Raw genomic sequence first — 40,564 nt, forward strand, 5'->3', positions numbered from 1 at the left:
ATAAGCTCCACGAGCTCAAGGCCATGTGCGAGCGCCACGGTGTGTCGCCCATGATCGAGGTCGACGGCGGCATCTCTTCCAAAAACATCGCCGAGGTCGTCAAGGCCGGTGCCGATGTCCTGGTGGCCGGCTCCGCCGTATTTAAGTCCGAAGATCCCGCCGCCGAGGTTGCCCTGCTGCAGAAGCTGGGCAACGAGGCCGCACAGGAGGCATAAACCCTTATGACCGCAGGTCAAAACCGCATACCCGTGAATCTTGACTATGCCGCCTCGACGCCCATGCGCGCCGAGGCGCTCCTTGCGCAGCGCGAGTACGACGAAAGCGAGCTTGCCGGCGTCAACCCCAACTCGCTGCACTCGCTCGGCCGCAAGGCTGCCGCACGTCTGGAGGTTGCACGCCGCGAGATCGCCCGCAGCTTAGGCGCGCGCGTTCGCCCGTCCGAGATTGTCCTAACCAACGGCGGTACCGAGGCCAACCAGCTGGCGCTCCTCGGACTTGCCGAGGGTGCTCGTCAGCGCGATCGTAAGCGCGAGCGCGTGATCGTGTCTGCGATCGAGCACGATTCGATCCTGGACAACCTGCCGCTGCTGCGTGCCGCCGGCTTTACCGTCGACCTGGTGCAGCCCTGCCGTGCGGGCTACATCGAGCCTGCCGCGCTGAGCGACTTGTTGGGCGACGACGTCGCGCTCGTGAGCATCATGGCCGCCAACAACGAGACCGGTGTGGTACAGCCTATTCGCGAGCTTGCCGCGGCTGCGCACACCGCGGGTGCCCTGTTCCATACCGATGCCATCCAGGGCTACTTGCATATTCCGCTCGATGTGACCGAGCTGGGCGTCGATGCCATGACCGTTGCAGCACACAAGATTGGCGGCCCCGTAGCCTCCGGCGCGTTATACCTAAAAAGCCGCACGCCGCTGCGCCCCCGCATCTTTGGCGGAGGACAGGAAGCCGGACGTCGTGCCGGCACGCAGGACCTGCGCACGCAGCTGGCCTTCGCCGCTGCCGCCTCGTCTCTGGCGCCCCATGTGGCTCAGGAGCGCGAGAAGCTGCAAGCCCTTTCCGACAAACTCTACGCCACGCTCACGGCCCATCCGCGCATTCACGCCACCATGGGCGACTACACGCAAGCCGACCGTCTGCCCGGCATGGTATCGATCTATATTGACGGCATGGACTCCGAGGAGCTCATCATCAAGCTCGACGCCGCCGGCTTTGAGGTTTCGGCCGGATCGGCTTGCTCGAGCGGCAGCATGGACCCGAGCCACGTGCTGAGCGCCATGGGCATTGGTCGCGAGCAGGCGCTGGGCGCACTGCGCATCTCCTTCGATGACCGCGTGAATCCGAGCGATCTGGACGACTTTGCCCAGACGCTGCTCTCGATTGTAGGTGCCGCATGATCGTCGCCGAGCTCGAGCGTGCCCTGCTGGCACGCTATCCCAAGACGGACGCCGAGCCCTGGGACCACGTAGGCTTATCCGTTGGCGACCCCGACGACGAGATCCGCGGCGTTGCCTGCGCGCTTGACGCCACCAGGGACAACGTGCAGCGCGCCTTGGAAGCCGGAGCCAACGTGTTGCTCACGCATCATCCCGTCTACATCAAGGCGCCCGAATCGTTTTGCCCGCCCAGCGCAACGCGCCCCCAGTGCAGCGCGGCGCTCTACGAGGCGGCCCGCTGCGGGGTGAGCATTATCTCGCTCCACACCAACCTGGACCGCTCGCACGAGGCGCGTGCCTGTCTATGCAAGCTGCTGAACGCCGTGCCCGATAGCTCGCTGGAGCACGTGGACGACCCCGAGTCGACCGGCCTGGGCGCGCTTGCAACACTCAACGACCCGTGCACGCTGCGCGATCTTGCCGCCCGTGCTGCCACGGCCTTCGGAAGCGACCCACGCGTATGGGGCGATGCCGAGCGCCCGTGCCGCACCGTCGCCATTCTGGGCGGCTCCCTCGGCGACTTTGGCGAGCTTGCCATCGCCGCCGGTGCGGATGTCATCGTGACGGGCGAGGCGGGCTATCACGTGGCGCAAGATCTTGCCTTGCGCGGGCTGAGCGTGATCTTGCTCGGCCACGATCGCTCCGAAGAGCCGTTCGTGGATATCTTGATGAACTCTGCGGTTGACGCCGGGGTCGACCCCCGTCATGCGATTAAAATACTGAACCCTTGCCAATGGTGGACTGTGACAAAAGGAGAGAACTTATGAGCGCCGGCGCTACGCTACTCAAGCTGCAACAGATCGATTTGGAGCTCGCCCGCAACAAGAGCGAACTTGCCAATATGCCGGAGCTCAAGGAGCTCGCCTCAAAGCGCAAAACCTATGTAAAGCTTAAGTCCGAAATGACCAAGCTCTATGCTCAGCGCAAGGACCTCGACATTGAGCTGGACGATCTCAACACCACCGAGATTCAGACCAACAACGCCATCGAGGCCGCCAAGAAACGCCACTTCGACGGCTCTGACTACCGCGAGGTCCAGGATCTGGAAAACGAGCTCGCCACCCTGGCCAAGCGCCTGGACAAGATTGAGCACACCCGCAAGGATGTCGTTGTCGCCCACAAGGAGGCGCTCGACCGTGAGGCTCGCGCGCAGGCCATCATCGCCAAATTCGAGGAGGGCGTGAAGGCCGACACCAAGGCTGCCCGTGCCAAGGCCGCCGACCTGCAGGCCCAGATTGATGCCGCCACCAAGGAGCGCACCGCGCTTGCCGCCACGCTGCCGACCGACGTGCTCACCGACTACGAGCGTCTGCTCAAGCAGTTCCGTGGCCTGGCAGTCGAGACCATCAAGGGCAACATCCCCACGGTCTGCCACACCGCGCTGCAGGCGTCGTCCATGAGCGACCTCAACCACGACGGTAGTGAGATTACGCACTGCCCGTACTGCCACCGCCTGCTCGTGCTCCCCAACAAGGAAGCCTAACAATGACGACGGCACCCGACAATTCAATGCAACTTGAGGGAAAAACGATCCTGTTGGGCATTACCGGCGGGATCGCCGCCTATAAGTCGTGCAATATCGTGCGCCTGCTGCAAAAACGCGGCGCACGCGTCAAGGTCGTTATGAGCGAGCATGCCACGGAGTTTGTGGGTCCGCTCACCTTTCGCGCGCTCACGGGCGAGCCGGTCGCCGTGGGTCTGTTCGACGACCCCTCCGACCCCATCCACCATATCTCGCTGGCGCAGGAGCCCGACTTGGTGGTCGTGGCGCCCGCGACGGCCAATATCATCGCCAAGATGGCCAACGGCATCGCCGATGACCTCATCTCCACCACGCTGCTTGCCACGCCGCGTCCTATCGTGGTCGCGCCGGCCATGAACAATGGCATGTGGAAGGCGCCGGCCACGCAGGCCAACATGACCACGCTGCGCGAGCACGGTGTCCACGTTGTGGGTCCGGGTAGCGGCTACCTTGCCTGCGGCGATGTGGACACGGGACGCATGAGCGAGCCCGAGGACATCGTCGAGGCCGTCTGCAAGCTGCTCGACCCCGCTCCTCAGGATCTTGTGGACAAGCGCATCGTGATCACCGCCGGCCCCACGCACGAGCCGATCGACCCCGTGCGCTTCATTGGCAACCGTTCATCGGGCAAGATGGGTATCGCCCTGGCGGGGGAGGCCGCGCGCCGCGGTGCCGCCGTCACGCTCGTGCTGGGACCGACATCGCTCGATGTCCCCTGCGGTGTAGCGTGCGTGCGCGTACAAACCGCCGCGGAAATGCTCCAGGCTGCGCTGAGCGCCTTCCAGACGGCCGACGCGGCCATTTGTGCCGCCGCCGTCGCCGACTACACGCCTGCGGCCCCGGCGAACCATAAACTCAAAAAGGCCAACGAGCGCCTGGATCGAATTGAGCTCGTCGAGACCGTTGACATCCTGGCCGAACTCTCACGCCAAAAGGGCGATCGCCGTGTGATCGGCTTTGCGGCCGAGACCGATAACGTCGTGGAGTACGCGCAGCGCAAACTCGTGCGCAAGGGTTGCGATGCCATTATCGCCAACGATGTCTCGCGCGCCGATTCGGGCTTTGGGACCGATACCAACAAGGCCTGGATAGTGAGTACAGCGGGCACGCAAGAACTTCCCGTACTAACAAAACCCCAGCTCGCAGATACAATTTTAGACTTGCTTCAAAATTTGTAAAAAAGTTCTTGCACAAGGACAAAGTTTCGGGTTACTATACTCCCTGTTGCGAGCGAGAGCAGAGCAACAAACAAATGCTTCGGGACGTGGCGCAGCTTGGTAGCGCACTTGACTGGGGGTCAAGGGGTCGCTGGTTCGAATCCAGTCGTCCCGACCAGAAGTTTGCAGGTCAGGCACCTAGTGCCTGACCTTTTTTTATCAGGAATCATCAGGGAATCACCGGAGAATCACCGGCTGTTTTTTAGCCAATAAAGACACGCCCTTCTACCTGCACTTTTGTAGAATCTCGGTTTTAATGGATCCCCCCTTCACTTTCTTTCCATATTTGTTGAATTCACTGATTCGTTTTGATTCCACATTTGTAGTCTATCTAGCCTAAATTTTTCTACATACGCGAAAATCACCTACCTGTGCCTAGCTACTGCGGCTACGACATCCAAGCCAACTGTCCCGCCCTGCTTCACTAATTCCCCGCACGTTCGCACGGAACCCCGACACCGCCCAAGGGCCGCGATACTTTTTTGATTTCTTTCGGCAGCGAGAGGAAGGCTTCCGTGCCTGCCGAAACAAGGCACTGCGCTCCAAAAAGCTAACGCCGCGGGTATTAAGCCGCCACCGCTACGGTGCCACCGGCCATCGCTGCGGGCACCTGCGGCGTAATCGCCCCAGAGTCCGCCATCTGGGCCGCCATGCCGGCGAAGTCCTAGGCGACGGCGTGAGCGTGCGGCTCAGGGCGGCGTTCGCGCCGTCATTCTCGTGCGACCTCAAGAGAGTGCGTCGGCGCGGGCTCGACTAGGGCGAGCTCGCCACCGTCATCGACTTCATCATCGAGAACGCCCCGAAGCGCTGGAGGAACTTCATAGACGCCGCATGCGCACGCTCAAGGGCGCATTGAGGGGCAGGGCTGAGGGCTTTAGGATCGGGGCTTGGGACTAGAAGGGGGCTCGGAAGTCGCGGGTCAGGATTCGAACATCGACCCACGCGCTTGGCGATTCTTACCAGTTCAGACGGCTTGCAGGCTATTCGCGCTGCGGGAGAGACTCGCACCACTGCAGCAATGCGCTCAACATAGCGGGCTTGTCTTGCACGAACTGTTCACGCCTCACACCGCGGCGCGGCTCAAAGCGAATGACGTAACCCCTGTTGTCCAGGTACACGTCATAGCTTTCGGGGGCGCCGGGCAGGTTCAGCGCTACATGGCGCGTGCTGCGAATGCGTTGCGGCGCCTCCGTAAGAGACTCGTTGGGCAGCTGACCGCCGCATATCTCTTCTAGTGCGCGGAAGCGGCGTCCGAAGCTCAGGTAACCGTGGCAACCGCTGTCTGCATGCCCGGCACAGCAGAACTGCGTTTTATAACCCTTATCGTTCAGTATGCGCACATGGGGCTGCAGCTCGTGGTCGATCGCTACCAGGTGATCAGGGCGCTTGCCGCATTCGCATTCGCTCAAGGGCTTAAAGCACTTCGGGCACACGAACAGCATGCACTTCATGGTTTGCTCGGACGTGAGCTCTGTGATGCCCAGGGCTGCGATTTCTGCCGCAGGGGCTTCGGGCTGCACGCAGGGGCATCCGCTTGCACGCAGAATGGCGTCGATGCACGCCACGGTGGCGCGCTCCATTTCCAGAGCGATGGCTTCGTCGCGCATTGCGCCAAACGCCTCGATGTCTTTCGTAACTGCAGAAAGCGGGGTTCGCTGAGAGATGTACACGAATGCGTTCTCTTCCCTCGCAGTGGGTTCGCCCTCAATCTTCACCGTAACGCCGGCTTTTGCATAGGTGCCGTACTGCACGCCGTTCGCTTTGTCCAGCGCCTGGACCTCACCCCGCGTGAGACCATGCCACAGCACGCCTTCCACAAACGACTCATCCTTGCGCGTGATGGTGGGACGGCCCTTCGCGTCGCACGCCAGCGTGTAGCCATAGAGCTTCGCCTTGACTGCATAAACGTGGTGGCCGCTCTCAAGTTTTTTAGCAATGCGGTCATGGCTGATGTCAAAGCCATATGCAAAGTACGGAGTTTCCGCATGCACGCGGGTGCCTACGACGTGTTCGCGCGCGTCGAACGCCGGGCCAGAGGGGCGATTAAAGTTGTGCACGTCAAACTCAGGCAGGCTGTTGCACCAGTCGAGCAGGGTGCGCAGCAGGGCTTTGCGCTGCCTTTCGAACTCATCCAGCGTAAGGGAGTAGCTAAGGTCTGCCCGCAGCGCGGGGTCGCTGCTGCGCACCGCGCGGAACCCTTCGGGGACGTCGATCTTGTAACCGAACTCGCCTGGGGTCTTGATTGACAAGTAGATGCGGTGAGACCCGCAGAAGGTGGCCTCACTCGCTTCCATCACCTGGTAGCGCTTAGAGCGCAGGATGCGTCCATGCTGCTGAAGGCCACGGGGGAAACGGCGTGCGTAGTAACCGGTGTAACAGCATGTGCAATCGGCGATCTGGTGACCTTCACCGCACACGAAGTCGGCGTATTCGCGTGCAGCGGGGAGGTCGATCTTGGCTGCGCCATACGCCGCCGACTCTTCTTGCGCGCGCAAGCGGTCCAGGCTGTCGGCGCGCATGTCGGACATCTGCGCCAAGGTTGCCTCATCAAGCTGCATCACGCGGCCGGCTTCGACCACGCGGTCGATGTAATCGTACTTTTCGGTGTACCTGCGCAGCGGGGTGCGCTCAGAGATGTAGACCATCGCCTCAAGGGTTGCGGGAACCACATCGCCTTCGCGCCCAACGGTCACCGTTTCCTTGCGGTAACAACCAGATGCAATGCCTTCGTAGCGGTCGAGAGACGCCACGTGAGAGCTATCGAGCGCCCACAGCGCGCCTTGCACATGCGACCCCTCGCGCTTGGTGATGGTGAGGTATCCGGCGGTATCGAACGCCAGTTCATAGCCGTTCAGGGTCGCTTTGCCCAGCAGCACCGCGCCGGGGCAGCGGGTTTCAACTTGATGGATATCAAGGTTGCTACCGTACGCGAAGTTGATGATCGAGGGTGCAGTCTCGGGGTGACGGGCTGAGGCGTTGTTGCGCTTCTCGTTGTACTTCATGGTTCACGCCTTTCGGTGTTGTGATGGGCTTCGGTCGCTCGAGCTGATTGCAGCATACAGTCTGAAGCCGAAAAGGCGTGAAAACCTGAGATTGTCATTTTAAGAAATAGAACGAAAAGGACGGCCATGCACGAAATCGCGCAGGCAGAAAGCGCTGTTCGAGGCGCATCCTGCGAAAGGATACCCGTTCAGAAGGGTTGTTGCCAGTTTTTATCGATTCGATTTTTTACGAGCGCACGAAGAGGTTGCGTTTAGAAAAACGCAAGGGCGGCTGTTTCGCCTGTAAGCAAACATGAAATCGGCCGCAGCGGTACCGCCTGGGAGGGCGGACGAGGGACTTGGCCGCAACCTAATCCCCGGGTGCGGCTGCTACGCTCACTACTTGAGAATCGTCGACCGCCCAGTATCTGCCATCCAAAAGTTTAAACACGATATAGCTGCCGTCTTTGCTTATTTCGGCGGCGTTTACGCATTTCTGAAGATCGGCGTGGCGCGCGTAGCGGCCGTCGAGCTCATCTCCATTTACAAGCACGACTTTAAGGTCGAGGCCCATCTTCTCGTACATGACAATGCGATCTAAAACGGACACCTCGCTTGAGTCGAAGTCGGGCCTTAGCCCAGCGAGGCGAACCCCTCGCTCATCCAACGCTTTGTCGATTCCGCCCTTGGCGTAGTCGCTCAGCTGGTAATAGATTCTGCGCGCGAGATCATCTGCCACGACGCGCTCTGGGTCCCCGCCTGACCGTTCCGCTCGAAACTCGCCTAATGCCGACAGCATCAGGTACACCTCATGCAATCGCAGCGGCAGAAAGATCGGGTGAGCCGTCGACTTCAGGCCGCCGCGGCTTGTCGGCTCGGCCTTGATGTAGGAGTCGCCAAAACGCACGCCGTCTGCCAGGGCGCTCAGGCGCTTTTGCACCGCCGTGCGCGAGCAGCCCAGGTACGCGGCGATCGCTTGCTGGGTCATTCCCTTATGCGCCGCTTTGAGCAGCATGAGATTTGCCTCGTCCGTGCCTATGAACGACTTGTCCAGGTTGTAGTGGCGCTTTTTTGGGGCGCCGCCGATCTCGTTGCCCTTTTCGAACAGCTCGTGCACGCTCAGGAACAATTCATGGCGGCCGTTGCTTTGGGGGCCTTCCTCTGAGTTGGCATAATCTGCCAGCGCCTTGCAAAACAAGCGATAGTTTTCGTCAGTGACGAAAATGGGCCACTGCATGTTGTGAAAGCGTGTGCCTTCACGTGTGTCGGCGAATTTCGAATACGCAGACTCAGGATCGCAACCGACCCTTTCCGCAATTTCCGCAACTCTCATGCCAATCCCTTCCGCAACCCAATCACACGCACGAAAAACCTATCAAGCCAGAAGATTGATGTGGCAAAAAAGAAGAAGAGGCATTACACCCCTCCTTCTGGACAGCCTGCACCCCGGTTCCCTGCCTGCCCGTTCGCCCCCCGAAACCCTCGGGGCGCTGTGGGGTCGAACCCCTCCGCATGGAAAATTCTATCGCGGCCATGCCCGCTATGCGTGTCACGCACACCACGCCAAACGTCAGGTTTACCAGCCGGGACTGAGCCCTCTTTCGAGAGCAGGGTTATATTAGCATCTACAAACTCGAAAAACCCTGCCGCATTTGAGGAGTACCAAGAAAACGGTCTACACCTTGAATATCAACCTCATCCGAACACCTCCCGCATTCACACGAACATGTACGGATGAATGCGGGAATCCGATACCCTGAGGGCCGGATCGGCCGGCCCACTAGGCACGAGCGGGACACGGTCCAGAGGATGCCGGAGCGCAGGGTCCCGTGCAGGGAGATCGCGGGGGAGCCGGGCAGGTCGCCCTAGACGGTGAGCGCCGAGGTTCCGTCGCGCCCACCCATGAAAAGAGGGTTTCTTTGCGGGCGCCGCATCCGCACGCCCCCGCAAAGAAACCCCCGCACTCGCATCTCTACCTGCGAACCCGCACGCGCCCTCGCGCACGCGCCGCGGCAGCTGCTAGTCGCGGTAGAACGAGCCCATGTAGCGGATGTACTCGTCCTCGGTGTGGTTGGCCTTCCAGTCGTGGACGGAGTCCTTGTTGCGCTGGCCGGCGATGACGGAGAGCTCCTTACCCAGCTTCTCAAAGGCCTCGTCGACGCACTCCTCGGGGGTGAGGGCGATCTTCATGACGGCCTCGCCCTGCGGGCCGCCGGGGAGGTTGGACAGCAGGCTGGGGGTTAGGGTGGTGCCGAGGGTGATGACCTCGACGTCGACACCGGTGCCCTCGCACTCGCAGGCCACGGCCTCGGTCATCTTGAGGATGAAGGCCTTGCCCGCGCCGTACTGGCCGTTCCAGGGGCTGGAGCTGATGCCGGTCATCGACGAGACGTTGATCACGGCGCCGCGGTCCTGGGCGGCAAAGATCCGCATGTAGTGGTGGAAGCACTTGAGGAAGGTCACGACGTTGACGTTGATCATGGCCTCGTGCTTCTCCCAGGGAGTGTCCTGGATCTTGCCGAAGCTGTGCAGGCAGGCCACGTAGCTCATGAAGCCCATGTCCAGGCCCTCGGTCGCGGCGAAGACGGTCTCGGCAGCGTCGGGCTGGCTAAAGTCGGCGCGCACGACCTTGGTCTCCACGCCGTAGGTCTCACGGATCTCGCCGGCGAGCACGTTCAGCTTCTCCTCGCGACGGCCGACCATGACGACATTCATGCCGCCGGCGGCGATCTTCTCGCAGAACGCCTTGCCGACGCCCTCGGTCGCGCCCAGGATCAGGCCCCACTCACCGTACTTTTCCCTCAGGTTCATACTGCATCCTCTCTCTCGATGCCCATGCGGGCACCTCTCCTTTAGCGTGCGGCCGCTCAGCCGCATACGGTGCGCCATTATGCGCTGAACAAGAGGGGAGTGCGTTCACGACTTTGCGAACGAGCCCGAAACAACGATGAACGGTGTCGGTCTATCACCACAATGAAACCCTTGCAGTATCAAGAGGGGAGGTGCTGGCGGGTGGAACCAAAAGGTGAACGCCGCCCTGGCGTGAGCGGCGTTCGATGTGGTTTTACCCACCTTGGTAGCTATTCACCAGGAGGGCATTGCGACCTCCGGTCGCCTTTGCTGTATCCCCTTGTGTGCCCATGTACAAAGGGATGCATCGCTATTCTGCGCCGGTGCTCGACGTCACCGCTTCGGTAGGCTCGGCAAATACGTTTCTCGCAATGTTCATGGTCGGCGTGATGCTCGATGTGCACATCGATACCGAAGACCTGGGACCTCATGCGCCTCATCGACTACGTTGCGGCGCGCGGCGCGTGGAGTCTGCGCGAACTCGGCTGCGTCGGCTTTTCCGGCGGTGCCATGCAGACGCTCTGCCTCGCTGCGCTCGACGAGCGCGTGCGCTGGGCGCTCATCAGCGGCTACCTCTACGGCGTGCGCGACGCGCTGCTCACCCTCAACAATAACTGTAGCTGCAACTACCAACATAGCCCTCGCGGCTACTTCCTGTGAGAGTTTTTTGTTAAAGCAACGGCACGAGAGTCCTCGTGGCACCCAGCAGCGTCCTCCACATGTCTGGACTCTCTATGCTCGCGCTGGATAGACATCGCCAGAACGGGTATAGTATCGAGAGTTTTGTCGTTTACCAGCGGGGGAGTCCTGTGGGCATCAAAAAGAAGATCAAAAAGGAGCTTATCGGCACCTCCGATTACCCGTCGAATAAGATTTTCACGATCTCCAATTTCATAACCTTCACGCGCCTGATCCTCACGCTGGTCTTCCTGTACCTGTTTGTGACGGATAACAACCGTGTCGTCGCCATTGTCATCTATGCCATCGCGGCCTCCACCGACTGGATGGACGGTCAGATTGCCCGTATGACTAAAACGGTCTCGTGGCTCGGCAAGGTTATGGATCCCATCTGCGACCGTGCGCTGCTATTTACAGGCGTTTTAGGTCTCGTGGTTCGCGGCGAGCTTCCCATCTGGGTCTGCGTGCTCATCATTGGGCGCGATATCTACCTGGGCATCGGCACGCTCATCGTGCGCCACTACCACCGCCGCCCCATCGACGTAGTGTTTCCCGGCAAGATTGCCACGGCGCTGCTCATGACCGGCTTCTCGCTCATGCTGCTGGGCTTTCCCGTCGTGGACGGCTGGCATCTGCTGCCCGCCACGTTCACGGCCTTCCCGGGCCTCAACGGCAGCTCGGTACCGCTTGGCATCTTTTTTGTGTATGGCGGCGTCATCTTCTCCATGCTCACCGCTGTCATCTACTCCATTAAGGGTGGAGCGGCCATTAAACAGGCTGTTGCGCATCCAGAGGACGAAGACGTCGACTTTCTTAACCCCGAAATCGAAGACTAAGCCATTGGGGTATTATTACGTACAGTTCATTCTTTGCGGCATGTCCGCGTTAAGTTAGGGGTTATCATGGACAACATGGTTAACAATATGCCTCAAAACGATAAGACTGCCGACGCAACCTGCGTCTTCCGTGTGCCTTCGAGCGACGTTACCGTTCCCGATCTTATGGCGAACGTTCGCATCACTGCCCCCGTTCTGTCTATTGTCAAGGGGCCGCAGACCGGTGCTGCCTTTGAACTCGAGGATGATGTGACCACCATTGGCCGCGATCCGGCAAACGGCATTTTCCTCAATGACATGACCGTATCGCGTAGCCACGCCCGCATTATTCGCGAGGGTCTGGCTGCTCGCATCGAGGACTTAGGCTCGCTCAACGGCACGTGGGTTGACGGCGCTATCGTCAATGCCGCCCCGCTGCACGACGGATCTTCCGTCCAGATCGGTACGTTCACGCTCATCTACCACGAGAGCACGCCGGAGCGCATCGAAACCGGTGAGTAGGGCATGGCCGAACGCAACTATCTGAGTATCGGCCAGGTCGTCAATTTACTTCGAGGCGCATACCCCGATCTTTCGAACTCAAAAATTAGATTTCTAGAAGATGAGGGGCTCATCACCCCTCATCGTACGCCAAAGGGGTATCGCCAATACTCCAAGGAGGACGTTGACCGTCTAGAGGTCATTCTGCACCTGCAGAAGACTCGCTACATGCCGCTCAACGTGATCAAGCAACGCCTGGAAAACGCCACAGATCTCTCCACGCTTGCCTACGAGGTGGGCCTGCTGTCCGATGTTCCGCTCAAGACGGAACCAAAGGAAACCAAGCAAAAGCTGCACCCCATCGAGACCATTCCGGATATGTTGGGCGTCGAGATCTCGTTTATTCGCTCCTTGGCCGAAAACGACCTGATTCGCATTATCAAGAGTCCGCAAAACCGTGAGCTCGTCGACGGGCGCGATTTTCCGATTATCCGCTACTGTTCCGAGCTGTCACGCTTTCATATCGAGCCGCGAAACCTTCGTCAGTACGTATCATCCGCCAACCGCGAGTCTTCGATGTTCGAGCAAGTGCTCGTGAGTATGCTTGGCATGGACACCTCCGATGACGAACGCGATGCCAAGCTCGAACGCGCGTTTAAGAAGTTACATGACCTCACCGAGGGCGTGCATACTGCGCTGCTCAAGAACCGCGTATTTGAGTCACTCAACGCTGTAGTCGAGGACGCCGATATCGATGCCCTCGATGAGGAGATCGCACGCTCCGAATCAACCAAGGCCAAAAGCGAAGAGGCATCTGCCTCCGCGGTCCCCGTGCGCGAGGAATCCCTCGTGCAGCCGCTTAAGGTTGTCGCCCCCTCGCACACCGGCACCGCCAGCGCGGACAAATAAACGCTTCTACAAACCAGCCTCCCATGAAAGGTCACACCATGTACGACTTCGAATCTCACATCGTCGACATCCCCGACTATCCCGAGCCCGGAGTCGTCTTTAAGGACATCACGCCGCTCTTTAGCAATCCCGAAGCGCTTAAAGCCATGGTCGACGCGCTAACGGAGCATTTCTCCGGTATGGGCATCACTAAGGTCGTAGGACCCGAGGCTCGCGGTTTTATGGTAGGTGTGCCTGTTGCCGTGGCACTCGGCGCCGGCTTTGTTCCTGCACGTAAACCGGGAAAACTGCCACGTAAGACCGTTAGCCAGGAATACGAGCTCGAATATGGAACCGATTCGATTGAGATTCACGTCGATGCCATCAGCTCTAAAGATACCGTGTTGATTCTGGACGACTTGGTCGCGACGGGCGGAACCGTCGAGGCAACAGGTAAACTGGTGCGAGATATGGGCGCAAAGCTCGTAGGTTATGGTTGTATCCTTGAGCTTGCGTTTCTTAATCCGCGCAAGAAGCTCACGCCTTCTAACGAGGACGTTGAGCTCTTTAGCCTGGTAACGGTGGACTAGCCGCTACCCTTAGATACTGGAAAGGAAGCTCCATGCGCACAGCAAACACGCACAAAAACATGGCACGCTGCGCTGCTACGGCAACCCTCGCTTGTGTTTTGGGCTTGGGCCTCGCGGCTCCTGCCTATGCCGATACCGCGTCCGATCTTGCCGCCGCTCGTACCAAACTCGAGCAGATCGGTACGCAAACCCAGCAAATTCATGAAGAACTCTCCGCTCAGACGCAGGAGCTTGATCAGACTGCAGGCGAGATCACGCAAAAGCAGCAAGAGATTGCCGAGGGTCAGGCAAAGCTTTCGAGCTACGTTGCCGGTGAGTACAAGACCGGCGGTCTGAGTCTCCTTCAGGTTCTGACGGGCGTCGACGATCTGGGCGATATGCTCAACCGTTTGTTCTACTACGGCAAGGTCTCCGACAAGCAGGCCCAGACCATTCAGGAGGTCAAGGACCTTAAGCAGCAGCTCACCGATAAGCAGGCCGAGCAGGAGAAGAACGTCGCCGCGACGCAGAAGAAGGTCGACGAACTCAACGCCCAGCAGGCTGAGGCCCAGAGTGTCGTGAACTCCCTGGATTCACAGCTGCAGGCCGAGCTTGCTGCCGAGGCCGAGGCGAACGCCGCGCTGCAGGCTGGCATAAATGCCAGCACCGCCGAAAAGGCCACGGTGAGCAACGACACCGCCGGTACGACCGAGAACACCAACAATGGTGGCGGTACGACCAACAACGGCGGCGGTAACACGCCTTCGCCTGCGCCCGCGCCCGCTCCTGCTCCCACGCCGCAGCCCTCGACGCCCGCCCCGGCACCGGCCCCTTCCGCGCCGAACCAGTCCGTTGACGGCGGCAGCGTTGTCTCTCGCGCTTATAGCAAGCTTGGTTGCGCTTATTCCTGGGGCGGTATTGGCCCGAACAGCTTTGACTGCTCCGGCTTTGTAAGCTACTGCCTCACCGGTCGCTACTGTCGCCTGGGCACTACCGGCACCTTCATGGGTTGGCCCCGTGTTTCTGATCCTCAGCCGGGCGACGTCGTTGTTAACTCTTACCACACCGGCATCTACATTGGTAACGGCCAAATGATCCATGCTTCCGACTACAGCACGGGCGTTATCATCAGCTCCGTTGCCGCTGGCATGAACAACAATTATATTTTCGTTCGCTATTAAGTGTTTTTAACTCAGCTAACGAAAGTGGACCTCGTATCCTTTGGGAGCGAGGTCCATTGTTTTATCTCGACCGCCCATTTTGTGTGTAAACTACAATCTAGTTTTGAATACTAGATATGCGAAGCATCTGTCCAAAAGATAGCTATAATTGTCGAGGAGCAACTAGAAAGGACCCTCAATGAGCTGGGCACTCATCTCAGATTCGAGCTGTAATCTTCGCGATTGGCAACCAACCGCACCTCATACCACCTTTGCATTTGCACCCCTTAAGATCCGAGTGGGGGAGCGTGAATTTGTCGACGATCTCTCGCTCGATGTTCACGAGCTTAATGTTGCCATTCAATCGGAATCCAGCGCATCATCGAGCTCCTGCCCAAGCGTAGGGGAGTGGGCTGAGCTCTTTAAGCTCGCCGACAAGACGATCTGCATGCCCATCTCCGAGGGCGTCTCGGGAAGCTACAATGCCGCGGCCACTGCGCGTGACATGGTGCTTGCCGAAGAGCCCAATCGTAAGATTCACCTGGTTAATTCGCGCGCAGCAGGCGGCAAGATGGACCTGATCTTCTTACTGTTTGATCGCTATCTTGCAAGTAAACCGGATGCCTTCTTTGAGGAAGCCTGCGCCTACTTCGATAGCTTGGAGCAGAACAGCAAAATCCTCTTTAGTTTATGCAATTACGAAAACCTTGCGAAGGCCGGACGTATCCCCAAGGCGGCCGGTGTTATTGCCAACAAGCTCAACATCCGCATTTTGGGCACGGCGAGCGAAGCGGGCGAAATTGAACTCGTTGGGCATACGCGTGGCGAAAAGAAGATGCTCACCAAGATTGTCGACACCATGGAGGCCGAGGGTTTCACGGGCGGCGAGGTCATCATCGATCACGTTGAGAACGAAGCTGGAGCCCAGGCGCTTGCCGACCGCATTGTGGAGCACTGGCCAGGCTCCAAGACTATCATCATGCCCTGCAACGGCCTAGATTCCTATTACGCCGAGATGCATGGTCTCATCATAGGCTACGGTATGGGCATGGCTTCGGGCCAATAAAGCTCAACCAAGCAAAAACGCGGACGGGACAAAGTGACTGATGGCTCTTTATCCCGCCCGCGTTATACGTCGCCTAGCTATTAAACCCATTGAACTTGAGGTAGCTCATCAGGTACGCCTTCGATACAAAAGACGAAACCGCGCTGCGTACGAGCAATGACTCGCGCGTAACCTGATGTGCGGTATCGGGCACCGGAGTCTGCTCAAGGGAAAAAGCCGCACGAATCGATGCCTCAAGTTGATCGACTACATAATCGAAAGCCGTCGGAGCGTCGTAGCTCAAGCGCTGAATATTAAAGAGCGCCTGAACCGCAGCGATGGGCAGCACCTGCTTAAAGATACAAATGGCAATGAGACGCGCAATCTGCTCACGGCCATACTGCTTTTTAACCGGAGCAGGAACGAGGCCGACCTTTACGTAGTTATTGATCATCGAAGGCGTGATAACGGGCTGCTCTACGCAAATCGAAAGCGGCTCCATCCACAGCGCAACATATTCAATAACCTGATCGCGATAGAGCGTTACGTTGGGCAGCTGGTCATAGCGTGGCAGGCTCAACGCATTGAGTTTACCCACCATATCGGACTGAATAAATGCATCCGGCAGTACCGTCGGCTGAATATCCTCCGGCTTAATGCTGACCGATGTATCGGACATCGGGATAACATGTTTGACGTGGTTCATAAGAGACCTCCGTTCGTATTCTATATTGTATTCTAGATTATCTAGTTTTGCATACCACATAGACGCTAAGTAAAAGTGGTTGGGCAGCACATTGACGCACCGTCCAACCACTTTGTATAAAGATAACAACCTTACATAAGATATATTATCGTACTTATCCTCGTAAGAAGGCGTATGCGCTGGTAGCCGCTATGGCTCCGTCCGAAACGGCGGTCACAACCTGGCGCAAACGCTTGGAACGGATATCGCCGGCGGCAAACAAACCCGGCGTGCGCGTGGCCATCGAGTCGTCGGTGACGATACCGCCGTCAGGCGCCAGATCCACCAGATGCTGTACAAGCTCGGTATGGGGCTGTGTTCCGGCAAAGACAAAGATGCCAAACGAACCTGGATCGAAGGACTCGGAATAGGTATCACCGGTGGCGTTGTCCTTAAACGTGATAGTTGTAGGCATGGCCTCGCCCGATAGCTCCACAATACTAGTTTGGTACCTAACAGAAATATTATCTTTTGCGAGCACCTTTTGAACCACGCCATCGGGAGCACGGAACTGATCACGGCGCAAGACGATGGTCACGCTGCTGGCAATTTCTGATAAGAACAGGGCTTCCTCGCAGGCAGCATTACCGCCGCCAATGACAAAGACCTGTTTGCCACGAAAGAACATGCCGTCGCATGTGGCGCAATACGAAACGCCGCGACCGCGATACGTATCCTCGCCAACAAAACCAGCAGATCGCGGCGTGGCACCCATGCAAGCGATAACACTCGAGGCCAGCGTATCGCCCGTATCGTGATGCACCGTAAACAGCGCCGCATCTGCATCGTAATCGATACCCGTCACCATGCTCCATGCAACCTGCGCACCCAGACCCTCTGCATGCTGCTGAAAACGCTCGCCGAGCTCGGCACCGCTCAAGAGCGGAATGCCCGGATAGTTTTCGACCTCATTGGTTGTGGCGATCTGTCCTCCCGACATGCCTTGCTCGATCACGGTCGTCGTTAGGTTGGAGCGCGACGCATAAATGGCTGCAGCATAGCCCGCTGGGCCGCCGCCGATAATCGCAACATCGATCGGCTGATTGGTAGTCATGGAGTGTCCTCTCATCGAAACATTGGCGTTCTTTGCGCTCATACCCAAATTTAGGAGAACATGACAGTCATGCACTACAATGATTCTTTGCGAAACAACGATGAAGGGGAGTTATCGATGGATCAAACGCAGATGGGCAATGACGCTCCCCTGCCCACGCAAAGCGCCCCCCAATCGGAACAATTGATGCCGTCACCTGGACAAAAGCCCTTAGTGACCATTGTCCACGCATCGGTTGGTTCGGGACACAAAGCGGCAGCAAACGCTATCGCGCAAGCATTCGAGCTTATACGCGGCACCAAGGGCATACCGCAGGATGTCGAGATTGAGGTCTTGGATATCCTCGATTTTGGACGCATAAAATTCGACGGCAACAAAACGGCCGCATCGTTTACCGGCGCCACGCGCCCAATTTATGACTTGACCTGGCGATATACCCTTACTGGACACCTGCTTTGGGGCGGCGGCACGGCATGGTCGCGCATTATGTTCCCCGCATTTAATGAATACGTTCGCACTCGTAGGCCTATTGCCGTGGTCGCTACACATATCACGGCAGCCAACGTTGCGGTTGGTGCGCGCGTCATTACGGGCATCGACTATCCCGTCATTTGCGTGCCGACCGATTACGAGGTCGAGGGCTGGTGGCCCCATAAGGACACTGACTTATTCTGCGTGGCAAACGAGTTTATGGCCGAGACGCTCCGTCCACGCAAGGTTCCTGAGGCAAAGATCCGCATTACGGGCATCCCTATTCGCGCTGGATTTGACACGGATTACAATCGTGAGGAAGAACTCGAGAAGTTCAATCTCCCTATCGACAAGACCATTGTGCTGGTAATGGCCGGCGCCAGTTTGCCTCAACCGTACGTTCGCTTTCGCGCGGCGATGGACCACACCCTCCCCTTCCTCCGTAGCTTCGAGGATATGCACTTTGTCTTTTTGCCGGGCAAGGACACGGAATACGCCACGCGCCTGAAAACGCTCTTCGAAGCCATGAAACTCGAAAACGTCACGGTCCTTGACTATGTCGATGACATGGCAGCGCTCATGCACGGCTGCGATCTGGCAATTCTCAAATCGGGCGGACTCACTGTTACCGAATGCCTGTGTGCACACCTGCCGATGATTCTGTTGGGCAAGTCCTATGGCCAGGAAAAGGCCAACACCACCATGCTCACCGACTTGGGCGCCAGCATGCATGTCACCACCGCACGCGAGCTCATTGTGACGCTGCGCCATCTCCACGATCATCCCGAGTCGCTCAAGGCACTGCTCATCAATGGCGAAGTGCTACGTCGTCCACACGCGGCCGAGGACATCGCCATCGCAACCATGGAGCTTGCAGGCAAGCCCCAAAAGCGCAAACGAGCCTTCTGCCGCTTCTACTGGGGCGGAAAACCCGCGCATATCCGCTAGGCGAAAGTCCGCTGCTCGGCGGGAGCCGCCCATATATCATTCCATGCTCAAACATTCTCGCTGCGCTGCGAAACTGCGCGTGGAACGATATATGGGCGGCTCCCGCCGAGCAGCTACGTTTACGTGCTAGCAGCTATACCAGATTCCCCACCATTAGAATCTGCAAAGGCGAAACCGGAAAATTCAAATGCAGTAAGCCAATGCGACAAAGGGACTGTTCCTTTGTCGCATTGGCTTACTAGAATGTAAATATTTTTCAAGCGAGTAGCCGCCCGCCCGCCTCTCACACATATCGTTCCACGCGCAGTTTCGCAGCGAGCGAAGCGATGCGAGAATGTTTGAGCATGGAATGATATGTGTGAGAGGCGGGCGGGAGGGATACGAGCGCCCTAAGCGACGCCGCTAGAACCGAAACCGCCGGCTCCTCGGTCGGTTTCGTCTAGTTCGTCTACCTCCACGAGATTGACCGTGGGAACTTCTTGGATGACGAGTTGAGCGATTCGGTCACCCTTGTTGATCTGGATTTCATTGGATGGATCCAGGTTGATAAGGATGACTTTAAGCTCACCTCGATAGTGGGCGTCTATAAGACCGGGCGTGTTGACTATAGACAGACCCTGCTTAATAGCCAGGCCACTGCGAGGCTGAACGAAGCCAGCGTATCCATCGGGCAGCGCGATCGCAAGGCCGGTAGAGACCAAGCGTCGCTCGAAGGGCTTAAGGGTACAGTCCTCATTGGCACGGAGATCCAAACCGGCATCTGTGGGATGGGCGTATTTGGGAAGCTCGATCGTAGGGTCGAGACGCTTAATGTTGACTGTAATGTTGGACATAAAATCACCTTAGCTTGTCGAGCTCTTGCAAAAACTCATCGATGTCTTTGAAATCGCGATAGACCGAGGCAAAGCGAATGTAGGCCACCTTGTCGATCTTGGCCAGGCGCTTAAGCACCATGTCGCCCAGGTCGTGGGACGTAACGGCCGTCAGCGTACGGGAACGCAGCTCCACCTCGATGTCATCGATGAGCTCATTGAGCTTTTTCGTGTCGATGTCGCGCTTAATCGTAGCGCGCATTAAGCCGACCAGCAGCTTATTGCGATCGAACCGCTGCCTTGACCCGTCAGATTTGATGACCTCGATGGGGTCTTCGCATCGCTCGAATGTTGTGAAGCGATAGTTGCACGAACAACATTCACGACGGCGTTTAATGGTGTTATTAGATTCCTGCATACGGGAATCGACAACACGGGTATGTGCATTGCCGCATCTGGGACAGCGCATGGTACCTCCTCCAAAACGATAACAAGGGTACCATGTGCCGGAGTTTAAATCTTACGAACGCGCAGGAACTTTAAGAACGTCACCCGCATCGAGTGACCCATGCTCCAGATGATTGACACTGCGAATTATGTCAGAAGTCTCCTGCGTAGAAAGACCGTCAACGGAATGCTCCTGAGCAAGCGACCACAGGGAATCGCCAGACTGAACACGGACGGTCTCATAGGTAACGTTAGATGCCGACTCGGCATATGCGGCGTGACGAGCGCTGAAGATCGAGGTAGCAAGTACAAAGAAGAGCGTGAGCGCAACGGCCAGGGCGACAATCGTCGAGGCCTTCAGAGGAACGGGGGCCGAAGTCGTGGCGACGCACTGGCTGCGGACGGGCTTGCCAGGCAGTGTTTGAAACCCAGATCGGCCGCCTATGACAACCGTGAAAGCCGGCGCCGCAGGCGTCTCGAGCTTAAGGGCGAGGTTTCCCTGGACCATATCCGTTGCATTCATCATGTTCTCCTCTCGCGTTTTTTGACGAGAACTGTTTTATCAAGCCGCGAGGACAAAAAGTCTAGCGCGGGAACGAGTGTTCGGTTAATATTATCTTCGAACAGTTGTTCCTGTCAAGCAAACATAGAACATTTGTTTGGGTTAGGTAGAGAGGAATCCCTGATGGCTCGCAAAATTACCAAGCGACAGCAGCAGATTTACGACTTCATCAAGGAGTATCAGCAGGAAAAGGGCTATCCGCCCAGCGTGCGTGAGATGGCTTCGGCTGTGGGTCTTTCCTCCCCTAGCACCGTACATGCACATCTCTCCGCACTGGAAGCACGCGGACTGCTCAAACGTGACGCCACCAAGCCTCGTGCCCTAGAGCTCTTTGACGAGGACGGAGCCTCCGTCTCCATCTCAAAGTCCGATGAGCCCACGGCACCCCGCGGAACCGTATCGCTACCCCTCGTGGGCCGTGTCGCCGCAGGGATCCCCATCCTTGCCGAGCAGAATATCGAGGACACCTTTACCATCCCGACCGAGATCGCAACGGACCAGGGGTCTTTTATCCTCGAGGTCCACGGCAATTCGATGATTAACGTCGGTATCCTTAACGGCGACTATATCATCGTTCGCGAACAGAAGAGTGCCATGAATGGCGAGATCGTTGTGGCCATGATCGATGGCTCCGCAACGGTCAAAACGTTCTACAAGGAGCAGGGACGAGTTCGCTTGCAGCCCGAAAACGACGCCATGGAGCCCATCTATGCGACAAATCCGACGATCCTGGGCAAGGTTGTTGGATTGATGCGCCGGTTCTCGTAATGCAAAACCGCATCACGGTCTTTGATACCATTCGCGGATTTACCATGCTGTCGATGGCAGGATTTCATGCTTGCTACGATCTTGCCTATCTTTATGGTTGGGATATGCCCTGGTTTACTCAGACCATCTTCCAAGACATCTGGCGTGCCAGCATCAGTTGGGTATTTTTGTTTATTGCCGGCTGGATGTGCACCCTCTCGCGCAACAACATCAAGCGTGCCGTCAAATATGCCGCTGCCGCTTTTGTTGTATGGGTCGCGACGACGCTCGTCTCAGTCGATGACTCGGTGAACTTCGGCATCATGTTCTGCATGGCGGCCTGCACCGCCATTGTCGCGCTCGCGCGTCCGGTGATCGTTAAAGTGCCGTCGGTATGGGGTATAGCAATTTGCCTCACACTTTTTGCCCTTACCTGGAGCATTCCTAAAACGGTTTATCCTATCCCCTATTTAGCTTGGCTGGGTTTCCCAAGTCCAGACTTTGTCTCTGGTGATTACTATCCAGTCATACCATTCTTATTTATGTACCTTGCAGGCTTCTTTGCCGCCCACACGACTCAGGAAGCAAACTATGAGGCGCCGGGATGGGCCTATGCGAATCCCATCCCGGCGCTCGCAAGTCTCGGGCGCCATGCGCTGCCGTTCTACCTGCTTCATCAACCGGTTATCTTGGGTGTACTGGAGCTAATTTACTCTGTTCGATAACGCTCGAGACGCGGTGCGATACGGGCTGGAAGCTTTGCCACAATACGAACGCCGTCCTCGAGGTATTCCTCGTGCAGAAGGGTTCCCTGTTCGTGCACGAGCGTGATTAACGCACCCTCTCGATACGGGATATCGGCCGAGAGCAACACGTCCGTAGCGGCCGCTTCACGAGCGATGCGGTCGACTAAGTCATCAAGGCCCTCACCCGTCTGCGCCGAGAACAATACCGCCTCGGGATAGCGCCGGCGAAAGCTCAAGCGGTCGACGCTATCGAGCAGATCGATTTTATTGAACACGGTAAGCGTCAGGCGCTCACCGGCACCAATCTCGTCAAGGACACGATCAACCGCCTCAAGCTGACGCTCGTAATCCTCATCGGAAGCATCCACAACTTTAAGAACCAAATCGGCGCCGAGCACCTCGGAAAGCGTAGATTTAAACGCGTCGACCAGGCCATGGGGCAGCTTTTGAATAAAGCCAACGGTATCAGTGATCGTCATGCCACGGCCACCGGGTAAACGATACGAACGCGTCGTAGGATCGAGCGTGGCAAACAGCTTATCCTGCGAAAGTACCGTGGATCCCGTCAATCGATTAAGCAACGTCGACTTACCGGCATTGGTGTAGCCAGCCAACGCTACGCGAAACGCCGGCGATTCAATACGGCTTTTCGATTGCACATCACGACGTTGTTCAACCTGTTTCAATTCGCGTCGAAGAGCTGCGATCTTATCGCGAATCAGGCGACGGTCGACCTCGAGCTGGCTTTCGCCCTGGCCAAAACGCGATCCAATGCCGCCACGCGTCTGTTCCTTAGCAAGGTGGCTCCACATACCTCGCAGACGGGGCAGCAGATACTGCAACTGAGCCAGCTGCACCTGTAAGCGACCCTCACGCGTCTGAGCATGCAGGCCAAAGATATCCAAAATCAACGCCGTACGGTCAATAATCTTGACCGGTTCGCCCACGGCTTTCTCAAGATAGGACTGCTGTGAAGGAGTCAAGTCGTCGTCGAAGATTACAACATCCGCATCCATACGATGCACCAAACCGCATAGCTCCTCGACCTTACCGGAGCCGATAAACGATTTGGGATAAGGTTTGACCAAACGCTGAGACAAGCGTGCCACGCATTGGGCTCCAGCAGTGTGAGCCAAGCGCTCGAGCTCGTCGAGCGAACGGTCGAGCGGCCAGGCGTTATCACGCCACTCAACACCAACCAAGACGGCACGCTCAGGTTCAGGTGCCGTGGGAACCAAGGGAAAACGTGCCATTAGGCAGCCTCAATACGACGGTAGATATCATCGACGACCTTATCGACCGTAAACTCATCCATATCGAACCACACGATGCGATCGTCACGCTTAAACCAGGAAAGTTGGCGCTTGGCATAGCGACGTGAGCGCATCTTGATAAGCTCGCGGGCCTCGTCCATGGTAATAGCGCCTCGCAAGGCATCAATAATCTCTTTGTAACCGATTGCCTGCATCGACGTGAGTGCATCACCCAGGCCCTGGTCCATAAGGCCACGGACCTCATCAACCAGCCCCTGCTCAAACATAAGGTCGACACGCAGGTTAATGCGCTCATACAGCACTTCACGGCTACGCGTCAGACCAAACCACAAGGCATGATAACGCTCATGCGGAACGCTGAATTTGGACTTCTGCTGGGCATACGACACACCGTCATCGTGCATCTCGAGCGCACGGATCACGCGGCGCACGTTATGGGGATGAATCACGGCAGCCGATTCCGGATCACGCTCGGCAAGCAGGGCATGCATAGCTTTCTCGCCAATACGCTCGGCAAGCTCCTGATAACCCGTGCGACGTTCGTCCTCGAGCTCTCCCGAAGGAAAATCCATTTCATCGAGTGCAGCCTTAAGATACAAGCCCGTGCCGCCGCAAAAGACCGGAAGCCGTTGCTCACCAAGCAAACGCTCGATATGCGCCCGGGCATCAGACTGATAGAGCGCAGCAGAATACGCGACGCCCGGGTCCACGATATCGACAAGACGCAGGGGCACCGAGCACTCCTCGGGCATCATCTTGGCCGTACCGATATCCATACCGCGATAGATTTGCATCGCGTCACACGATAACACTTCAGACGACAGACGAGCAGCCAGGCGGTCGGCAACATCACTCTTGCCGACCGCCGTCGGACCGACGATCGCTACGGCAGAAAGGTTTGTGCCGGGGGAAACCATTAGCGAGGCTCACCCACAACGGAGCCAGACAGATACCACGTCTTGGCGACATCCACATCGACGTCGACGATTTTGCCGATAAGCTGATCGATGCTATAGCCAGCGGGAATCGGCGCATGCACTGTCTGGTTCTTAGGACTTTTACCAAGAAGGACAGCGTCGTTTTTCTTGCTCGTGCCCTCAATAAGCGCAGGCACCACAGTGTGAAGCTCGCCCTGGTTATACTCGTTTGCCGTCGTCTCGATAACCTTGACCAGACGGTTAAAGCGCTCAAGGATAACCTCATGCGGGGTGGGATCATAGATCTCAGCTGCCGGGGTACCGGCGCGCTTGGAGTAAATAAACGTGTAGGCCTGGGCATAGCGCACCGTCTCGGCAAGCGAAAGCGTCTGCTCAAAGTCTTCCTCGGTCTCGCCCGGGAAGCCCACAATGATGTCGGTCGAAAGCGCAATTTCGGGTATACGATTACGAATGCGATCGACCAGGCCCAGATAATCCTCGCACGTGTACCGACGATTCATCTCTTTAAGGATGCGCGTGGAACCCGACTGAACGGCTAGGTGAAGCTGCGGCATAACGGCAGGCGTCTCGGCCATAGCATCGATGGTCTCGGGAAGCAAATCCTTGGGGTGCGAAGAAGTAAAGAAGATACGCTCGACGCCCGTATCACCCACGGCGCGCAGCAGGTCGGCAAAGCGCGGCTTGCCAAAGAGATCGCGACCGTAGGAGTTAACGTTTTGTCCCAGCAGCGTAATCTCGCGCACACCCTGACGCACCAGACCCGTCACCTCGTCGACAATCTCCTCGAAGGGGCGGCTCTTCTCGCGACCACGGACGTACGGCACGATGCAGTACGTGCAGAAGTTGTTGCAGCCCGTCATGATGGGCACCCATGCATGATACTGCGTCTCGCGATGCCACGGCATACTCATGGCGTCCGTATCTTCATGCTCATTCGTGCGGATATGGCGCTTGCCATCCATAAACGCCTCGGCGATAAGCTCCGCCACGTGCGCAATCGAATGCGTACCAAAAATAACGTTAACGTTATCGACGTTGGTGAGCAGGCCCTCGCCATCGCGCTGAGCGATGCAGCCACCCACGGCGACCACACGCTTGCCCGAAGGAGAAGGAGGAAGACTCTTGCAGGAGTTGCACTGACCGTACAGGCGCGTATCGGCAGCCTCGCGCACACAGCACGTCATGAATACGACAATATCGGCATGCTCCGGATCGAGCGCCATAAGACAGCCATAGGAATCGAGCAAACCGCTCACGCGCTCGGAGTCGTGCTGATTCATCTGGCAGCCGAATGTGCGGATAAAATAGGTTTTACCGGCAAGAATATCGCGTACGAAGCGCTGGTCCATGAGCTTACATCCTAACGATGATATCGACGGGGCACAAAGGTGCTACAAACGTGCGAAAACTCGCTTACGCAACAGGCTTAACGTCGTCCATGACGACATTGTCCATAGCAGCCCGATTAATCTGGTGAACATAGATAGAGAGACGGATTGCCGTGCGAGACTCCCCGTTAATGAGGATGTCAGAGAACACCGGCGCACAAGAGACATCAAAGCCAGTAGGGATCAAAAAACCTCGTGCAATGGCAACGGCCTTTATGGCCTGGTTGACGGCGCCGGCACCGACGCACTGAATGTTGACGGGAACGCCATCTTTGACCATACCGGCAATGGCGCCGGCAACGGACGCGGGCGATGATTTGCTTGATACCTTCAGGCAATCCATGAAGAAACTCCTGCGTTTAAAAGTACGTTTTAACTGCAATAACTGTATCGTACCGAGCGGACTCGGTAAAGATGCTACTCCTCTTTGGCAAGATCGAACGTCACGGTGATGCGATCACGTGAAACGCGAATCTTAGGGTCGCCGCACAGATTGAGGTAATACCGGGCGGCGAGGTCATTGAAGTCGCGCTCGACAGCACGCGAAAACTGCGCCATGTCATCCTTGGCAATGCGAAGGCCTCGACGGTCCTTGGCAAGATCGACTGGAGCCGGCAAATGCGAGGTGGAATCGCGCTCGCGCAGCAGACGCGCACACACGCCGCGAACGGGCTTAATCTGTCCTGACAGAATACGGTGGGCAGTACGCTCGGACATCTCGAGACCCAGCCCGGAGCAAATCCGGATAAAGTCCTCGGCATCCGAAGCGAGACCTAAACGATCGATAACCGGAAGCTCACACTCGTCATCGATAAAGAGCAGGCGTGACGTATCGAGACGACTGGAAGCCTGGGCGTACAGGGTCGCCGCGATCTCGGACGGAGAGCCCAGATACACGTCGCAGTCGCGCAGCTCCTCAAGGGCAAACTCGCAGGCTGCGCGAATGATGTTGTGAGGACCGCGAGCGCATACATAGCGGCCGTCTTCGTCTTTAACCGCCTGAGGCCAGCTCGACTGGTCGGCGCGCTCAGCCAAGCGATCGGTATCAACGCACACCTTAAACGCTGAGCCCAAATCGACGCCCGATGTAACAACGCGTGCCTCATCGGTGTTCTGCTTGATAGAGAACAGCGCCATACCACGACCGTGAACACCCCAACGGTCCATCATCATGCTCTCGAGCTTGGAGGTGACACGGGCATCGAAGATACGCTCCTGCATATCCTGCGGCACACCCGAACCGTTATCCAGGAAAAGGAGGGTACGAACACCCTCCTCCTTGGTCGTGGCTAGATAGACCTTATCGGCTCCGGCATCGCGAGCATTACGCAGCATCTCAATGACAATGTCCTCTACATGCTGAATGTCATGCTTGGCCTGACGGCGCTCTGCCTCCGAAACGCGGAGGCGGACATACCCCTCGCCAAGGTTTTCCTCGACGCGAAGGTTGCCCTCCCCCGACATCGACGCGATAAATGAGATGAGCTCGTTCGCGTCGTTCATGTTATTTAGCGATATCGACGGCACGGCTCTCGCGAATCACGACAACGCGCACCTGACCGGGATACTCCATCTCTTCCTCGATCTGATGGGCGATATCGTGCGCAAGCACCGTGGACTGGGCATCGGAAATCTTGTCCGGCTGAACCATGACATGGACCTCGCGACCGGCCTGCATAGCATAGGTACGCTCGACGCCGTCATGAGAGTTGGCAATCTCCTCGAGCTTCTCAAGGCGCTTGATGTAGCTCTCGGCCGACTCGCGACGGGCGCCGGGACGAGAAGCGGAAACAGCATCGGCAGCCTGGACCAGAACGTCGAGCACCGTGTTGGGGTCGACATCGGCATGATGAGCCTCGATTGCGTGGACGATAACGGGCTTCTCGCCATAACGGCGGGCAAGCTCGGCACCAATCACAGCATGCGGACCCTCAACGTCGTGGTCGATGGCCTTGCCCAGGTCATGCAGAAGACCCGCGCGCTTGGCGGTCACAACATCCAGACCAAGCTCGGAGGCCATGATGCCGCACAGGTCGGAGACCTCAAGCGAGTGCTGTAGCACGTTCTGACCAAACGAGGTGCGGTAGCGCAGAGCGCCCAGGGTTTTGACGATCTCGGGATGCAGGTCGTGGATTCCGGTATCGAAGGCGGCCTGCTCGCCGGCTTCGAGCACACGCTGCTGAACCAAGTCAGCAGCCTTGTGGTACATCTCCTCGATGCGGGCGGGGTGAATACGACCGTCGGCAATGAGGTTCTCGAGCGCCACGCGGGCGGTCTCACGACGGACCGGATCAAAGCTCGAAAGCACGACAGTCTCGGGGGTATCGTCGATCACAAGGTTGACGCCGGAAACCTGCTCGAAAGTACGGATGTTACGACCCTCGCGACCGATGATGCGGCCCTTAAGGTCATCCGAGGGAATATGAACGGACGTGACGGTGACCTCGGCGGTATGGTCGGCGGCACAGCGCTGGATCGCCAGGGAGAGAATCTCCTGAGCGGTCTTGTGGCACTCGGCGCGGACCTGTTGCTCGGACTCACGGATGATGGTGGCCGCCTCATGGGTAACCTCGCCGCGGACCTTATCGAGCAGCTCCTTGTGAGCATCCTCGCGCGTAAGGTCGGCAATACGCTCGAGCTCGGAGGTCTGCTTGGCGCAAAGCTCCTCAAGTTCGCGAGAGCGCTTCTCGACCTGACCGGCCTGGCTGGACAGCTGATGCTCACGCTTATCGAGCGCATCGTTGCGTCGGTCGAGCGATTCCTCGCGCTGCATCACGCGATTTTCGAGCGCGCGAATCTCGCTCTTACGCTGCTTGTCCTCGGCCTCGGCGGCCTGTTTGTTCTTGATGATCTCTTCCTTAGCCTCGAGCAGAGCCTCTTTTTTGAGGGTCTCGGCCTGACGCTTAGCATCACCGATCAGGGACTCTGCCTGCGCGTGTGCCGACTGAATCTTTTCTTCGGCCTCGTGAAGACTACCCTGCTTGGCGGTGCGCATGTAGGCAATGGCGACGATGGCACCCAAAACAATGCCAACGAGCGCTGCAATGATAGGCGGCATGCTCACTCCTTTTTATGGATTCGTTACACAACAAAGCGAACCGTCCATACGAACGGCTCGCGACATTTGAGTAATATGGGCGCAGCTTATGCGGGTCGGATACAGATAAACATATAAACAAACTCATCGCAGATGAGCACATATCACAATGCAAATGACAGTAATTATCCTACGTTGAACCGCAACAACTGTCAAATTAACGCACCCAGCACGGCGCCTATCGAGCGGTGAACGGCAGGAGCGTAACGTGCGCATGCTTAAACGTCGCATTTCTCGCTTAAGGCATCGAGGCGCGCCTTAACGGCATCCGCGGCAATGTGATAGGAAAAGCCCTTGCCCATCAAAAATCTGACGAGCTTTTCGAATGCACGTGCCTCGGGAACGCGACGCTTAGCGAGCAAAGCCGATGCGCGAGCCAAGTCGTCATCCTCGGCAAAATAAGCCTCGGGATACCCTGGAATCTCATCAAGTGCAACATGGCGACGCTTGAGTTCAGTCTCGATTTTGCGCTGTCCCCAACCACGACGCTTACGCTCCTCGATAAAGTACGAGCAAAAGCGGTTCTCATCTAAAAAACGATACTCGATGGCACGATTGACGGCAAAGTCGATCGCGGGCTGACGAAAGCCATAGCGCGCCAACTTATCGCGCACCTCGCCCGTAGCATGATCGCGACGCGAAAGCATCTCGGTCACCATGGTGAGCGCACATTTGCATTCGATAAGCTGTACCGCCTCGCGAAAGTCATCCCAGTCGCAGGGAAGATCGAGACGGTTCTGAACGTACACACGTGCCACACGCACGGGAATCCAAATGGACCGTTCAAAACCGCCCTCCAGATCGCAATCGATATGTGCACAGGGCTTTTTAGACGCATAACCGCTCGAGAACGAGGAGGCCGTCTTCTTATCCGGAAAAACGACCCTAGCCTCGGTCACCGTATACGACATGTCGGCATCCGTTACTCGTCGTCATCGTCGAGCATCGCGGAGCCATCGATGGCATACAGCTCGTCAAACTCCTCGGGGGCGGGCTGATCGGTCAACTCAACCTCGGAGGGGGCATCATCGTCATACTCAAGACCGCAGGCAAGGCGAACCTTGTGCTCGATCTCGTCGGCGCAATCGGGATGCTCGCGCAGGAACGTCTTAGCGGCCTCGCGACCGTTGCCGAGTTTGTCCTCACCATAGGCAAACCAAGACCCCATCTTTTTGCATATGCCGCACTCGACAGCCATATCCAGAATCGAGCCCTCTTTAGAAATGCCGGTGCCATACATGATGTCAAATTCGGCCGAGCGGAACGGAGCAGCCACCTTGTTCTTAACGACCTTGGCGCGTACGCGATTGCCGATAACCTCGTCCTTGAGCTTGATGGTATCGATTTTGCGAATATCGATACGCACGGAAGAGAAAAACTTGAGTGCGCGGCCGCCTGTGGTGGTCTCGGGGTTGCCAAACATGACGCCGATCTTCTCGCGCAATTGGTTAATGAAGATGCAGGTTGTGTTGGACTTGGCAAGCGAGCCGGCGAGCTTGCGGAGCGCCTGACTCATCAAGCGAGCCTGCAGACCCACCGTCGTGTCACCGATCTCGCCCTCGATTTCTGCACGCGGAGTCAAAGCGGCAACAGAGTCGACGACGATGGCGTCGATGGCACCGGAACGCACAAGCATGTCAACGATCTCGAGCGCCTGTTCACCCGTATCGGGCTGGGAAATCAGCACCTCGTCGATATCGACGCCGATGCGCGCGGCGTAGGTGGGATCAAGCGCATGCTCAGCGTCGATAAAAGCCACGACACCGCCCATGGCCTGCGCCTCTGCAAGAATCTCGAGCGAAAGCGTTGTCTTACCGGAGGACTCGGGGCCATAAATCTCAACGATACGGCCGCGCGGCACGCCGCCGATACCCAAGGCGGCATCGAGCGCCAGAGAGCCCGTCGGAATAGCCTCGACCTCGAGCTCGGGACCGCCGTCGCCATACCTCATAATAGAACCCTGGCCGAACTTCTTCTCGATCTCGGCCTTGGTAGTGGCGATCATCTCGTCGCGCTCTTTACCCGTCGTGCGCGTATGAACGGTACGTACGGGACCTGAATTCTTGGCCATGAATAGCCCTCCTCTTAACAACCTGAATCGATGATAAACGAACGGCTGTTCGTGGTCAACCGTTCAGGTTCATCATATGCACCCGTCCATTCCAAAACCCGACCAAACGCCGACCAATCACCGACCAAACGCTTGACCATGCCAATCGCAAATACGAGTGCTCGTTCAAATTAAAGACATGTGCCAGCGCAAGCGCATTCCTTGCCAAAGGTCCCTATCTCCACAATTAAGGGGCCCTAAGGCCCCTTAAAACACGTCTATTCCATGGAATTGAGCACGCGGACAATGCGTTCCAAAGCCTCGGCGACCGCATAGGCACGGACGCACGACCGATCACCCTCGTAGTGACAGCACGCAGACTCAACGACCGTCGCCCCCCCATCGGCCGCGCGATACGCCCAGCCGATATAGAACGTGCCGGCGGGGTCTTGCTCAGTACCGCCGCCGGGCCCAGCGTAGCCCGTTGCGCTCACGGCGACATCGCTCTGATAGAGGTCCAGCGAGCCCGCGGCCATCTCACGCGCCGTCTGATGCGACACGGCGCTAAACCGATCGAGTGTTTCCTGCTCGACGCCGAGCACGCGATGTTTGATCTCATCGCAGTAGGTCACCGCACCGCCACGAAGCACCGCCGAGGCACCCGGGATATCGGCAATCGTCGAGGCGATCATGCCCGCCGTCAGCGACTCCGCCGTCGACACCGTCACGCCGCGGGCACTCGCGCGCTCGACAATATCGCGCGCCAGCTCCTCGTTGTTTGCGGCGATCTGCAAATAAGACTCCGTCATACCCACCAGGACCTAGACCGAAAAGACGATCTTACGGCAGTTCCAGAAGTACTGGGCACCCGAGATAATGGTCAAAATGACGGCGATGACGTACAGGAAGCGCGACACCGAATAGACACCGAGCAGCAACGACGCCGGCCCCAGCTGAAGACCGGCCATCGCAAAGACGCACAGATAGCCACAGATGGAGACCATCGTGGTCGCCGTCTTGTACTTGCCGAGCTTATCGGCGGCAACGACCACACCGGCAGCACTCGCGACCATGCGAAGTGCGCTCACCAACAGCTCGCGGAACAGGATAATGAACACGGACCACACGGTCACCGCGCCAAAATCCAAGAACAGCAGCAAGGCCGAGAACACCAGCAACTTGTCGGCGATGGGGTCCAAGAACTTGCCGAAATCGGTGATCTCGTTGCGTGAGCGCGCCAGATAGCCGTCGACCTTATCGGTGCACGACAGGATCACATACAGAATGAAGGCAGCGGCGGCGAGCGGGCCGTCGAAGGTGCTCCAGTCCGTACAGGCAACGCTCGCGTGAGACAGAGCCGAGACGATCATGAACACCGGAATAAAGACGATGCGAACACACGTCACGATGTTGGCGGGCGTCCAAACGCTCGTCAGTTCCTTATTGCTCTCGTTTGCCACGACGCTCTCCTACTCCACAACATGGCCGATAAGCTCATAGCAGAAGCTATCGGTAAACTCGACGGTCAAAATATCGCCCACGGACGCCTCGCTGGCGTCCAGATGCACCGCGCCATCGGAATCGGGCGCCTGGAACCAGGCATGACCGATCAGCTCGGCGCCGTCCTCGGTCTCCTCGATACCGTCGACGATTACCTGGGCGCGCTCGCCCACATGGGCTGCCGTGGCGGCAAAACCCAGCGACTCGGCCAGATCCATGGCCTCCTGGGCGCGCTCGAGCTTGACCTCCTCATCGACCTGGCCCTCCATATTGGCGGCCAGGCTGCCCTCCTCCCGCGAGTAGGCAAAGACGCTCGTATAGTCAAAGCCGACGGTGTCCATAAAGTCGATAAGATCACGGAACTCGTCGTCGGTCTCGGTCGGAAAGCCGACCATGGCCGTGGAACGAATCACGATGCCGGGGATACGATCACGAAGATCGCGGAACAGTTCCTCGAGCTCCTGACGCGAACCGGAGCGACGCATGGCCTTGAGGATGCGCGCGTCGCAGTGCTGCACGGGGATATCGATATAGGGCAACACCTCGGGCGTATCGCGGATCGTCTCGATAAGCTCGTCGGTCATGCCCTCGGGCTGCAGATAGAGCACACGAACCCAGACGTTGTGCGGGCGCACAGCCTCGGCGACGGCGCGCAGCAGCTGCGCCAGATTGCGCGGTGAGGCCTCAGCGGCGTCCTCATCGGCAAAGTCGGTGCCCCAAATGCCCGTGTCCTGGCCGATCAGCACGATCTCGCGCACACCGCCGGCAACCAGGTCGCGCACCTCGGAGATAATGCTTTCGGCATTGCGCGAATGATAGCGACCGCGAATGTAGGGAATCATGCAGAAGCTGCAAAAACGATTGCAGCCATCGGAGATCTTGACGTAGGCGACAGCGCCCTCGACGGTACGCTTGACCTGCGGGATATAGGCAGCGATTTCACGCTCCACACCAAGAACGCCATCGATGACAGAGACGATACCGTCTTCCTCATCGGCCTTCACAAATGCCGCGACCTCGGGCAGCTCGTCGGGCAGGTCGTCGCCGTAACGAGACGGCACGCAACCGCACATGACAATGGGGCAGGAGCGAACGCCGTCCTGCACCTCGTTAGCGAGCTCGAGCGTGGTCTCGATACTCTCAGACGTCGCCGAGGTAAGAAACGAGCACGTATTGACAATGGCGATATCGGCATCCTGAGGATCGAATGCCTCCTCGTAGCCCGCAGCGGCCAGCAGCGAACGCATGCGGTCGGTATCGACCTCGTTCTTGGCGCAGCCAAGCGTGATATAGAGTACGGAACCCAACGGAGTATCCATGTTGGAGAGCGGTCCTTTCGAGTAAATTAGCGGTAGTTGGTAAACTGCAGCGGCTGGCCGTAGTCCTGGTCGCGCAGGAACTGAATCACCGTCTGTAAAGCGTCCTTAGAAGCCGAGGAAACGCGCAGCTTATCGGCCTCGATGGTCACCTTGACCTTAAGCTTTTGATCCTTGATGTCTTTATTGATCTTCTTTGCGGTCACCTGGTCGATGCCCTCGACGATATGACCGAGCACGCGCACGGTACCGCCCGAAGCCGCCTGCGGGGTGTCCCAAGAGACAGCCTTGAGGTCGATACCGCGCTTGATGAGCTTGGAGCTCAAAACATCGATGATCTGCTTGGAGACAAAATCGGCCGGAGCGTTAATCGTAAAGAGCTTGTCGCCCTTCGAAAGCTCGATGGTGGCGCCGGAGTCTTTAAGGTCATAGCGCTGGGAGATCTCGCGGGCGGTCTGCTGGAAGGCGTTATCGACCTCCTGCATGTTAACCTCGGACACAACGTCAAAGCTGGAATCTTTAGCCATGGTTCTTCCTTTCGGTACGGGGAGCCTTAGTAGCTGTCGTACGAATAGTCATCTGTATTGTTCACTGTCTGGTCGTCGGATGCCGTGTCGGTGCCGACGGTAGACTGGGCATCGGTGCCGTCGGCATTATCGGTACCGCCGGCATTATCGCCGTTCGCGGAGTCAGCGGTCTCCTTCTTGGGAACGGTAATGGTCACGCGCGCCACACCCGATGTCTTGGTGTCATAGCGAACCTTTTCACCATTCTTGGTGACCGTGACATCGGAGGGCTTGGACGTGGTGATCTCAATCGAGGACTCGGGCGTGTACTCCTGCTCAAAAGGACCGGTCGCTTGAGCGCCATAGACCGATTTACCGTCGACCTTGACCTCGATCCAGGCGGTCTTGCCCTTGGCAACAGAGACCTTGACCTTGGTGACCTCGTCCTCTTCCTTTTCCACCGTCGCCTTGGCAGCATCGGAACCGGCCGCATCCGTCGCCTCGTCGGCGTCTTCATCCTCGTCAGTGGATTCGGTCTTCTTGGAAGATTTCTTAGTCGTCGTCTTGGTAGCCACGGGTGTCTCGGGCGTCGACTCGGGTGCAGCAGAGCCGCAACCACGCAGGAGTACCACGATGAGCAAAATCAACAGTAGCACCACGGCACCGATGCCGACGTAAATAATGCGCGGATCGATCGTGTTGTATTGAGAGGCGCGCCCAACGCCGCGTCCGCGATTGGAGCTACCACGACCATTACCCTGCGGTATGCGGCCGCGACCGCTATCGGGACGACCACGATAGCTACTCTGGCGCTGCGAACCCCGCCGGCCCGGACGCGGCGCAAGCTCGCCACGGCCCTGATAGCCGCGCTGGCCAGAGCGAGGCACCGAAGAGCGCTGCCCATAGGGCTGGGATTGCGAACGGAGGCGCGGCGTCACCTGCGTGGTATCGGCGTCGGAATAGCCATCGCGGGAACGCCCGGCGGGTACTCCGCGATAGCTACGACCGGAGTATCCACCGTCGCCGTAACCGGCGCGAGGATCGCGACTCAACCCGCGAGCGGCGGGAAGCGCACGGTCATCTGGCAGGGGCGTACTGCGAAAACGATCTCGCTGAGAACGAATTTCCTCGCTGGAGCCCGTCTCGGTGATATAGCCCGCCTGCGGAGGGCGCTGGCCGTACCGTGTCGTACGACCACCCTGAACCATCAAAAAACGACCGTTATCGACCGAAGAACGCGAGTTAACGTAGCCGGCAGCATCCTGAAAACGACCTCCCTGCTGCGAGGTATCGCGTTCATATGCCATGAGGTCGTCAAAATAAGCGTTGACGACCTCGCGCGGGTTAAGCCCCAAAAAGCGAGCGTAGCTCGAAATCATGCCCTGCGCATAGCCACGCGGGGGCATCGATGCAAAGTTACCAGTCTCGAAAAACTCGATGATCTGCGGCCTGATTTTGATGGTGTTGGCGACCTGCTGGATGGAAAGGCCCATCCGGCGACGCTGCTCGAGCAGCATGTCACCAAAGCGTGCAGCCATCAGAATCCTCCAAACTCACGATCTTCACGTACCATCTCGGCGTCGACAGACTCCAGCGCGGCAAGCCCTTCGTCATCCAGCAGGACCTCGCGCGGCTTGGAACCGTCGGGCGGGCCGACGACGCCCTTTTCTTCCAGCATGTCCATAATACGCCCGGCGCGCGCATAGCCAACCTTGAGGCGGCGTTGCAGGCCAGATGTGGAGCCAAGCTGCGATTCCACCACAATATGGGCGGCCTCCCAGATAAGCGGGTCGTCATCCTGCGGCTCGGCAACGCCCGTGCGGACAATACCGCCGCCACCAGCCATGGACATGGAAGCAGGCGCCACGGCAGACAGAATCTCCTCGTGGTAGTCGGGCTCGCTTTGCGACTTAACGAACTCGACGATCTCGTTGATCTCGTCATCCGAGACAAAACAGCCCTGGATACGGCGGGGCTTGCCCCAGTCGACCTTGGAGAACAGCATGTCGCCCAAACCGGTGAGCTTTTCGGCGCCCATCTGGTCGATAATGACGCGGGAATCGATGCCCGTGGCCACGTTAAAGGCGATACGATTGGTGATGTTGGCCTTAATGAGGCCCGTCACCACGTTGGAGCTGGGGCGCTGCGTAGCCACGATAAGGTGAATACCGGCGGCACGGCCCAGCTGGGCGATACGAACGATCGAGGCCTCGACATCCTTGCCGGCAACCATCATCAGGTCCGATAGCTCGTCGATGATAATGACCAGATAGGGCATCTTTTGCGGCGGGTTATCGTAGTGTTCGAACTCGCCGGCGGCCTGCTTTTCGTTATACGTCGAGATCTTGCGAACGTTGAGGCGCTCGAAGACCTTCAGGCGACGCTCCATCTCGGACACAGCCCATTGCAAGGCACTCGCAGCCTGCTTGGGTTCGGTCACCACGGGCACATAGAGATGGGGCAGGCCGTTATAGCCGGCAAGCTCAACGCGCTTGGGATCGACCATGATCAAGCGAACGTCCTCGGGAAGCGCGCGCATGAGCAGGGTCGTGATGATGGAGTTGATCATGACCGACTTACCGGAACCGGTGGTACCGGCAATAAGCAGGTGGGGCATCTTGGCGAGGTCGGCGACAACCGGCGTACCCTCGGCATCGCGGCCGATGGCCAGCTCGAGCGGACCGCCCTTCACATAGGGAAGCACGTCGCCCAGGTTAACGTTCTGGCGCTTGCGATTGGGAATCTCGATACCCACAAGCGAGGTGCCGGGAATCGGCGCAAAGATACGCACCGACTGGGCGGCAAGCGAAAGCGCGATATCGTCCTCGAGGCTCGAAATCTTGCTCACGCGCTCGCCCTCGCCGGGCTGCAGCTTAAAGGTCGTCACCGTGGGACCGGCAATCCAGCCGACGACGCGAGCGCTACGGCCAAACTCCAGCAAAGTGGACTGCAGCGACTCGGCCGTCTGCTCCAACTCCTTGTCAGAAGACGCGGCGGACGCCGACTGCGGGTTGGCGTGCAGGATTTCGAGCGGCGGGAGTTTGAGGCCATCCTCTTGCTCGCCCTCGACATCTGCAGCAGTGCCGTCAGCTCCCCCATCGCCGGCTGCAACAGGAGCAGCGGAAGCCGTTGGGGTGGAGGCGTCGGCAACCTTGGGGTGCTTCAGGAAATCGGGGATCTGCGGGGCAGCAGACACGGGGTTCACGGCAAACGGCGGCTCGGACTCGTCGACCTTGTCCGGGTCGTCTTCCATCGAAAGCTGTCCGGTGACCTGTCCTCGCCTGTCTTGCCGACGCGGCAGCAAAGTTGTCTTGGCGGTCTCGAGCGGACACTCGTCATCCTCGTCATCGCCCGCGGTGAGTTCGATTTCGCTATCGGACCAAGACGGGTCGGGCTCACTCGTGTTGAGCTTGGGCGCGGACTTGCCATGCTTGGCATGGCGACGCGGCAGCAGCGTGGTCTTGGCGCGCTCGGCCTCCACAGCCTCGGACACGTCGATAAACGGATCATCGTCCCCGTCGTCATCGTCCAGAACAGGGTCCACATCATTGCCCATCACCGTGGTCACGGCCATATCGGAGCCCTTCTGACGAAGAATGCTCAGGTGCGGACGGGCGACGCCGGGAACCGACAGGGCCTCTTCGTCGCCCCACGGGCTCGCATTGACATCGGCACGACGGCGCTCGGCAAAATCGGCAGCGCGATCGCGCGCAGAGCGCAAAACGCCACCCACCGAAAAGCCGATGATGACAAAGCCAACGACGGCCAAACCCAACAGGACCACCATCGCGATAGGTTTACCCAGGGCATTCTGCAGCGCACTCGCAATAAACGCACCGATGTAGCCACCCGAGGCGGACAGGTTTTGCGGCACAAACATGAGGTCGCACGAATCGCTCGTGCCCGGCACCATCAACGAAAGAATGGAGACGACGGCGATAAAGACAACGGCGCCACCCGCGACCGAGCGAATGTTGAGCGGCGAGTCCTCACCCAAAAAGAGCGTGGAGGCAAACAGCAAAATGACGATCGGCAGCACGTAGGCGCCCAGGCCAAAGCCAAGATGGTAGAAACCGGCAACCGCTGCCGTCACGGGTGCCGTTGCCGGAGAAATCACGGCAATGAAAGACGCAATCGCCAAAACGGCAATGACCACGCCGGCGATATCGCGGTTGGCCGAAGGCTCGACCAGGGGCTCAAAATCGTCGAACTCGGCCTCGTGGCCCTTATTGGCACGAAGATGGGAACCGGCACCCTTAGTAGATGCCGGTTGGTTGTTGGCTTTATTGCCTTTGGCGTTTTGTGCAGATCCGCGCGCCAAACTAAACCTCCATGACGACCGGGATGATCATCGGACGGGTGCGCGTACGGCTCCAAATGAAGTTGGAGAGCGAATCGCGCACGGCCTTGCGAATGGCATCGGAGCCGCTGCTCGTAAAGCTAAACTTGCCCTTCTCGATCGTCTTCATGATGGATGCGGAGGCATCCTCGGAGAACTGATCGTCGATGGCAAATGAAACACCACGGCCCGAGAACTCAATAGCCTCGATCTTCTTATGCTTGAGCGAGACGATGGCGACGGCTGTGACCATACCGTCATTGGCGAGCTTCTGACGATCGCGCAGGACGATGGGGTCGGTATCACCGATGCGCAGGCCGTCGACGTAGACGACGCCGGACTCGACGGGCGTGCCGCGCTTGACAATACCACCGCGCATCTCGAGCGTGTCACCGTTATCGAGGATAAAGATATGATCATCCTTAATACCCATCTTACGGGCAAGCTGGGCATGGGCACGCAGGTGCACGGCCTCGCCGTGAACCGGCATAAAGTAGGTGGGCTTGGCCATGGCCATCAGAAGCTTGAGCTCTTCCTGGCTGCCGTGACCCGAGACATGGACGAGGGCGCGATTCTTATCCCACACGTCGCAGCCAAGCTTGGCCAGGCTGTTGACGACCTGCTGGACGGCCTTCTCGTTGCCGGGAACAGGGGTCGCCGAGAGGATGACGGTATCGCCCTCGTGGATGGAGAGCGTCTTGTGCTCGCCGTTGGCCATGCGGGACAGCGCCGACAGCGGCTCGCCCTGAGAGCCGGTGCACATGACGACAATCTTGTCGTCAGGCAGGTTATCGATATCGAAGGCATCGATGATATCGGCATCGTCGATGTTGAGGTAGCCCAGCTCGCGCGCCACGCGGGTGTTGGTGAGCATGGAACGTCCGGTCACGACGACCTTGCGGCCGCACTTGCGGGCGGCGTCGCAGATCTGCTGCAGGCGATGGATATGGCTCGAGAACGACGCGACGAAAACACGGCCCGGGGCATTCTTGATGGCGTGCAGCAGGTTGGGACCGACCTCGGCCTCGGACTTGGTAAAGCCCGGAACCGTGGCGTTGGTGGAGTCGGAAAGCAACAGGTCGATGCCCTGCTTGGCAAAGCGACTGATGGCGGCATAATCGGGCGTGACGCCATCGATGGGCGTCTGGTCGAGCTTAAAGTCGCCCGTGTGCATAACGGTGCCCTGGTTGGTGCGAATGAATACACCCAAAGCGCCCGGAATTGAGTGCGTCATAGAGAAGAAGTCGAGCGAAATGCCACCAAGATTGACATGGCTACCGCCCTTGACCTCGCGGAACTTGGGCGCGCGGATGCGGAACTCGGAAAGCTTGCCCTCGATGAAACCAAGCGTCAGCTTGCTCGAGAAGATGGGCACCTTGTTGTTGAGGTCCTGCAGCAGGTACGGAAGCGAACCGGTATGGTCCTCGTGGCCGTGGGTGACGATGATGCCGCGGAGCTTCTCCTCGTTCTCCAGAACATAGGTGTAGTCGGGAAGCACCAAATCGATACCGGGCTGGGAGTCGTCGGGGAACATAAGGCCGGCGTCGACGAGCACCATGTCGTCGCCGCACTCGAAGACCGTCATATTCTTGCCGATGCCGTCAAGGCCTCCGAGCGGAATGATCTTCAAAGGAGATGATTTTTTAGCTGCCATAGGTTCGTGCGGTTTCCTTTCTTCGAAACGGGTCTGGAACAACCGACGGGGCGCTTCTGGCAAACCGACCGCCGGGAACGTACAAACATGCATCACGGAGTCGATGCAGTAACCGCATCATGATACCCATTTGCCCACCAACAGACCACCCATGCATCAAAGCCCCATCCAAACCGGTCTATCCCGCCGGTCTGGGGCCATCGGGGGCCGGGGCGGGTTAAGTTTGTCGCGAGTTCCGCACGCAAAGGAAAGCACTTAATGTGCTTTCCGTCTTGCGCAGGACTGTAGAGCAGCAAACTTAACCC

At 58.1% G+C, this 40,564-nt stretch carries 38 protein-coding genes and 1 tRNA gene (1 of these 39 running past the window's edge); 16 read left to right on the plus strand and 23 right to left on the minus strand.

What is annotated here, in order from left to right; genetic code table 11:
• The 6 genes from rpe to ACTNB2_RS01600 all read left to right on the plus strand — a co-directional run.
• Positions 1 to 215 carry the 3' end of a ribulose-phosphate 3-epimerase gene (gene rpe, locus ACTNB2_RS01575; RefSeq protein WP_441030938.1) on the plus strand. 457 nt of this gene lie to the left of the window's left edge, so the window shows 215 of its 672 coding nt (coding positions 458-672); the start codon falls outside the window, past its left edge; the stop codon is at positions 213 to 215.
• A gap of 6 nt (positions 216 to 221) precedes the next feature.
• A complete protein-coding gene (locus tag ACTNB2_RS01580; RefSeq protein ID WP_441041321.1) occupies positions 222 to 1,400 on the plus strand; it encodes a cysteine desulfurase family protein in 1,179 nt (392 codons plus the stop codon).
• Positions 1,397 to 2,206 carry a Nif3-like dinuclear metal center hexameric protein gene (locus ACTNB2_RS01585; RefSeq protein ID WP_427717435.1) on the plus strand — a complete coding sequence of 270 codons (810 nt, stop codon included), beginning with the start codon at positions 1,397 to 1,399 and terminating at the stop codon, positions 2,204 to 2,206. The genes ACTNB2_RS01580 and ACTNB2_RS01585 overlap by 4 nt, the downstream gene beginning before the upstream one ends.
• Positions 2,203 to 2,922: a zinc ribbon domain-containing protein gene (locus tag ACTNB2_RS01590; RefSeq protein ID WP_427726754.1), complete on the plus strand. Its 720-nt coding sequence runs from the start codon at positions 2,203 to 2,205 to the stop codon at positions 2,920 to 2,922. Before ACTNB2_RS01585 ends, ACTNB2_RS01590 begins: the two co-directional genes overlap by 4 nt.
• A 26-nt stretch (positions 2,923 to 2,948) precedes the next feature.
• Positions 2,949 to 4,139 carry a bifunctional phosphopantothenoylcysteine decarboxylase/phosphopantothenate--cysteine ligase CoaBC gene (gene coaBC, locus ACTNB2_RS01595; RefSeq protein WP_441044774.1) on the plus strand — a complete coding sequence of 397 codons (1,191 nt, stop codon included), beginning with the start codon at positions 2,949 to 2,951 and terminating at the stop codon, positions 4,137 to 4,139.
• A gap of 80 nt (positions 4,140 to 4,219) precedes the next feature.
• Positions 4,220 to 4,296, plus strand: a tRNA-Pro gene (locus ACTNB2_RS01600).
• A gap of 862 nt (positions 4,297 to 5,158) precedes the next feature.
• Here ACTNB2_RS01600 and ACTNB2_RS01605 read toward each other — a convergent pair.
• From ACTNB2_RS01605 to ACTNB2_RS01615, 3 genes are all read right to left on the minus strand, one after another.
• Positions 5,159 to 7,180, minus strand: a complete 2,022-nt coding sequence (locus ACTNB2_RS01605) for a gamma-glutamylcyclotransferase family protein (protein ID WP_441041324.1) — start codon at positions 7,178 to 7,180, stop codon at positions 5,159 to 5,161.
• A gap of 349 nt (positions 7,181 to 7,529) precedes the next feature.
• A complete protein-coding gene (locus ACTNB2_RS01610; RefSeq protein ID WP_441041325.1) occupies positions 7,530 to 8,492 on the minus strand; it encodes a helix-turn-helix domain-containing protein in 963 nt (320 codons plus the stop codon).
• A 686-nt stretch (positions 8,493 to 9,178) separates the two neighbouring features.
• The gene (locus ACTNB2_RS01615; protein ID WP_154516391.1) at positions 9,179 to 9,970 is read right to left on the minus strand and encodes a 7beta-hydroxysteroid dehydrogenase; all 792 of its coding nucleotides are present in this window, start codon (positions 9,968 to 9,970) and stop codon (positions 9,179 to 9,181) included.
• A 435-nt stretch (positions 9,971 to 10,405) separates the two neighbouring features.
• Here ACTNB2_RS01615 and ACTNB2_RS01620 point away from each other — a divergent pair, with 435 nt between their 5' ends.
• From ACTNB2_RS01620 to ACTNB2_RS01650, 7 genes are all read left to right on the plus strand, one after another.
• Positions 10,406 to 10,669, plus strand: coding sequence for a hypothetical protein (locus ACTNB2_RS01620; protein WP_441038634.1), 264 nt, complete (start codon positions 10,406 to 10,408; stop codon positions 10,667 to 10,669).
• Positions 10,670 to 10,818: 149 nt separating this feature from the next.
• Positions 10,819 to 11,523: a CDP-alcohol phosphatidyltransferase family protein gene (locus tag ACTNB2_RS01625; RefSeq protein WP_441041327.1), complete on the plus strand. Its 705-nt coding sequence runs from the start codon at positions 10,819 to 10,821 to the stop codon at positions 11,521 to 11,523.
• Between the two features lie 66 nt (positions 11,524 to 11,589).
• Positions 11,590 to 12,024 (plus strand): FHA domain-containing protein, encoded by a 435-nt coding sequence (locus ACTNB2_RS01630; RefSeq protein ID WP_195838557.1) that lies wholly within the window; start codon positions 11,590 to 11,592, stop codon positions 12,022 to 12,024.
• Between the two features lie 3 nt (positions 12,025 to 12,027).
• Positions 12,028 to 12,912 carry a transcriptional regulator FtsR gene (ftsR, locus tag ACTNB2_RS01635; RefSeq protein WP_154516382.1) on the plus strand — a complete coding sequence of 295 codons (885 nt, stop codon included), beginning with the start codon at positions 12,028 to 12,030 and terminating at the stop codon, positions 12,910 to 12,912.
• 23 nt (positions 12,913 to 12,935) lie between these two features.
• Positions 12,936 to 13,481, plus strand: coding sequence for an adenine phosphoribosyltransferase (locus ACTNB2_RS01640; RefSeq protein ID WP_441044773.1), 546 nt, complete (start codon positions 12,936 to 12,938; stop codon positions 13,479 to 13,481).
• Positions 13,482 to 13,513: 32 nt separating this feature from the next.
• Positions 13,514 to 14,641, plus strand: a complete 1,128-nt coding sequence (locus ACTNB2_RS01645; protein WP_441041329.1) for a coiled-coil domain-containing protein — start codon at positions 13,514 to 13,516, stop codon at positions 14,639 to 14,641.
• 178 nt (positions 14,642 to 14,819) lie between these two features.
• Entirely contained in the window at positions 14,820 to 15,686 is an 867-nt protein-coding gene (locus ACTNB2_RS01650) for a DegV family protein (RefSeq protein ID WP_441041331.1), read from the plus strand.
• A 73-nt stretch (positions 15,687 to 15,759) separates the two neighbouring features.
• On the opposite strand, the gene ACTNB2_RS01655 is transcribed toward ACTNB2_RS01650, so the two are convergent.
• Both ACTNB2_RS01655 and ACTNB2_RS01660 read right to left on the minus strand, forming a co-directional pair.
• Positions 15,760 to 16,371, minus strand: a complete 612-nt coding sequence (locus tag ACTNB2_RS01655) for a DUF1836 domain-containing protein (RefSeq protein WP_427726793.1) — start codon at positions 16,369 to 16,371, stop codon at positions 15,760 to 15,762.
• A gap of 154 nt (positions 16,372 to 16,525) precedes the next feature.
• A complete protein-coding gene (locus ACTNB2_RS01660; protein WP_441041332.1) occupies positions 16,526 to 17,464 on the minus strand; it encodes an NAD(P)/FAD-dependent oxidoreductase in 939 nt (312 codons plus the stop codon).
• A gap of 186 nt (positions 17,465 to 17,650) precedes the next feature.
• Between ACTNB2_RS01660 and ACTNB2_RS01665 the strand changes: the two genes are divergently transcribed.
• Entirely contained in the window at positions 17,651 to 18,883 is a 1,233-nt protein-coding gene (locus ACTNB2_RS01665; protein WP_441041334.1) for an MGDG synthase family glycosyltransferase, read from the plus strand.
• Positions 18,884 to 19,272: 389 nt separating this feature from the next.
• Here the strand turns inward: ACTNB2_RS01665 and dut are convergent, their stop codons facing one another.
• The 3 genes from dut to ACTNB2_RS01680 are packed head-to-tail and all read right to left on the minus strand — an operon-like array spanning position 19,273 to position 20,665.
• The gene (gene dut / locus ACTNB2_RS01670; protein ID WP_427717456.1) at positions 19,273 to 19,716 is read right to left on the minus strand and encodes a dUTP diphosphatase; all 444 of its coding nucleotides are present in this window, start codon (positions 19,714 to 19,716) and stop codon (positions 19,273 to 19,275) included.
• 4 nt (positions 19,717 to 19,720) lie between these two features.
• A complete protein-coding gene (nrdR, locus tag ACTNB2_RS01675) occupies positions 19,721 to 20,164 on the minus strand; it encodes a transcriptional regulator NrdR (protein WP_427717459.1) in 444 nt (147 codons plus the stop codon).
• Positions 20,165 to 20,215: 51 nt separating this feature from the next.
• The gene (locus tag ACTNB2_RS01680) at positions 20,216 to 20,665 is read right to left on the minus strand and encodes a LysM peptidoglycan-binding domain-containing protein (protein WP_441041336.1); all 450 of its coding nucleotides are present in this window, start codon (positions 20,663 to 20,665) and stop codon (positions 20,216 to 20,218) included.
• A 162-nt stretch (positions 20,666 to 20,827) separates the two neighbouring features.
• Here ACTNB2_RS01680 and lexA point away from each other — a divergent pair, with 162 nt between their 5' ends.
• Positions 20,828 to 21,472 carry a transcriptional repressor LexA gene (lexA, locus tag ACTNB2_RS01685; RefSeq protein WP_441041338.1) on the plus strand — a complete coding sequence of 215 codons (645 nt, stop codon included), beginning with the start codon at positions 20,828 to 20,830 and terminating at the stop codon, positions 21,470 to 21,472.
• Complete coding sequence (locus ACTNB2_RS01690) at positions 21,472 to 22,176, plus strand: heparan-alpha-glucosaminide N-acetyltransferase (RefSeq protein ID WP_441041340.1); 705 nt, start codon at positions 21,472 to 21,474, stop codon at positions 22,174 to 22,176. The genes lexA and ACTNB2_RS01690 overlap by 1 nt, the downstream gene beginning before the upstream one ends.
• Here the strand turns inward: ACTNB2_RS01690 and hflX are convergent.
• The 15 genes from hflX to ACTNB2_RS01765 all read right to left on the minus strand — a co-directional run bounded on the left by hflX (position 22,161) and on the right by ACTNB2_RS01765 (position 40,259).
• The gene (gene hflX / locus ACTNB2_RS01695) at positions 22,161 to 23,450 is read right to left on the minus strand and encodes a GTPase HflX (RefSeq protein WP_427748031.1); all 1,290 of its coding nucleotides are present in this window, start codon (positions 23,448 to 23,450) and stop codon (positions 22,161 to 22,163) included. The genes ACTNB2_RS01690 and hflX overlap by 16 nt on opposite strands.
• Positions 23,450 to 24,388 carry a tRNA (adenosine(37)-N6)-dimethylallyltransferase MiaA gene (miaA, locus tag ACTNB2_RS01700; protein WP_441041342.1) on the minus strand — a complete coding sequence of 313 codons (939 nt, stop codon included), beginning with the start codon at positions 24,386 to 24,388 and terminating at the stop codon, positions 23,450 to 23,452. The genes hflX and miaA overlap by 1 nt, the downstream gene beginning before the upstream one ends.
• Positions 24,388 to 25,758 carry a tRNA (N6-isopentenyl adenosine(37)-C2)-methylthiotransferase MiaB gene (gene miaB / locus ACTNB2_RS01705; protein WP_441041344.1) on the minus strand — a complete coding sequence of 457 codons (1,371 nt, stop codon included), beginning with the start codon at positions 25,756 to 25,758 and terminating at the stop codon, positions 24,388 to 24,390. Before miaB ends, miaA begins: the two co-directional genes overlap by 1 nt.
• 64 nt (positions 25,759 to 25,822) lie before the next feature.
• The gene (locus ACTNB2_RS01710; protein WP_118079896.1) at positions 25,823 to 26,140 is read right to left on the minus strand and encodes a stage V sporulation protein S; all 318 of its coding nucleotides are present in this window, start codon (positions 26,138 to 26,140) and stop codon (positions 25,823 to 25,825) included.
• 74 nt (positions 26,141 to 26,214) lie between these two features.
• The gene (locus tag ACTNB2_RS01715) at positions 26,215 to 27,300 is read right to left on the minus strand and encodes an ATP-binding protein (RefSeq protein WP_441041345.1); all 1,086 of its coding nucleotides are present in this window, start codon (positions 27,298 to 27,300) and stop codon (positions 26,215 to 26,217) included.
• Between the two features lies 1 nt (position 27,301).
• A complete protein-coding gene (gene rny / locus ACTNB2_RS01720; protein ID WP_154516337.1) occupies positions 27,302 to 28,855 on the minus strand; it encodes a ribonuclease Y in 1,554 nt (517 codons plus the stop codon).
• Positions 28,856 to 29,112: 257 nt separating this feature from the next.
• Positions 29,113 to 29,805, minus strand: coding sequence for a regulatory protein RecX (locus ACTNB2_RS01725; protein WP_154516334.1), 693 nt, complete (start codon positions 29,803 to 29,805; stop codon positions 29,113 to 29,115).
• Positions 29,806 to 29,816: 11 nt separating this feature from the next.
• Positions 29,817 to 30,965 carry a recombinase RecA gene (gene recA, locus ACTNB2_RS01730; RefSeq protein ID WP_154516331.1) on the minus strand — a complete coding sequence of 383 codons (1,149 nt, stop codon included), beginning with the start codon at positions 30,963 to 30,965 and terminating at the stop codon, positions 29,817 to 29,819.
• Between the two features lie 257 nt (positions 30,966 to 31,222).
• Positions 31,223 to 31,738, minus strand: a complete 516-nt coding sequence (locus ACTNB2_RS01735; protein WP_441041347.1) for a CinA family protein — start codon at positions 31,736 to 31,738, stop codon at positions 31,223 to 31,225.
• Positions 31,739 to 31,765: 27 nt separating this feature from the next.
• A complete protein-coding gene (gene pgsA, locus ACTNB2_RS01740) occupies positions 31,766 to 32,314 on the minus strand; it encodes a CDP-diacylglycerol--glycerol-3-phosphate 3-phosphatidyltransferase (RefSeq protein ID WP_441041356.1) in 549 nt (182 codons plus the stop codon).
• A 99-nt stretch (positions 32,315 to 32,413) separates the two neighbouring features.
• Entirely contained in the window at positions 32,414 to 33,763 is a 1,350-nt protein-coding gene (rimO, locus tag ACTNB2_RS01745; RefSeq protein WP_427748025.1) for a 30S ribosomal protein S12 methylthiotransferase RimO, read from the minus strand.
• Positions 33,764 to 33,789: 26 nt separating this feature from the next.
• Positions 33,790 to 34,287 (minus strand): YajQ family cyclic di-GMP-binding protein, encoded by a 498-nt coding sequence (locus ACTNB2_RS01750; RefSeq protein WP_441041349.1) that lies wholly within the window; start codon positions 34,285 to 34,287, stop codon positions 33,790 to 33,792.
• Positions 34,288 to 34,313: 26 nt separating this feature from the next.
• Positions 34,314 to 35,804: a RodZ domain-containing protein gene (locus ACTNB2_RS01755; protein WP_441041351.1), complete on the minus strand. Its 1,491-nt coding sequence runs from the start codon at positions 35,802 to 35,804 to the stop codon at positions 34,314 to 34,316.
• Positions 35,804 to 38,587 carry a DNA translocase FtsK 4TM domain-containing protein gene (locus ACTNB2_RS01760; protein ID WP_441041353.1) on the minus strand — a complete coding sequence of 928 codons (2,784 nt, stop codon included), beginning with the start codon at positions 38,585 to 38,587 and terminating at the stop codon, positions 35,804 to 35,806. Before ACTNB2_RS01760 ends, ACTNB2_RS01755 begins: the two co-directional genes overlap by 1 nt.
• A 1-nt stretch (position 38,588) precedes the next feature.
• Complete coding sequence (locus ACTNB2_RS01765; protein ID WP_117654800.1) at positions 38,589 to 40,259, minus strand: ribonuclease J; 1,671 nt, start codon at positions 40,257 to 40,259, stop codon at positions 38,589 to 38,591.
• Positions 40,260 to 40,564: the final 305 nt, after the last annotated feature.

Origin of the sequence: Collinsella sp. HCP28S3_G2 (assembly GCF_052065125.1) — a bacterium.
Classification (GTDB): Bacteria; Actinomycetota; Coriobacteriia; order Coriobacteriales; family Coriobacteriaceae; genus Collinsella.

Coding starts and splice junctions, on each gene's coding strand:
- ACTNB2_RS01585 (WP_427717435.1), top strand. CDS start 1,397: ATGATCGTCGCCGAGCTCGAGCGTGCCCTGCTGGCACGCTATCCCAAG.
- ACTNB2_RS01605 (WP_441041324.1), bottom strand. CDS start 7,180: ATGAAGTACAACGAGAAGCGCAACAACGCCTCAGCCCGTCACCCCGAG.
- ACTNB2_RS01650 (WP_441041331.1), top strand. CDS start 14,820: ATGAGCTGGGCACTCATCTCAGATTCGAGCTGTAATCTTCGCGATTGG.
- lexA (WP_441041338.1), top strand. CDS start 20,828: ATGGCTCGCAAAATTACCAAGCGACAGCAGCAGATTTACGACTTCATC.
- miaA (WP_441041342.1), bottom strand. CDS start 24,388: ATGGTTTCCCCCGGCACAAACCTTTCTGCCGTAGCGATCGTCGGTCCG.
- ACTNB2_RS01620 (WP_441038634.1), top strand. CDS start 10,406: ATGTGCACATCGATACCGAAGACCTGGGACCTCATGCGCCTCATCGAC.
- ACTNB2_RS01665 (WP_441041334.1), top strand. CDS start 17,651: ATGCCGTCACCTGGACAAAAGCCCTTAGTGACCATTGTCCACGCATCG.
- ACTNB2_RS01750 (WP_441041349.1), bottom strand. CDS start 34,287: ATGGCTAAAGATTCCAGCTTTGACGTTGTGTCCGAGGTTAACATGCAG.
- miaB (WP_441041344.1), bottom strand. CDS start 25,758: ATGGACCAGCGCTTCGTACGCGATATTCTTGCCGGTAAAACCTATTTT.
- ACTNB2_RS01715 (WP_441041345.1), bottom strand. CDS start 27,300: ATGAACGACGCGAACGAGCTCATCTCATTTATCGCGTCGATGTCGGGG.
- ACTNB2_RS01655 (WP_427726793.1), bottom strand. CDS start 16,371: ATGAACCACGTCAAACATGTTATCCCGATGTCCGATACATCGGTCAGC.
- ACTNB2_RS01725 (WP_154516334.1), bottom strand. CDS start 29,805: ATGTCGTATACGGTGACCGAGGCTAGGGTCGTTTTTCCGGATAAGAAG.
- ACTNB2_RS01690 (WP_441041340.1), top strand. CDS start 21,472: ATGCAAAACCGCATCACGGTCTTTGATACCATTCGCGGATTTACCATG.
- recA (WP_154516331.1), bottom strand. CDS start 30,965: ATGGCCAAGAATTCAGGTCCCGTACGTACCGTTCATACGCGCACGACG.
- ACTNB2_RS01765 (WP_117654800.1), bottom strand. CDS start 40,259: ATGGCAGCTAAAAAATCATCTCCTTTGAAGATCATTCCGCTCGGAGGC.
- ACTNB2_RS01660 (WP_441041332.1), bottom strand. CDS start 17,464: ATGACTACCAATCAGCCGATCGATGTTGCGATTATCGGCGGCGGCCCA.
- ACTNB2_RS01755 (WP_441041351.1), bottom strand. CDS start 35,804: ATGGCTGCACGCTTTGGTGACATGCTGCTCGAGCAGCGTCGCCGGATG.
- ACTNB2_RS01645 (WP_441041329.1), top strand. CDS start 13,514: ATGCGCACAGCAAACACGCACAAAAACATGGCACGCTGCGCTGCTACG.
- coaBC (WP_441044774.1), top strand. CDS start 2,949: ATGCAACTTGAGGGAAAAACGATCCTGTTGGGCATTACCGGCGGGATC.
- nrdR (WP_427717459.1), bottom strand. CDS start 20,164: ATGCGCTGTCCCAGATGCGGCAATGCACATACCCGTGTTGTCGATTCC.
- rny (WP_154516337.1), bottom strand. CDS start 28,855: ATGCCGCCTATCATTGCAGCGCTCGTTGGCATTGTTTTGGGTGCCATC.
- ACTNB2_RS01580 (WP_441041321.1), top strand. CDS start 222: ATGACCGCAGGTCAAAACCGCATACCCGTGAATCTTGACTATGCCGCC.
- ftsR (WP_154516382.1), top strand. CDS start 12,028: ATGGCCGAACGCAACTATCTGAGTATCGGCCAGGTCGTCAATTTACTT.
- ACTNB2_RS01680 (WP_441041336.1), bottom strand. CDS start 20,665: ATGAATGCAACGGATATGGTCCAGGGAAACCTCGCCCTTAAGCTCGAG.
- ACTNB2_RS01710 (WP_118079896.1), bottom strand. CDS start 26,140: ATGGATTGCCTGAAGGTATCAAGCAAATCATCGCCCGCGTCCGTTGCC.
- ACTNB2_RS01615 (WP_154516391.1), bottom strand. CDS start 9,970: ATGAACCTGAGGGAAAAGTACGGTGAGTGGGGCCTGATCCTGGGCGCG.
- ACTNB2_RS01590 (WP_427726754.1), top strand. CDS start 2,203: ATGAGCGCCGGCGCTACGCTACTCAAGCTGCAACAGATCGATTTGGAG.
- dut (WP_427717456.1), bottom strand. CDS start 19,716: ATGTCCAACATTACAGTCAACATTAAGCGTCTCGACCCTACGATCGAG.
- hflX (WP_427748031.1), bottom strand. CDS start 23,450: ATGGCACGTTTTCCCTTGGTTCCCACGGCACCTGAACCTGAGCGTGCC.
- rimO (WP_427748025.1), bottom strand. CDS start 33,763: ATGGATACTCCGTTGGGTTCCGTACTCTATATCACGCTTGGCTGCGCC.
- pgsA (WP_441041356.1), bottom strand. CDS start 32,314: ATGATCGTCTCGGCTCTGTCTCACGCGAGCGTTGCCTGTACGGACTGG.
- ACTNB2_RS01610 (WP_441041325.1), bottom strand. CDS start 8,492: ATGAGAGTTGCGGAAATTGCGGAAAGGGTCGGTTGCGATCCTGAGTCT.
- ACTNB2_RS01640 (WP_441044773.1), top strand. CDS start 12,936: ATGAAAGGTCACACCATGTACGACTTCGAATCTCACATCGTCGACATC.
- ACTNB2_RS01630 (WP_195838557.1), top strand. CDS start 11,590: ATGGACAACATGGTTAACAATATGCCTCAAAACGATAAGACTGCCGAC.